We start from the raw sequence: 57,671 nt of genomic DNA, 5'->3' as shown, positions 1-57,671 counted from the left end.
GGTCGGACCCGAGAAACGGGTTGCGTTGCTCATCGAGCGGTCGACGAACCTGATGATCGCGATCTATGCCGTGGCGAAGGCGGGCGGCGCGTACGTCCCGGTCGACATCGATGCCCCGCCCGAGCGCATCGAGCACATCATGCGCGCGTCCGGAACCATGCTGACATTGACCACCTCGGCGCGACCACAGGATCGTCTCGGAGACAGTCCGGTTCTCGAGATCGACTCGCTGGGAGACGAATTCGCGCGCCTCAGTGGTGCCACGATCGATGCGTCCGAGTCAGTGGCGCCGCTGCGGCCCGATCACCTGGCGTACGTGGTGTTCACGTCCGGATCAACCGGTCTGCCCAAGGGGGTGGAGGTCACCCACGGTTCGGTGGTGAACATGGTGCAGTGGCGGCAATCGGTGTATCGGCTCGGATCCGATGACCGGCTTCTCCAGAAGACGCCGTTCACCTTCGACGCGTCGGTGCGTGAGCTGTGGTGGCCCCTGACGCAGGGCGCCGCACTGATGATCGCGACCCCGGATGGCCATCGAGATCCGCGCTACCTCGCCGAGGTGGTGTCGCGCCATCGGATCACCGCGATGCACTTCGTGCCTTCGATGCTCGATGTCTTCCTGTCCGCCGTCGAACCCGACGAGATCTCGTCCCTGCGCATGGTCTTCTGCGGTGGTGAGGCGCTGTCGGTGACGTCGCTGAGCCGCTTCCGGTCGATGTCGGATGCCTCGCTGCACAACGAATACGGACCCACCGAGTCGACGGTCACCTCGACCAGGCTGCAGACCGGTGCCGACGATGTCGTGCGCGGATCGGTGGGTATCGGACTGCCGGTGCCGAATGTGGTTGCGCGCGTGCTCGATGGAGCCTTGCGCGAAGCACCCCCGGGCGCGGTGGGCGAACTGTATCTCGGTGGTGTTCAGCTGGCCCGCGGATACACCTCGAAGCCGGGGCTGACCGCGGAACGATTTGTCGCCGATCCGCAGGGCGAACCCGGCGTGCGGCTCTACCGCACCGGTGATCTGGCGAGGCGCCGGATGGATGGAACCCTGGACTACCTGGGCCGGGCCGACCTGCAGGTCAAGCTGCGTGGCATCCGGATCGAGCTCGGCGAGATCGAGGGCGCACTGGCCTCCGATGGGCGGATCCGACAGTGCGCCGTCGCGCTCAAGACAAGTCCGCAGGGGCTCGAGCGGCTCGTCGCCTACGTGGTCCCGGAGACCACCACGGGCGGCGAACCGGAGGATCTGCTCGAACGTGCGCGGGAGCTCTTGCCGGCAGCACTGGTCCCGTCGGCGGTTGTCGTCCTGGCCGAGTTGCCACTGACCGTCAACGGCAAACTCGACCGGCGGGCGTTGCCGGATCCGGAGTTCGGCAGCGCTGCAGCCGATTACCGGGCACCGGTCACCGTGTACGAGGAGATGGTCGCGGCAGTCTTCGGTGAGGTCCTGGGTCTGGAACGGGTCTCCGTCGACGATCGGTTCTTCGACATCGGCGGCGACTCACTGATCGCGACCCGGGTCGTGGCCCGCCTCAACGCCGCCGGTGACGCGAGATTGGGGCTACGCGATCTGTTCGAGGATTCGTCGGTCGCCGGACTGGCGTCACGACTCGGGCGCAGCGCGGGGGAGGGTCGCACGCGGCCACCGCTGGTGGCCACCGTGCGCCCGGCCGCCATCCCGCTCTCGCTCGCACAACAGCGCATGTGGTTCCTCAATCAATTCGACACCACGTCACCGGTCTACAACATCCCGGTCGCGATCAGGCTCACCGGAAGCCTCGACATCGACGTCCTCACCGCAGCGTTGCTCGATGTGCTCGAGCGCCATGAATCGCTGCGCACGGTCTTCCCCGATTCCGAGGCCGGACCACACCAGCACATCCTCGATGTCGCCGATGCGGATATCGATGTCGCCCGCATCACCTGCGGCAAGGACGATCTCGCATCACAGATGATCGGGTTCTTCTCACAGGGTTTCGACGTCGCGAAGCGTATCCCGTTGCGGGTCGCGCTGATCGAGTCCGGCCAGGACGAGCACGTGCTGTTGATGTCGATCCACCACATCGCCTCCGACGGGGCATCCCGAGCCCCGCTGGCCCGGGACCTGGTCACCGCGTACGTCGCGCGGATGCAGGGTGGGGCGCCCGCGTGGGCGCCGCCGGCGGTGCAGTATGCCGATTTCAGTGTGTGGCAGCGCAAGTGGCTCGGTTCCATCGACGACCCCGAGTCGGTCGCGACCGAGCAGCTGGAGTTCTGGCGGGCCGAGCTCACCGACCTGCCCACGGTGCTCGAACTGCCCACGACGTATCCGCGTCCCCCGGTGCAGTCGTTCCGGGCGGGTACCGTCGACTTCACCCTCGACGCGGCAACCAGGGCCGCGCTGGCCGCTCTCGGTACCGACAGTGGCGCAACACTGTTCATGACCGTTCACGCCTGCCTGGTGGTGCTGTTGTCCCGGTTGACCGGCGGCGACGACATCGCGGTCGCGACCCCGGTCGCCGGGCGGGGTGAACGCGAGCTCGACGACCTGATCGGGATGTTCGTCAACACCCTGGTGCTGCGGACCCGCACCGATCCCGATCTGCGTTTTGTGGATCTGCTGCACCGGGTGCGCGAATCCGACCTTGCCGCCTTCAGCCATTCCGAATTGCCGTTCGAACAACTGGTGGAGGCGTTGAACCCGGAACGCTCCCGGTCGCACTCACCGTTGGCGCAGGTGGCATTGGCTTTCCAGAACGTTGAGCGGGCCGAGCTGAACCTACCGGATCTGGTCATCAAGCCGGTCGAATCCGGTTTGGAGACAGCGAAGTACGACCTCGCACTGATGATGATGGAGCGCGAGACCGAGGGCGGCCCGGTGCTGGACGCGACTCTGACGTACGCCGCCGACCTGTTCGATCCGGTGGCCGCGCAACGTTTCACCGACTACTTCGTGCGCGTGTGCCGCGCCGTGGCCGACGACGCCGAGGTGGCAGTGGGAGCCCTCGAACTCCTGGGCCGGGCCGAACGCGGAGAGGTCGTCCCCTACAACGACGGGCCGAATCCGGAACCGATGACACTCGATGCCCTCTTCGCGCGGGGTGCCGCCCGGTATCCGGATATGGTCGCGGTGATCGAGAACGAAAGGTCGATCACCTACCGGGAGCTCGACGCCGCGTCGAATCGGCTGGCGCGCAGCCTTCTCGAGCGCGGCGCCGTTCGCGAGTCCTTCCTCTCGGTCGCGCTGCCGCGGTCCATCGAATGGATCACCACCGTGTGGGCGATCAGCAAGACCGGAGCGGCGTTCGTTCCCCTCGACTCGTCGTACCCGATGTCGAGGATGCAGTTCATCCTCGCCGATTCCGGTGCTCGGTTCGGGATCACCACGGCATCGTTGCTGGACAAATTGCCGACCGACATCGAGTGGCTGGTCCTGGACGATCCCGCGACGAGCCGGGCCCTGGCACACCTGCCGGACGCGCCGCTGACAACTGCCGATCGCACCCCGGCGTCGGTGGACAACGTGGCCTACACCATCTACACGTCGGGTTCGACCGGAAAGCCCAAGGGTGTGGTCGCCACACACCGTGGTCTGGCGGCGGTCCACGAATCCATCAAGAAGCGGGTGACCCGCGGCGAAACGGCGGTCCGGACCGCGTTGTTCTCCTCGCCCGGTTTCGACGGGGCCATCTTCGATCTCCTGCTCGGCGCGGCAGGCGGCAACACGATGGTTGTTGTCCCGACGGGCGTGTACGGCGGTCGAGAACTCGCTGACCTGCTGCGGGACAAGGCAGTCGAGATGGCATTCATCCCGCCTGCCGCGTTGGCGACGGTTGATCCGGCCGGCTTGGACACCTACCGCACCGTGGTCCTCGGTGGTGAGGCGACGCCGCCAGAGCTGATCGAGGCATGGGCCGAAGGCCGGGACGTGATCAACATGTACGGCCCCACCGAGACCACCATCATCTGCACGGTCAGCGTTCCGTTGCGCCGCAATCGCCCGATCGACATCGGAGCGCCGTTCCGGGGTATGCAGGCCGTGGTGCTCGATTCCCGGCTGCGCCCGGTGCCCGTCGGCGTCGACGGCGAGCTCTACATGATCGGCGGCGGGCTGGCGCGGGGTTACCTGAACCGGACCGGCCTGAGCGCCGGCACGTTCGTCGCGAACCCCTTTGGGCCCGAGGGCAGCCGGATGTACCGGACCGGTGACGTGGTCCGCTGGGTGATCAACGACGACGAGTACGTGATCGACTACATCGGCCGGGCGGACTTCCAGCTGAAGATACGTGGATTCCGGATCGAACTCAGCGAGATCGACGCGGTGCTGTCACGTCATCCGGCCGTGGGCGTGTCGACCACAGTGGACGTACGGACGGCGAGCGGGTCGGTGGCTCTGGTCGCCTACGTCACCAGCGCCCCCGGTATGCAGATCGATTCGCCGGAATTGCGGGCGCACGCGCGGCGAGAGCTGCCATCGCACATGGTGCCCGCCGCGGTTGTCGAACTCGAACAGATGCCCCTGACGACCAATGGCAAGATCGATCGGCGGGCACTTCCGGCCCCGGTGTGGGAGGCCGACGGGGAGTTCCGGGTTCCGCGGACCCCGGTCGAAGAGATCGTGGCCGGGGTCATCGCCGACGTCCTCGGTGTCGAACGCGTGTCGGTCGATGCCGACTTCTTCGAACTGGGCGGGAACTCGCTCTCGGCGACCCGCGTCGTCGCCCGGGTCAATCAGGCCCTCGACGTCGAGCTCGGGGTCCGGGCGATCTTCGACGCGCCGACCGTGTCCGGAATCGCCGCCGCCGCATCGGTGGCGACCAAGCGGGAGTCCGGTCACCCGCCGCTCACCCGACGCGACCGGCCGGCCCGGATCCCGCTGTCGATGGCGCAGCAACGGATGTGGTTCCTCAACCAGTTCGACACCACGTCGGCGGCCTACAACATTCCGATGGCGGTCAGGTTGACCGGAACGCTCGACATCGAAGCTCTCAAAGTTGCGATGGATGACGTGCTGGGCCGCCATGAATCGCTACGGACGGTGTTCCCGTCCGGTCCGGAAGGACCCGAACAACGGGTGTTGTCCGTGGCCGAGGCCGGGGTTTCGCTGAAGACCGTGGAGGTCCCCGAAGACGAGGTCGTCGCGGCGGCGATCACGTTCGGCCGCCGGGGATTCGACGTCACCGAATCGGTGCCGTTGCGGGCCGCACTGTTCGGCATCGGTCCCGACGACCATGTGCTCGTCGTGGTCGTGCACCACATCAGTGCCGACGGCGCGTCGATGGCGCCGCTGGCCCAGGACGTGATGGTGGCGTACCTGTCACGCGCGCAGCAGGGAAGCGATCCGGACTGGCAGCCGATGCCCGTGCAATATGCGGACTTCACGCTGTGGCAGCACGAGGTCCTCGGCTCCGAAACCGACAACGAATCGGTGATCTCCCGGCAGATCGCCTACTGGCGTGAGACTTTGGCCGACCTGCCCGATGTGCTCGAACTGCCGACCGATCGGCCCCGGCCCCCGGTGCAGTCCACCGCGGGTGAGCGATTGCCGTTCTCGGTTCCGGCCGAGCTCGCGGAGTCGGTCGAGGACATCGCCAAGCGGACGGGTACCACCGCGTTCATGGTGCTGCAGAGCGCCTTTGCGGTGCTGCTGGCCCGGATCTCGGGCTCCGGCGACATCGCCATGGGCACCGCGATCGCCGGTCGGGGTGAGCAGGCGCTCGACCGGCTGGTCGGGATGTTCGTCAACACGCTGGTGTTGCGGACGTCGGTGGACGGCAATGCCACGTTCACGCAGACACTGGCGGCCGTGCGGGATGCGGATCTCGGTGCGTTCTCTCATGCCGACGTCCCGTTCGAGCGGATGGTCGAGGTCCTGAACCCGCAACGGTCGACGGCCTATGCGCCGTTGGCACAGGTGTCATTCGGTTTCGAGAACGTCGACCGCCCGGCGCTCGACCTGCCGGATCTCGCCATCAGTCCGTTGCCGGTCGAATTGTTCGAGGTGAAGTACGACCTCGAGCTCTCCCTGTCACCGAAGGTCGGCCCCGACGGTGCACAGTCGGGATATTCGGGAGTGTTCGCCTACTCCACCGCACTGTTCGACCGGTCGACCATCGAGGCGATGAGCGAGCGCTTCCTGCGGGTGCTCACCGCCGCTGTTGCCGAGCCGGAGCGGCGGGTCGGGGACATCGATCTCTTCGACGAGCGCGAGCGGGCGCTGATCCTGCACGAACTCAACGACACCGCGGTCCCGGTCGGCGAACGGCTGTTGACCGACTTCCTCACCGCCGGTGTCGATGTGGCACCGAACGCCCCGGCCATCACCTTCGAGGACACGACTCTCGACTACGCGGAGTTCTCCGCTCGGGTCAACGCACTGGCCCGCCTGCTGATCGAACAGGGCACCGGACCGGAGGTGACCGTCGTCGTGGCGGTGCACCGGTCGATCGAGATGATGGTCGCGATCCATGCGGTGATGGAGGCGGGCGGCGTCTACGTGCCGGTCGATCCGGACCAGCCGCGTGACCGGATCGCCGCGGTCCTCGATCAGGCTGCCCCGGTCTGTGTTCTGACCAACGCGCCGGATCCGATGTCGTCGGTCGTCGACTGCGCCCTCATCGATCTCGACCGGGTGGACCTGTCGGGGTTCGGCAACGGCCGGTTGACGGACTCGGAGCGGCGGGCTCCGCTGCGACCGGAGAATTCGGCATACGTCATCTTCACCTCGGGTTCGACCGGCAAGCCCAAGGGCGTGATGGTGAGCCATGCGGCCGCGGTGAACCAGATCCGCTGGATGGCGGCCGCGTTCGAGTGCTGCGCACAGGACACCTTCCTGCAGAAGACGCCGCTGGTGTTCGATGCCTCGATGTGGGAGTTGTTCGTGCCGTTCGCGTGTGGGGGACATCTGGTGATCGCCAGGCCCGACGGTCACCGGGATCCGGAATACCTGATCGAGATCGTCGAGCGATGGGATGTAACCCTGCTCGATTTCGTCCCCTCGATGCTCGCGGTCCTGGTGAACGGTCCGCGACCGGCCCTGCCCGGATCGGTGCGGGGGCTGGCCGTGGGTGGTGAGGCGCTGCCGGAGTCACTGGCACGGCAATTCCTCGAACACAACACAGCGTTCCTCGACAACCAGTACGGACCCACCGAGGCCACCGTCACCGCGACAGACCACCGGGTCGACGGCACGGAATCGGGTGTGGTGCCGATCGGAAAGCCGGTGTGGAACACCCGGGCCTACGTACTCGATGCGCGTCTGCGGCCGGTGCCGCCGGGAACGGGCGGTGAGCTGTATCTCGCCGGAATCCAGTTGGCGCGTGGCTATCTGAGCCGCCCGGATCTCACCGCGGACCGGTTTGTGGCAGATCCCCTGGGTGACCCGGGTGCGGTCATGTACCGCACCGGTGACCTGGCGCGGATCAATCGTCGCGGGCAACTCGAATACCTGGGACGGACCGACCACCAGATCAAGATCCGGGGTCTGCGAATCGAACTCGGCGAGATCGAGGCGGCGGCGGCCCGGCATGACTCGGTCGGTCAGGTCGCGGTACTGGCCGTGGAGAGCGAGCACGGACGCCGGCTGGCGGCCTATGTGACACCCGCCGAAGATGAACTGATCGACGTGGCCACCTTGCGCACCGCGATCGCCACATCGTTGCCGGACTACATGATCCCTGATTCGTTCACGGTGCTCGAGCGCATGCCGACCTCGACGAACGGAAAGCTCGATCGAAAAGCGTTGCCGAAGCCCGTCTTCAACGTCGAGAGCGCGGCATTCGTGGCGCCGGCGTCGGAGACCGAGGTCCAGATCGCGGCGGTGTTCGCCGAAGTGCTGGGCCGGGATCGGGTCAGTGCGGTCGAGTCGTTCTTCGCCCTCGGCGGCGACAGCATCATGTCGATCCAACTGGTCTCCCGGGCAAAGGCGCTCGGTATCGGTCTGACGGCACGAGACGTGTTCGAACACAAGACCGTTGCCGCGCTGGCGACGGTGGCAACCGACCTCTCCGGCGGCGGGCGGAACCTGATCGCCGAACTATCCGGTGGTGGGGTGGGTGAATTGCCACTGACACCCATCATGGCGGCGTTCTTCTCCGCGCCCGGAGGACACCAGCGCTTCTCACAGTCGAACTTCGTCACCCTGCCGCACGGCATCGATCGGACGACGATCGAATCGGTGATCGATGCGGTGGTCTCACATCACGATGCACTGCGGCTGCGCTGGGTGCGCGACGCCGACGGCGGGCCGGGGCATCTGCGGGTCGAGGAACCGCAACCCGAAGCGGGCCGGTCGTTGCTGCGGCGTGTCGGGTTCGAAAGCCTGCCCGGGAGCGATGATTTCGAGGCGCTGGTGCAACGCGAGTTCAGCGCGGCCGCCGATCGATTGGATCCCGAGGCGGGAACAGTTGCCCAGTTCGTCTGGTTCGAACCGGCGCCGGGATCGCGCACCAACGGACGCCTGCTGATCGTGATTCACCACCTGGCGGTCGACGGTGTGTCCTGGCGCGTCCTGTTACCCGATCTGGCGGCCGCCTGGGGTGGCATCCTGTCCGGGGACGGACCCCGACTGCAACCGGTGGGCACATCGTTGCGGCGATGGGCTCACGGGCTGACCGAGATGGCGAACACCCCCGAGCGGGTGGCAGAACTCGACTACTGGCGCACCGTGATCGACGTGGACGACCCGCAATTGGGGGACCGGGCGCCGGACCCGGGAGCCGACACCGTCGAAACGACCGAGCGCATCCGGCTCGAGCTGTCGGCGGACACGACCAGGATGTTGATCACCGCCGTCCCAGAAGCCTTCGGCGGCAGTGTCAACGACGGACTGCTCACGGGATTCGCGCTGGCACTGGCCACGTGGAGGTCGCGGCGTGGCCGGGCGGCCGATCACGTCTACCTGCAACTGGAGGGTCACGGACGGGAAGAAGGCGCACTGCCGGGTGCCGAGATCGGCCGCACGGTGGGCTGGTTCACCACGGCATATCCGCTCCGCCTCGATCTGGCGGGCCTGGACCTCGATGATGCGCTCGCCGGCGGTGACGATCTGGGCCGGCTGATCAAGGCCACCAAGGAGAATCTCCGGTCGGCGCCCGACAACGGTATCGGCTGGGGACTGCTGAGGTATCTCAACAACCGGACGGCGACCGAACTGACCGGACCAGAGCCGCAGATCAGCTTCAACTACCTCGGTCGGACGTCGGCGATCGACTTCACCGACGAGATGCGCGAGATCGGGTGGGTTCCGGCCCGCGACGGTGGCGAGCTGGGATCGTCGCTGGACCCGGACATGCCGGTTCCCGCCCTGGAGATCAATGCCGTTGTGTCCGAGCGTGATGGGGCAGAACGACTGTCGGCGGCCATCGATTTCCCGGCCGGGCTGTTCACGCGGGCGCAGGTGGGAGAGTTGGCCGCGGCGTGGTCGGCGGCGCTCGAACAGGTCGCCCGATACGCGTCGGCACCGGGGGCGGGTGGCCGGACGCCGTCCGACCTCGGCCTGGTCACGCTGTCACAAGGCGAGATCGAGGCGTTGGAGCGTCGGTTCCCGGACCTGGACGACATCTGGCCGCTCTCACCTCTGCAGCGGGGCATGCATTTCCACGCCTCGCTGGCCGAGGGGGCCGTGGACGTGTACTCGGCGCAGATGTCCCTGCACCTGGCCGGGATCGTCGACCCCGAGCGCTTGCGCCGCAGTGCCCGCGCGCTGATCGCCCGGCACCAGGCCTTCCGGACCGCTTTTGTCACCGACGAGGCCGGACACACGGTGCAGGTCGTGCTCGGTGACGTCGATATTCCTTGGCGCACGGTGGATTTGACAGGAACGACCGGTGCCGGGGACCTCGAGCGGAACCGGGCCGAGCTGGCCGCCGCGGATCTGGCGGCGCCCTTCGACATGCAGAAGCCGCCGTTGATGCGGTTCACGCTGCTGCGTACCGCCGTCGATCGATATGAACTGTTGGTCACCAATCACCACATCGTGATCGACGGCTGGTCGACCCCGCTGGTCATCAAGGAACTACTCGTCCTGTACGCGACGGGAGGTGACGCCTCGGTCCTGCCTGCTCCACGTTCCTACCGTGACTTCCTGTCGTGGCTGGCCGGGCGGAAGCCCGAAGAATCGCAGCAGGCCTGGGCTGAGGCCCTCGGGGACGTCGAAGGGCCGACCCTGCTGATCTCCGGCGATCGCGGCCGCCGGCAGCACGAAGGTGCCGCAGAACTGCACACGAGCATCACCGAGGAAACCACGGCGAAGCTGCAGACCCGATCCAGAGCACTCGGCGTCACGCCGAACACCTTTGTGCAGACGGCCTGGGCACTCGTCCTGAACGCGTTGACCGGGCGCTCCGATTGCGTGTTCGGGGCAACGGTTTCCGGTCGACCCGCCGACGTGGCCGGGGTCGAATCGATGATCGGGTTGTTCATCAACACGATCCCGGTCCGCGTCCGCGTCACCGGCGCCGAGACCGTCGATCAGCTGCTGGCCAGGGTGCAGGTGGAGCAGTCCGCCATGCTCGACCATCAGCACGTGGGGTTGGCCGACATCCAGCGAGCCGTGGGAGAGGCCGCGCAGTTCGACACGTTGGCCGTCTTCGAGTCGTTCCCGGTCGACATGGCAGGTGCCACGGCAGAGACCGACATCGCCGGAATGCGGGTGACCGGCTTCACCGGGCAGGACGCCGCGCACTATCCGGTGACCCTGACCGCCAGCATGCGGGGCGCGCTGAAGTTCAAGTTCATCTATTCACCGGAGCTGCTCGACGAGCCGATGATGCAACGCATCGCCGAGCGATTCGTCGCAGCCCTGAACACCCTGATCGCCGAGCCTGCGACATCGGTCGGGGCGATCGATCTGCTCTCCGCCGATGAACGAGCCCAATTGCAGAGCGTCAGAGGAGCACCGGCCGAACCCGCTGTGCTCCTGCCCCAGCTGCTCGCCGCCGCGGTCCAGGCCGCCGGGACCGAGGCGACCGCACTCGTGCTCGGACACCGCCGGGTCAGCTACGGAGAGCTGGACCGATGGTCGAATCGCCTGGCGCGCGAACTCATCGCGCTCGGCGTCGGTCCGGAGGTCGCGGTGGCGTCGGCGCTGCCCCGCTCGGTGTACTCGCACCTGGCGCTGTGGGCGGTCGCGAAGGCCGGTGGCATCCTGGTCCCGATGGATCCGGCCTACCCGGCCGACCGCATCGAGCACATGGTCCGCGATTCGGGTGCCCGGATCGGTGTGACCATCGAGGCCCACCGGCCCGACCTGCCCGCTGCCGCCGAGTGGTTCGTGCTCGACGATCAGCAGTTCGAGATGCAGTGCTCGACGCGCCTCGACGAGCCGCTGCTGCCGGAAGAGCGTCCGCGCCCGCTGCGGGTCGACAACGCGGCGTACATGATCTACACCTCCGGATCGACCGGTCTGCCCAAGGGCGTGGTGATGTCGCATGCCGGGCTGGCGAACTTCGCCGCCGAGCAGGCGCAACGCTATGCGCTGACCACACAGTCACGGGCACTGCACTTCTCGTCACCCAGCTTCGATGCGTCCATGCTGGAACTGTTGCTGGCGGTCCCGGTGGGTGCGGTGTCGGTGATCGTGCCTCCGGGTACCTATGGGGGAGACGAACTCGCGGCGATCATCCGTGAACACCGGGCCACCCATGCCTTCATCACACCGGCTGCGCTGGCGACGCTCGACCCCGAAGGACTCGACAGCCTGCAACATCTGGCGGTCGGTGGCGAGGCCGTGCCGAACCGGCTGGTCGAGACCTGGGGACCGGACCGGCAGTTCCACATCGGCTACGGGCCGACCGAGACGCAGATCATGGTGACCATCAGCGACCGGTTGCTCCCCGGCGACCCGGCCACGATCGGTGGCCCGATCCGCGGCGTCTCGGCGTCGATTCGAGACGGCTTCCTGCGGCCGGTGCCGGTCGGCGCCCCCGGCGAGTTGTACATCTCCGGGGTGCAGCTGGCACGTGGCTATCACTCCAGGAGTGGGCTCAGTGCCGAGCGTTTCGTCGCCGATCCCGCCGATCCCGGTCGGCGGATGTACCGCACCGGCGATGTGGTCCGTTGGGTACAGACGCAATCCGGGACGCTGGAAGTCGAATACATCGGCCGCAGCGACTTTCAGGTCAAGGTCCGCGGATTCCGGATCGAACTCGGGGAGGTCGATGCGGTGCTCGCCGAGCACGAGTCGGTCGAGTTCGTCACCACCGTGGGTGCGCAGGGTCCGTCGGGTGCCACGATGCTGGTCTCGTACGTGGCACCGGCCACCGGCGCGCGGGTGGAGGCCTCCGAGCTGACCGCCTTCGCCGGCCGTTCCCTGCCCGCCCACATGGTGCCGGCGGTGGTGATGGTGCTCGACGAGATGCCGCTGACCGTCAACGGCAAGGTCGACCGAAAGGCGCTGCCGCAAGCGACGTTCGACGAGTCGGCCCTGGAGTACGTCGCGCCGGGTACGCCGACCGAGGAGGTCTTGGCCGCCGTGTTCGCCGACGTTCTCGGTGTTGACCGGGTCGGTGTCACAGACTCCTTCTTCTCCCTCGGCGGCGACAGCATCATCTCGATCCAGCTGGTCTCCCGCGCCAAGGCCTCCGGTGTCCTGATCAGCGCACGAAACATATTCGAGCACAAGACCGTTGCCGAGATCGCCCGGGTGGCGACCATGAACACCGACAGCGCCGTCACCGTGCTCGAAGAGTTGCCCGGCGGCGGAATCGGTGAGATGCCGGCCCCGCCCATCGTGCGGTGGATGCTCGAGCGCCCCGGCGGACACAGCCGGCTGATCATGCCGCTCTATGTGGCGTTGCCCGACGCCATCGGCCACGATCAGTTGGTGGCCACCCTCTCGGCCGTCATCGATCACCACGACATGCTCCGGGCCGCGATTTCATACGAGGACAACACGATCAACGTCCGCGACCGTCACGCGATCGACGTCGCGGGAATGATCGAGCGCGTCGAGTTCGGCCCTTCGGCCACTCCCGGAACACCGGAGTTCGCCGCGTTGGTCGGACCGGCCTTCGAACGGGCAGCGGGCCAATTGGATCTCGGCCGGGGCCAGGTGTTGCGGTTCGTCTGGCTGCAACCCGGACCTGATGTGTCCGATGCCGGCCGGCTGTTGATCGTCGCCCATCACCTGGTGGTCGATGGGGTGTCGTGGCGGGTTCTCGTCGAAGACCTGGTGACCGCGTGGCAGGCGATTTCGCAGGGCCGGCAGCCGCAACTGAAACCGGTCGGCACCTCCATGCGGCGCTGGGCGCACGCGCTGTCGGAACAATCCGTCGATCCGGACCGGGCCGCGGAAGTCGGGTTCTGGTCGAATCTGATGGAGCAGGGCAGCACCGATGTCGGCGGGCGGCCACTGGACCCGGCCGTGGACGTGTTCGGCACCGTTGAGTCGGTGAAGCTGCAGCTTTCCGAAGAGGTGACCGATGCGCTGCTCACCACGGTCCCAAGGGTTTTCGGTGGCGGTGTCAACGACGGTTTGCTGACCGTCCTGGCGCTCGCATCGATCGCCTGGCTGCGCGACCGCGGCATCCACGCCGACGCCACCACGATCAAACTGGAGGGTCACGGCCGTGAGGAAGAGGTCGTCTCCGGTGCCGACCTGTCGCGCACGGTGGGCTGGTTCACCACCATGTTCCCGTTGGGGCTGGACCTGACCGGCGTGGACATCGATGACGCGCTGGCCGGTGGGCCCGCGGTGGCCGACGCCGTGAAGGCGATCAAGGAACAACTCCTGGCGGTCCCGGACAAGGGGATCGGATACGGCATGCTGCGATACCTGAATCCGGTTACCGCGGAACAGTTGTCGGCGTATCCGCAACCGGCGATCGGTTTCAACTATCTCGGCCGGATCGGCACCGAGACCGCTTCGGGCGCGGTCGGGTGGCTGCCGGCGCCGAGCGGTGAACTCGCCGCCTCGGCCGGCCCGCGGGATCCGGACATGCCGGTGGCCGCGGCCATCGACATCAACGCCGCGGTGACCGGTGATCGGCTCGAGGCCACGTTCGCCTTCCCGAACACCCTGCTGAGCGAGGTCGAGGTGCAGGCTCTCGTCGAGTTGTGGGCGCGGGCCTCCGAAGCCGTTGCCGGGTGGTCGTCGACCGCGAACTCGCGGGTGTTCACACCGTCGGATCTACCGCTGGTGAACCTCGATCAGCACGCGGTCGACAGGCTGGCCGTCGATCATCCGTCGATGACCGACGTGTGGTCGCTGTCGCCGTTGCAGCGGGGAATGTTGTTCCACGCCAGGCTGGCCGAAGGTTCGCTCGATGTGTACACCTCGCAGGTCGTCCTGCGGCTGGGGGGCACCGTCGACATCGAGCGGTTGCGTCTGGCGGCCCAGGCTCTCCTCGATCGCCATCCGAATCTGCGTGCCGCATTCCGCGATGATCTCTCCGACGAAGCCGTCGCGGTCATCGTCGAATCCGCGGTGGCTCCGTTCGCGGAGCACGATCTGCGCAACGACCCGGATGCCGAGGCGCTGCGGGCCGGGATCCTCGACGAGGACAGGACCCGCCGATTCGAGATGGACCGGGCACCGCTGATGCGGTTCACCGCAATCCGGCTCGATGACGACCGGGTCGACTTCGTGATGACGAGCCACCACATCCTGCTCGATGGCTGGTCCATGCCCCTGGTCCTGCGGGAGCTGTTCACCCTGTACGCGACCAGCGGAGATGCCACGGTGCTGCCGGCGCCGCGCTCATACCGGGGGTTCCTGCAGTGGCTGGCCGGCCGGGATCTGGCGGCGTCCGTGGAACATTGGGCGGCGGCGTTGTCCGAGGTCACCGAGCCCACGTTGCTGGCACCGGCCAATCGTGCCCGGGAACAGCGGAGCATGCCGGGGGAGTTGCTCCTCGAGATCGATCGCGAGCGGACCTCGGAACTCGATGCCCTCGCCAAACGCCTTGGCGTGACGATGAACACGATCGTGCAGGCAGCCTGGGGCCTGGTGCTGTCGCGACTGATCGGCCGCGACGACGTGGTGTTCGGTGCCACGGTGTCGGGTCGGCCCGGCCACCTCGAGGGCGTGGAGTCGATGATCGGTCTGTTCATCAACACCCTGCCGGTGCGGGCCCGGATCGAGCGGTCCGAGACCCTCGCCGACTTCCTGGTGCGGTTGCAGGTCGAACAGTCCGAACTGGTCGACCACCACTATGTGGGGTTGCCGGTGATCGCCGGGCGGGTCGGGGCCGGAGCCGGCTTCGACACGCTGACGGTCTTCGAGTCGTACCCGGTCGACGCGGTGGCATCGGGGTCGGTCACCGACATCGATGGCTTGCGGGTCCTCGACGTCTCCGGCGTGGATGCGAACAACTTTCCGCTCTCACTGTTCATCACCGCCGGTGATGAGGTGCGGTTGCAGGCGAAGTTCCTGGCCGACGTGTTCGCCCACGATGAGGTGGCGACCATCTTGGCGCGGGTCGATCAGGTGCTCGCCCAGATCGTCTACGAACCCGAGCGCCGGGTCGGTCGGGTGGACGTGCTGGTCCCGGCCGAGCGAGAGCAACTCGCGGAGTTCAACGCGACCGAGGTCGACGTGCCGGCCCGGACCCTGGCCGACATGTTCGACGCCCAGGTCGCTCGCACACCTGACGCCGACGCCCTCGTCTTCGACGGCCAGGTGCTGAGCTATGCCGAATTCGATGCCCGCGCAAACCGACTCGCCAGGCACCTCATCGGGATGGGCGTGGGACCCGAATCGAAGGTCGCCATCGCGGTGCGTCGATCACTCGATCTTCTGGTCGGCATGTACGGGATCATCAAGGCCGGCGCGGCGTATGTCCCGATCGACCCCGATCACCCGGCGGATCGCACCAGCTACGTGCTGCAGATCGCGAACCCGGTCTGCGTATTGACCACGGCCGGTGACGGAATCGAGGTCGCCGAAGCCTTCACCGTCGTCGAGATCGACACCCTGGACCTGTCGGATCTGCCGTCCGACCCGATCACGGACGCCGACCGTACGGCACCGCTGAGGCCGGACAACACCGCCTATGTCATGTTCACCTCGGGTTCGACCGGAAAGCCCAAGGGCGTGGTGATCACCCACCGGGCCATCGTCAACCAACTCGTGTGGAAGCAATCCGAGTATCGGCTCGGCCCCGACGATGTGGTGCTGCAGCAGATCGCGATGACGTTCGATGTGTCGGTCTGGGAGTTCTTCTGGGGGTTGCAGAACGGTGCCACCCTGGTGATCGCCAAACCCGACGGGCACAAGGACATGCGCTATCTGGCCTCGCTCATCGAGCAGTACGGGATCACCACGGCAACGTTCGTCCCGTCGCCGTTGGGAGTGTTCGTGGCCGAGGCCGATCCGTCCGCACTACGTACCCTGCGCCACGCGTTCGTGATCGGTGAGGCCTTGCCGCCGGAGACCGCGGAGCGTTTCCGGGAGCTGTGCTCGGCGAGTCTGAACAACATGTACGGCCCGACCGAGGCGGCGGTCAGTGTGACGAATTGGCAAGTCGGACCGGAAGATACCCAGACCGTACCGATCGGTGTGCCGCAGTGGAATGTCACCGCCCACGTGCTCGATTCCGGTCTGCGACCGACCCCCGCGGGTGTGGCCGGCGAGCTGTACCTCGGCGGCGCGCAGCTGGCGCGGGGTTATCTGCAGCGGCCGGGGATCACCTGCGACCGCTTTGTCGCCGACCCGTTCGGGGGGCCGGGCGAACGGATGTACCGCACCGGGGACCTGGTGCGTCGCCGAGCCGACGGGGCTCTGGAATACATCGGACGCACCGACTTCCAGGTCAAACTGCGCGGCCAGCGCATCGAACTCGAGGAGATCGAATCGGCGGTGCTGGCCCACGCGCCGATCCGCCAGGCCGCAGTGCTGGTGCACAAGGATCCGCGGACCGGTGACCACCTGATCGCCTATGTGATCGCCCACCGGGGCGCCGACCCCGACACCGAACAGCTGCGCGCCTTCGTGGGTCACACGTTGCCGAAATACATGGTGCCCGACGCGGTCGTCGTGCTCGACGAGTTCCCGCTCAACCCCAGCGGCAAGCTCGACCGGAAACAGTTGCCGCTGCCCGAGTTCCACCGCACCGGGGAGTATGTGGCCCCGGTCACCGAGACCGAACGCATCGTCGCGGACGTGCTGGCCGAAGTGCTGGGCCTTCAGAGGGTGTCGGCGGACGCGTCGTTCTTCGAACTCGGTGGTAACTCGTTGTCGGCCACCAGGCTCGTGTCCCGGCTCACCGATGCGCTGGGTACACCGATGTCGCTGCGGGCGATCTTCCTCGATCCGACCGTGACCGGGATCGCGGCAAGTGCAGAATCCGGAGGCGGTTCGTCCGCCGGTGTATTCGACGTCATGCTGCCGATCCGAGAGCAGGGCGCCGACAATCCGGTGTTCTGCATCCACCCGGTGCTCGGTCTGTCGTGGGCCTATCGCGGACTTGCCGATGCGCTGGATTCCGCGATACCGATCTACGGTCTCCAGTCGCCGGCGGCGACCGGGCAGTGGCATCCGGAATCGGTCGAGGAGATCGCCGCCCGATACGTCGACGAGATCCGCGCGGTCCGGCCGGCCGGTCCCTATCGGCTGCTGGGCTGGTCGCTCGGCGGGGTGATCGCGCACGCGGTGGCGGCCCGGTTGCAGGAACAGGGTGAGCAGGTCGAGATGCTCGTGATGTTCGACAGCTTCCCCGGCGAGTCCGCCAGAGCCCTCGGCGAGGAGGGCGTCGCACCGAGCGAGATCGTGGCCGGTCTGGGTCTGCCCGCCGAGATGGGCGTGGACCCGGTCCTCGATTCCCCGGCGATCGTGGCTGCGAAACTCCGGGAGGCCGGTGGCCCGGCATTCTCTGACGTCACCGCCGAGTGGCTCGAGAACATGGTCGCGACGGCCACCGAATCCATGAAGCTGATGCGCCGCTATGAACCGCGGACCATCGACGCCGATCTGCTGCTGTTCACCGCGGGGTCGGGGCGCGACGACGACACCGCCGCGCCGCGCGCGTGGCGAGGCGCCGTGTCCGGAGACGTGGTCCACCACAGCATCGACGCCACGCACTGGGCAATGATGAGTGCCGATGCACTCAGGCAGGCGGGCCCGATGTTGGCAGAGTTCCTCGCCCACCGGTCGAGTAGTGTTGACCGGTGATGGTCGATCCGATGGGCGTGGGTGACGGAGCAAGTCAGAGCGGGTCCTTCTACACCAGATCCGGCTAACAACAAGGTCCGACAGAACGACAAACAGGCGACATCACTCACGGTGAATCCGGAGTGGAAGGGAGTATCAACATGACCAACCCATTCGACGACGAGGACGGCCGTTTCTTCGTGCTCGTCAACGACGAGAACCAGCATTCGCTGTGGCCGACCTTCGCCGAGATCCCGGCAGGCTGGAACAAGGTCTTCGGCGAGGATTCGCGGGCTGCCTGCCTCGAATACGTCGAGCAGAACTGGACCGACCTGCGGCCGAAGAGCCTGATCGACGCGATGAACGCGGACCAGGCGAACAAGGACTGACAAGCGCAGGCGAGGGGACCGTCCGACGGGCGGTCCTCCTCGTTCAGCCCCGCGCCGCAGCCGCCCGACGGTAGGCGCGAAGTGCGGGATAGGCGAAGACCACCAGCACACCGACGGCCCAGATGAGGGTCTTGATGAGGTTTTCCGCCACCGGGCCCCCGATGGCCAACGCGCGCATCGTTTCGATCGCGCACGTCATCGGCTGATTCTGGACCAGTGGCCGGAGCACCTCCGGGTAGGCCTCGACCGGCGAGAACCCCGAATTGAAGAACATCAGCAGGCTGGTGCACAGCGACATGATGGGCACCAGGGGAGCGTTCGACGCCGACATCGCCACTGTGAGAACGATGGTCGAGTACGCCGCACCGTAGAGAAGTGCCACCGCGAAGATCCCGATGGCCGCGAGCAGCCCTTCATCGAAACGCCAGCCGATGAGCATTCCGGCTGTCGTGATCACGAGCGTACCGACAAGGATCCGCAGCATCTCCACGGTGATCCGCGACGTCAGATCGGCCCCACGGTGCACCGGCATGACGTAGAGCCGGGTCAGCAAGCCGGTCCGGCGTTCACTGATCAGACGGGTCCCGACCGCCAGCGAACCGAACATCGCCCCGACGAGCACCACCAGTGGAACCGTGCCGTACGCACTGTTCTCCCCGGTCGCGCCGCCGATCGCATCTCCGAGCACCACCTTGAACATGACCATGCTCAGCAACGGGAAGAGCAGGCTCTGCATCAGCGTCAGCCGGTCCCGGGTGACGACTCGGAGCTGTCGTCCGAAAAGGATCTTCGAGTGCGTCAGATAGGCGCGCAGGCCGCGCTCATCAGTGGCCCGGGCGGGCGGGAATCGCGTCGCGCCCGTGGTGGACCTCCCGCCGGCCATGGCCGGATGTTCCGTTGCGGTTCGTTCTGCCGCCTCCGCCGCGGCCCGGGCCGCCGCGATCTGGGCGAGGTCCAGCCGGACCGTGGGGGCCTGCTGCATCGCCGGGGTCAACTCCGCCGGGTCGGGAGAGTTCCGGTCGGTGAGCCGGGTCAGCGGGCGCCCGGTCTGTTCGGGCTCCGGATGTCTGGCCGCGGCGTGTTCGGAGGCCCAGTCGGCCGCCGCGGCCCCGGGCGAAAGCAGGGTCCATGGGCCGACAAGAGCCTGATGTGAGCCGGTCTGGCCGCCATCGGCGCGGTCCCGTTCTGGCTGGGGGAAACCGGTGGCGGGGCCGTCTGCGGTTCGGGCCCGGCGCGGTGAGGAACTCGACCCGCCGGTGTCGCTGCGCCACCAATGCTGCTGGGGGGCGCCGTCATCTCCTCTGTGTCTGCTCATCGCCGGCTGCTCCGGATCGTCAGGACGGCTCCGGCGGCCAGGCCTGCCGCGGTGATGCCTGCGGCCCAGCAGATGGACGGCAGCGCCAGATCCCACGACACGTCGCCCGCATCGAATCCACGCATCAGTTCGGTGAACTGTGAGATCGGCTGATTGCGCGCAAAAGGCTGGATCCACTCGGGAAAGCGTTCTTCGGGCACGAACCCCGTCGAGAGCATGCCGAGGATCAACTGGGGCAGGGCCAGTGCCTGGCTGGTGGCCGCCGGATTCTTCGAGACGGCGCCGATCGTGTCGGCGCCGAAGGCGAGAATCACGCCGACGACCATCGCGACCCCGATGAATCCGATGAAGTCGACGATCCCGGCGGTGGGCCTCCAACCGATCACCAAGCCCGAGATGAGCGCCCACATCAGTGAGATGACCAACAGCACGACATTCGAGGTCAATCGGGCCAATGGCGGGACAAAGGTGTTCACCGGCATGCTGCGCAGCCGGTTGGTCAGGCCCGTGCTGCCGTCATTCGCCGCACGCATCGCGGCCGACGTCGCCACGAAGCCCACCGACTGCAGGCAGATGACCGGCATGAGGAACTGCGCGTAGTCCATCCCGGGGTACCCATCCATGATGGTCCGCAGCGGGATGTAGAAGCACAGCGTCAGCAGCACGGGCGCGGTGATGGACAGATAGAACTCGCCCTGCCGCTTCATCCCGATGATGGAACGTTGGGTCAGGGCCAGCCACTGACGGCCGGGCCTGACCGAGGGACGGCGACCGCCGGCCGAGATCGCCACCCGTGCGGTGCTGGTCACTGTCATGCCTGCTCCGTGCCGTCGGCCGGGCCTTCCGTCAGCTTGAGGAACACGTCGTCCAGTGACGGTCGTCGCAAGCCCACGTCGGTGAGTTCTATTCCGGCGGAATCGGTCAGACGTACGACATCGACCAGCGTCTGCGTCGACCGCACCGCGGGCAGGGTCAGCGCATTGCGGTTCGGGTCGATCCGTATCTCGTCGGCAGGCACCAGTTCGGTCAGCAACGTCTTGATCCGGGCGAGGTCGTCGGGGTTGCGCGTGACCACTTCACAGAACGTTCCACTGACCTGTTCCTTGAGCTCTGCCGCGGTGCCCTCGGCGATGACGCGGCCCTTGTCGATCACGACGATCCGGTCGCTGAGCAGGTCTGCCTCCTCGAGGTACTGGGTGGTCAGCAATGTGGTGATGCCCAGGTCGCGCAGCGAGGTCACGATGTTCCAGACATCCTGACGGCTGCGCGGATCGAGTCCGGTCGTGGGCTCGTCGAGGAAGACGACCTCGGGCCGCACCACCAGACCGCACGCGATGTCGATGCGTCGGCGCATGCCGCCGGAGAACTTCCCGACACGTCGCGAGGCGGCGTCGACGAGGTCGAAGGCGTCGAGGAGTTCGGCAGCGCGCTGCGCGGCCTCGGTTTTGCTCAGACCCATCAATTTGCCGAACAGCACGAGGTTCTCGCGGCCGGTCAAGGACTCGTCCAGAGCCGCGAACTGGCCCGTGAGCATGATCGAGGCGCGTACGGCGGCCCGATCCCGGACGACGTCGTAGCCGGCGATGCGCGCAGTGCCCTCGTCCGGTGTGAGCAAGGTCGCGAGCATGTTGACCGTCGTCGTCTTCCCGGCGCCGTTGGGACCCAGCAGTCCGAGCACCGTGCCGGTGGGCACCTCGAAGCTGACCCCGTCGACGGCCGTGAAGTCGCCGAAACGCTTCACGAGCCCATCTGCGACGACGCCGTACGTGGTCCCGGCGGGCGACACCTCGAACTCACCCGACCGGCTCGTTCGGGCAACACCACCGTGCTTGGCCTGCATTTGGATCCCGTCGTCGTATTGGTCACGCGGCGACGCGATCGCCCATTCTGACGTTATCGAACGTATCGCAAAATCCGGTGGTAACGCCAAGCGACCATCTGGCGATATCCTTCCTCGGAAAAGGAAAAATTTCCTTTTCACATGGTAAAAGCTTGCATATGGATGGTTTAGCGACGTCATTATGGGGAATATCCCCGGGGCGCAGCCGAAATGTCGTGCGATAGTCGCAGTCGATTAGCAGGTCGCGAAAGGGGTGGGCGTTGTGGCAACACAATCCCGATGTGATGGCAACGAGATGTATCCCGCGGTTGGTGTGCAGACCCTCCGGGGTCGGCGTGATCCCCGGCCCTTGACCGACCTGCTTGCCGCCGCGGCCGATGCCGCTCCCGACCGGCCCGCAGTGACCGGAAATGGCTTCACGGTGACGTTCGCGGACCTGCGGGCCCGCGCCCAGGGCGCTGCGGTCGCCATGACCGGTTCACCCCGCATCGACGACTCCGCTCTCACCGTCGCGGTGATGACCAGCGTTCCCGGGCTCGCCGTTTCCGGCCCGGGCGCCCTGGACGAGACGTTGCGGGCGATCCGACTCCGGGCTCTGATGGTCCTCGCGGAATCCTGAACATCGCCGAACCCTCCGCTGTGTGACCCCCCCGCGCCTGACGTGGGCGGGACTGCTGTTCGTGCACGCGAAACCCTCCGGGAACACTGATCCGGCCGACTCCGGATCACCGCGTTCGTTCGTCGCGGTGACCACGAAGGACGGCTGAATGTGACATGTTCCACATTTCAGTGAGGTAACGGGTTTGTCCGAAACCTTCCCTTATGACCTGTGTCCTGTGACCATGGGCACTTCAGGCCCCTCAAGTCGCCGGCGGGCCAGGTTTGGAGTGCATGATGGCTACCTCAGCAGTTCGGTCCCACGACCAGGTCGCGGACCATACTTCTGCCTCGATCGAACTGCCCGATGCGGTGGCCCGGATCGCGGCCGCAACACCTGATCGCATCGTCGCCCGTCACCGTGGGCGTGCTCTCACCTACCGCGACCTCGATGCCGCGATCAGGCTGATGATGCCGGTGATCCGCGGTCAGCGAATGGACGACCGGTCCGCAGTGGTGGCCGGGATCTTCGCCGGGTTGCCCGCACTGGGTGGCGAGCCCGATCCGGCAGCGGTGGCAGCGGTCGTCGACGGCGCCGTCAGCGGGATATCCGTCGACATGGTCGATCTGCACACCATCACGCCCGTTGCGCCGCTGAACGGCGCCGGGACGAACGAGATCGATCTGCGCGTCATCGCCAGCCGGTTGTCCGGCGCCTGACCGGCCCTCCCGGTCTCCGCCGTGAGTTCTACGGTGGGTCGCTTTCGTCCGCTGTGCCGTCTCCCGGCGGCCCCACACCCCTCGGCGACGGGTTCGGTTCGTCCCTGAGTGGCTGCCACTGTGCCGGTCCCGGGTCGGCTCCCGGTGGCCGGCGTGGGACCCCGCCGACGATTTCCCTCTCTAACTACCCGTTATGAATCTCTATTCAGAGGTTTAGGGTATTGAATAAACCTCTTGAACAGCTGAAATGCAGAATGGGCAGCGCCGTGGGCGCTGCAATCGGCAGAAGCATGTAGGCTGTCTTCTTTGTGTCCCGAGGCGAGCATTCCGTTCGAGATTGGAGCGAGTGGGTTTGAGTGCTGGCCCCTCCGACGAATCAGTGAATATGCCCGGTGACGCAGTATTTGAACTTTCGGCCGCTCAGCGTGGAATCTATTTCGCCCAGCAAGCCCTGGGTGAGATTCCGATCAATATCGCGCAGTACGTCGAATTGGTCGGGCACATCGATGCGGACCTGCTGAGCCGGGCCTCCCAGGTCGCCGGTCGGGAGATGGGCTCGGCCTATCTGAGCCTGGTCGAGACCGACGCGCTACCGCTCCAGTTCGTCGACGAGTCGATCGACGACAGCATCGAGTTCGTCGACCTGTCCGCCGAACCGGATCCGCATGCCGCCGCGCAACGATGGATGCGTGAGGAATACCGCCGACCCGTCGATGTGCTCACCGACCGGCTCACGGTCAGTTCGCTGCTGCGCATCGGCGACGACCACCACTTCTGGTACGTCCGTACCCACCACATCGCCCTCGACGGATTCGGTGCGATGGCCACGGTCACCCGCATCGCCGAGGTCTACTCGGCGCTCGTTGCCGGACGTGAGCCGGCGCCGTCCAAGGGCGCCGCACTACCCGACATCCTCGCGGACGAACGCAAGTACCGGGATTCGGATCGCTTCGTCAAGGACCGCGAGTACTGGCTGCAGCGCACGGCCGATCTGCCCGGCCCGCTGTCCCTGTCCGCGCACCGCGCCGCTCCCGGCGCCTACTCGCAGCTGGCCTCGGCCACCCTGCCCGACGACGTCGCCGCACAGCTCGACGAGGCGGCCGGGCAAACGGGAGGCAGCACCGCGCCGACGGTGATCGCCGCCTTCGCGGCCTACCTGGCCCGGATGACCGACAGCGAAGACGTCGTGCTGAGCCTGCCCGTCTCGGGCCGCAACACCGCCAGACTCCGGCGAGCGGGCGGCATGGTCTCCAACATCGTCCCCCTGCGTCTGACAGTCGCTCCGGCCACGACGATCGACGAACTCGTCGCAGCGGTGCAGACGGAGCTGACGGGCGCCCTGCGGCGGCAGCTCTATCGGCACGAGGACATCCGCCGCGATCTCGGTCAGGGCACCGGCCGGCGCGGCCTGTTCGGTCCGTCGATCAACCTGATGATGTTCCATCCGATCCTGGAACTCGGCGATGTCGTGGGACATCTGCACGTGCTGACCACCGGTCCCGTCGAGGACCTGTCGATGAACCTGTATCCGGGTGTGTCGGGCTCGAACCTGCGGGTGGACTTCGAGGCGAACCCGCAGTCCTACTCCGACGCCGACCTGAACCGGCACCACGAGCGCTTCACCGACTTCCTCGGTCGACTGCTGCAGGCACCCGCGGGTACGCCGGTCGGCTCGCTCACCCTGGGCTCGGCGGCTGAGATCACGGCGACGACGGTGGCCCCGAATGACACCGCGCACCCGGTCGATTCCACCGACCTGATCCAGATGTGGCGCCGCCAGGTCGAGCGGACCCCGGATGCAACGGCCTTCGTCGACGGGTCCCGTCAGATGACCTTCGCCGAGTTCGACGCCTGGACGAACCGGCTCGCACGCCATTTCATCGCTGCCGGCGTCGGCCCCGACGTCCGCGTCGGGGTGGCCCTGCGCCGCGGTCTCGAGCTCGTGGGGACCCTGTACGCGGTGCTCAAGGCCGGTGGCGCCTACGTGCCCATCGATCCGGACCATCCGCGGAGCCGGACGGTCGACGTCCTGCAGACCGCGGGCCCGATCTGTGTCGTGGTCGCGGGCGCCGATCGGGCGGCGGTCGCGGACACCGGTGTCGAGGTCGTCGAACTCGAGAACGTCGACCTCTCGGGGTATTCGGATGCGCCGCTGACCGATGACGAACGCGCCCTGCGTCCCGAGGCTCTGGCCTACGTCCTTTTCACCTCCGGCTCGACGGGCAAGCCCAAGGGTGTGGCGGTCCCGCATCGCGCCGTAGTCAACCAGATGGCCTGGCTGGCCGGGCACTACGGAATCGGTCCCGACGACGTCGTCCTGCAGAAGACCCCCACCACGTTCGACGTCTCGGTGTGGGAACTGTTCGCGCCGACCGTGGGTGCCAAGATGGTCATCGCCCGGCCCGACGGGCATCTGGACCCCCAGTACCTGCTCGACGTGATCACCGCTGAACGCGTCACCGCCACGTCGTTCGTACCGTCGATGCTGCAGCTCTTCCTCGGTGAGAACGGTTCCATCGACCCTGCTGCACTGCGGCTGCTGCTCGTGGCCGGTGAGGCCTTCGGTGAGCATCTGGCGCGCCAGAGCGCTCGAGACCTCCCCGGTGTCCGGATCGAAAACCTATATGGCCCCACCGAGTTCACCGTTCACGCCACATCCGCAGCAACCGGACCGGACGTCGAACGGGGCGTCCCGATCGGCCGCCCGGTCTGGAACTGCCAGGCCTGGGTGCTCGACCGGCAACTGCGGCCGTGTGTGGTCGGCGCCGTCGGCGAGCTCTACCTGTCGGGTGAACAACTCACCCGCGGCTACCTCGGCCGGGCCGACCTGACCGCCGAACGATATGTGCCCTCCGTCTTCGGGCCCGCGGGAACGCGGATGTACCGCACCGGCGACCTGGTCCGCTGGTCGGCCGAGGGATCCCTGGAGTACCTGGGACGCAGCGACTTCCAGGTCAAGGTCCGTGGCCTCCGCATCGAACTCGGGGAGATCGAGTCCGCGGTGCGCTCGGATGCGGCGGTCCGCGAGGCTGTGGTGACCGTCCACGAGAGCGAACACGGTCAGCGACTGGTGGTCTACGTGGTCGGAGCCGCCGGGCAACCGCCGATCGACACCGCGGCCCTGACGAACACGGTCGCGGCCCTGGTTCCCGACTACATGCTGCCCGATGCGTTCGTCGAACTACCGCAGATGCCCCTGGGGCCCAGCGGCAAAATCGATCGAAAGGCGCTGCCCGCGCCCGATTTCTCGGTACGGACCACCGCATTCCGGCCGCCGGTCACGGACGCCGAGCGGGCCATCGCCGGCCTCGTCGGCGACCTGCTCGGACATTCGGAGGTCGGACTCGACGACTCGTTCTTCGGTCTCGGTGGCGACAGCATCATGTCCATTCAGCTCGTCTCCCGCGCCCGGGCGATCGGTCTGCACTTCTCGTCGCGAGAGGTGTTCGAGCACAACACCATCGGCGCGCTGGCCAGGGTTGCCAGAACCGAGGGTTCGGCGTCCGTCGTCCACGAACTGCCCGGTGGGGCCGTGGGCGAGGTGGCGCTGACGCCGATCATGCGGTGGATGGCGGCCGAGCCCGAGAATGCGCGAGCGTTCTCCCAGTCCGTGGTGGTCCCCGCCCCCGAGCCTTTTTCCGCCGACACCCTGCACCGCACGCTTGCCGCCGTGGTGGCCCACCACGACATCTTGCGCTCGCGCCTGTTCGGTGACGACTCCGGGCGCCTGCACCACGTCATCGACCCGGTCGCCGACGCCAGAGATGTTGCGGTCACAGAGATCACGGTGGATCCGGCACCCGGGACGGCGGCGTTCGACGAGGCCGTCGCCGCCGCTGCGCTCGATGCCACGGAGGCGCTCGATCCGGCCACGGGCTCGATCATGTCCGTGACGGTGGTGACCGGTGACTGGGCGCCCGAGGTCGGCCGACGATTGCTGATCGTGCTCCATCATCTCGCTGTCGACGGTGTCACCTGGCGAATCCTGTTGCCGGACCTGGCCATTGCCTGGTCGGCGGCCGCCGCGGGTGATGAGGTGGTGCTCGCACCGACCGGCACCTCGATGCGCCGCTGGGCTCACAACCTGACCGAACTGGCCGCACAGCCCGAGCTCATCGGCGAACTCGACCACTGGCGTTCGGTGCTCGGGGCGATCGATGATCAGACGCTGCGGGTCGATCCCGCCCGCGACGTGGTGGCCACACTGCGGCGCCGGGAGTTCACCATCTCGCCCGAGCTCACCGACACCCTGCTGACGCAGGTCCCGCAGGCCTTCCACGGTGGTGTGAACGACGGGTTGCTCGCAGCCCTGGCGTTGGCGGCGACCACCTGGCTGCGTGACCGCGGCGAAGGACCGGACAACGGGCACAGCGGAACCCGGCCGGCTGCACAGTCGATCGTCGTGGCCCTCGAAGCACATGGCCGCGAGGAAGAACTACTCGCCGGATCCGATCTGTCCCGGACCGCCGGCTGGTTCACGACCGCCTACCCGGTACTCCTGTGCACCGACGACATCGACGTCGACGATGCGATGGCCGGTGGGGTCGCCGCGGGTGACCTGGTCAAAGCGGTCAAGGAACAACTCGCCGCCGTACCCCGGCGTGGCGTGGGTTACGGCCTGCTCCGGTATCTGAACGAGGCCGGAGCCACCGAACTGTCCCGATTCGCCGAACCCGCGATCGGGTTCAACTACCTGGGCCGGCTCTCGGGTACCGGGATGTCGGGTCCCTGGATCCCGGATGGCGAGAGTGCCCTGCGGGGGAACCGGGGCACCGCGGTGCCGGTTCGGACCGCGCTGGACATCAACGCGATGGTGACCGAATCGGAGGTCGGCCCGCAGTTCTCGGCCACGATCGAATACCCCGCCGGGCTGCTCGATGACGCCTCGGTGGACCGCTTCACGGAATTGTGGACCCGGGCGCTGGAATCGATTGCGCTGCACGCGGCGTCGCCGGGCGCCGGTGGGCGGACCCCATCCGATCTGCCGCTGGTGGACCTGCGCCAGCCGCAGGTCGACGAGCTCGAGCGACGGTTCGACGACATCGTCGACGTGTGGCCGCTGACACCCCTGCAGGAGGGGTTGCTGTTCCATGCCGACCTCGCCGCAGGCGGGATGGATGTCTACGCCGCGCAGATGGTGCTAGACCTGACCGATGTCGATCCCGACCGGATGCGGCGCAGCGCCCAGGCACTGATCGACCGACATCCCAACCTGCGCAGCGCCTTTGTCACCGACAGTGAGGGCGTGGCCCTGGCTGTGGTCGCCTCCCACGTGGATGCGCCCTGGACCGAGCATGACCTGACCGAGGTCGACGAGAGCGAACGCGAGACCCGGGTCGCGGAGCTGACCCATCAGGAACGGATCGCCCCGTTCGAGATGGACGCTGCGCCACTGATCCGGTTCACGATGATCCGGCGCGGCGCCGAGGCGTACCGCTTCGTGGTGACCAATCACCACATCCTGCTCGACGGATGGTCCATGCCGATCTTCATGGGCGACCTGCTCGAGATCTACCGCGCCGGCGGCAATGCGAAGGCCCTGAACCCGGCCGCTCCCTACCGGAACTATCTGACCTGGCTGCGGTCGCAGTCGACCGCCGCAGCGCTGTCCGCCTGGACGGACGCCCTGGCCGGCGTCACCGAACCGACCACGCTCTTCCCGGCGGCCACCGCCCACAGCGCCGGTCAGGTACCGCACGTGGTCGACGTCGATGTCGCCGACGACGTCTCGCGCCGGTTGACCGAGTACGTCCGAGGCGCCGGCACCACCCTCAACACCGTTCTGCAGACGGCCTGGGGAATCGTGTTGGCGCGGTTGACCGGTCGCGACGACGTGATCTTCGGGACCACGGTGTCGGGCCGGCCGCCGCAGGTCTCGGGCATCGAGTCGATGCTCGGACTGTTCATCAACACGCTGCCGGTGCGGGTGCGGGTGGACAACAACTCTGAACTCGACGGGCTGGTCCGGCGGATCGCCCACGAACAGACCGAACTGCTCGACCACCACACCATCGGCCTGGCAGAGATCACCGCGACCACTGACGCCGATGCGCTGTTCGACACCATGATGGTGTACGAGTCGTACCCGTTCGATCGCAGCGCGCTCACCGCCGCCGCCGCGATCGACGGGATGGCTGTCGTCGACGCCGACATCCTCGACGCCACCCATTACCCCTTGACGCTGATCGCGACTACCGAACCGGGACTGCGGCTCTCGGCGAAGTACTTGCCGGAGACCGTCGGCCGCGACCAGGCCGAGCAGATCCTGCAGATGTTCCTGCGGGTGCTCGGTGAGATCGCCACGGACCCCTCGGTTCGGGTGGGTCAGGTCGAGGTCCTGTCCGCGCCGGAGCGGGCAGAACTGCTCGGCAGGCAGGGGTCCGGCGAGACCGCCTTCGACACGCTCCCCGAACTTCTCGCCGCCGCGGCCGCCGCGGGTGCCGATCGCGATGCCGCCGTGTCACCGACCGGCTCGATCGCCTACCGTGACCTCGACGCCCGGTCGAACGCGCTGGCGCGGATCATGATCGCCCGTGGGATCGGACCCGATCAGATCGTGGCGCTGGGCATGGGCCGCTCGATCGACTTCCTGGTGGGGCTGTGGGCGGTGGCGAAGACCGGTGCCGCCTATCTGCCCGTCGACATGCAATATCCGGCCGAACGCATCGAACACATGCTCGCCGATTCGGCTGCCGTGTACGGGATTTCGACGTCGGCCTGGCGATCGGTGCGACCGGACACGGTCGACTGGCTCGAACTCGATTCGCAGGAGACCGCCGCCGCGATCTCGCGGGAATCGACCGCACCTCTGGCCGACTCTGACCGAACCGGACCGGTCCGGATCGCCAACCCGGCCTACATGATCTACACCTCCGGTACCACCGGGGTCCCCAAAGGGGTTGTTGTCACCCACGGCGGCCTGGCGAGCCTGCTGGCGCAGCAGTCGGATCGCTATGCGCTGACCGAGGATTCACGCACCCTGCACTTCGCCTCACCGAGCTTCGACGCCTCCGTGCTGGAGTTGTTGCTGGCACTGGCGCACGGATCCACCATGGTCATCGCCCCGACCGAGATCTACGGCGGCGACGATCTGCACGACTTCCTGTCCGAATACGGCGTCACCCACGCCTTCATCACACCCGCCGCGCTGGCCTCGGTCGATCCCGCGGGCCTCGATCACCTCGAGTCCGTGGTCGTCGGCGGTGAGGCCTGCCCACCCGAGCTGGTCACGCGTTGGGCCCCCGGCCGGCGCCTGTTCAACGCCTACGGACCCACCGAGACAACGGTTGTCGCGAGCATCGCGGGGCCGATGAGCCCGGCCGATGAGATCACGATCGGCTCACCGGTGCGTGGACTGACGTCGCTGATCCTCGATCGGCGTCTGCAGCCGGTCCCGGTCGGCGTGGACGGCGAGTTGTTCCTGAGCGGTCCGGCGGTGGCCCGTGGCTATCAGAACCGGGCCTCGCTGACTGCCGAACGCTTCGTCGCCGATCCGCACGGCGCACCCGGTGCCCGCATGTACCGGACCGGTGACGTGGTGCGGTGGGTCCGCACCGAATCCGGTGGCCTCGAGGTGAAGTACGTCGGACGCAGCGACTTCCAGGTCAAGGTCCGTGGCTTCCGCATCGAACTCGGTGAGGTCGACGCCGCGTTGTCGGCCCATCCCGACATCGACTTCGCGGTCACCTCCGGTGCCCGGATGCCCTCGGGCGTCACCACCTTGGTGGCGCATGTGCTGGCGTCGAAACCGTTGGACCCCAAAGCGGTCCGGGACTTCGTCGGGGAGCGGCTGCCCTCCCACATGGTGCCCGCCGCCATCGTCTTCCTGACCGAGATCCCGCTGACCCGGGCAGGCAAACTCGACCGATCCGCGCTGCCCGAACCCGACCTCGGAGCCCTGGCCTCGGCCGGTGCGGCACCGTCGACGGACACCGAGCGGATGCTGGCCGCCGTGCTGGCGGAGGTCCTCGGACTGTCGTCGGTCGGCGTGAGTGATTCGTTCTTCGATCTCGGTGGCAACTCGCTGGTGGCCACCAAGGCGGCGGCCCGCATCAGTGCGCTCGTCGGTCGCCGCGTGGCGGTGCGCGAGATCTTCGAGAACCCGACCGTCGAAACGTTGGCCAGGTGCCTCGACACCGCACCGGCGCAAGCGGATCTGCCCGAACTCATCGCCGGTGGGTCGGGGGAGCGGCCACCGCTCTCGCTCGCCCAGCAGGCCATGTGGTTGCTCAACCGTCTCGACCCGCAGTCCCCGGCGTACAACATCGTGCTGCCTCTGCGACTGTCCGGTGCACTTGATGTCGAGGCCCTGGCCGCCGCGGTCGCCGATGTCCTCGACCGCCAGCACACACTGCGCTCGGTCTTCCCCGACACGGCCCACGGTCCGTACCAGCGGGTGCTGTCGGTGGACGATGTCCAGGTCGATCTGGAACCGGTGGACGTCCCCGGCGCCGACGAAATGTTCTCGGCGGCAGCAGAGTTCGCCGCTGTCGGCTTCGATGTCACGGAAACGGCCCCGGTTCGGGCCCGATTGTTACGCGCCGGCGGCGAACACCTGCTGATCGTGGTCGTCCACCACATCGTCGCCGACGGTGCCTCGATGGCCCCGCTGGCCCGTGATCTGGTGACCGCCTACGCAGCCCGAACCGCGGGTACCGATCCGCAGCTGCACTGGGCGCCACTTCCGGTGCAGTACACCGATTACGCGCACTGGCAGCGCCAGGTGCTCGGCTCGCCGGACGATCCGGCCTCCGTTGCCGCCCGCCAGCTCGACTTCTGGCGCACGGCACTGTCGGGTGTGCCCGAGGTCGTCGACCTGCCGCTGGACCGGCCGCGTCCGGCCCGGCGCACGATGCAGGGCGCATCGGTACCGCTGGCCGTTCCCGGCGATGTCGTGGCCGCATTGGACGCCTATGCGCAGGGCAGGCAGGCGTCGCTGTTCATGGTGGTTCACGCCATCGTCGCGACTCTGGTTGCGCGCCTGTCCGGTTCGTCGGACATCACCGTCGGCACGCCCGTGGGCGGACGTGACCACATCGCCCTGGACGATCTGGTCGGCATGTTCGTCAACACCGTGGTGCTGCGGTCCGAGGTCGACCCGGCGGATCGTTTCGACGACGTACTGACCCGGGTGCGCGTGGCCGATCTCGACGCCTTCGCCAATGACGACATCCCGTTCGAGAGCGTTGTCGGTGCGCTGGTCTCGCGCCGCCAACAGTCCCATTCGCCGCTGTTCCAGGTGATGTTGTCGTTCGAGAACAACGAGACCGCCTCGGTCGATCTGCCCGGTCTGAGCGTGGAGGTCGCCGACGGGATGATCCAGGGCGCCAAGTTCGACCTGACCTTCGCGATCGACGACACCATCGACGCCGACGGCCGTCGCCGACTGGGTGGCCGGATCACCTACGCGACAGACATCTTCGACCGCGAGACGGTGGCCGCCATCGCCGAGCGCTTCGAGATCATGGCGCGGGCGATCGCCGCCGACCCGACCGCCGTGGTCGGGGACATCGACATCCTCACCGCAGCCGAACACCTCGAGGACGAACTCGCGTCGCAGACCCCGGAACCCGCGGCCGAACCCGCCCCGGCATACAGCGCCGCAGACCTCGCCGCACTCCTCGCCGCCGCGGTCGACATCGATCCCGATGCGGTGGCGCTCGATGTCGACGGCGTCGCGATCACCTACCGCGACTTCAGTGATCGCTTCGGTCAGCTGTCGGGTCCGCTCGGCGAGCGCGGGATGGACGCCGATGCGATCGCGTCGGTTGTCCTGACCAGTCTGGTCCCCACCATCGTGGCGGCCCCGGACGGTTTCGCCGTCGCCCTCGACAACGTCATCGCCGATGCCGCACGTCTTCTCGATGGGCGGGACCTCTCCGATTACCGCAGTGCGCGTCCGGTGACGGAGTCGGAGTCCGCGATTCCGGCGGCCAGCACGCCGCTGTCCGACTGGGATGCGCGCGTCCGCGAGAACCCGGATGCCCCGGCCGTCCGAAGCCCGGAAAGGTCGCTGACCCGTCGCCAGCTCGACCGGTCGGCCAATCAGCTTGCCACCGAACTGATTTCGCGCGGCATCGGTCCCGACGACGTCGTCGGCCTGCTCACCACGCGGTCGGCGAACTGGATCATCGGTCTGCTGGCCGCCTGGAAGGCAGGGGCGGCGTACCTTCCGCTCGATCCGACCGGCCCGGCCGACCGTGCGGTCGCGATCGTCGCCGATGCCGGTGTGCGAGTTGTCGTGGCGAATCATGATGTGGTCACCGATGAGCTCCGTGCCGGGATCGACACCGCCGGTGCGGAATTGATCGAACTCGGCGACGCCGCGACCGATGCCGCACTGGGAAGGCTCGACGCCTCGGGATTGCCGGACCGCTGGTCCGAGCCCGGCGCCGACCTGCGCCTTGGCTATGTGATCACCACGTCCGGGTCCACCGGACGACCGAAACCGACCCTGGTGCCGGCCGGTGGCCTGCTGAACATGTGGGGCTGGTACCGCGAGAAGATCCGGTTCTCCGACGGTGACACGGTGATCATCGCCTCGTCACCTCGGTTCGACCTCACCCAGAAGAACATCTGGACCGCGCTGCGGGTCGGCGGTGTGATCCGCCTCGTCACCGAGGGTTTCGACCCCGCGGAGATCCTCGGCATCATCGGATCCGAGGACATCTCCCTGCTGAACGTCGCGCCGAGCGCACTGGAATTGCTCACCGAACTAGATGCCGCGAACGTGCTGACCACGCTCGCCACGGTGGCGACCGGTGGCGAGGTCCTGACGCCGCACGCTTATCGCAGCCTGCTCGGGACCGACACCGCGATGCTGTCGATGTACGGACCCACCGAGGCCGCGGCCACCACGGCCGCGCGGTGGGTGCCGCTGACCGATCATGCGCCCAACGCCGACGGTGAAGCCCGGGACATCGGGCCGATCACATTGGGACACACCATCCCGAACGTCACCCACAAGATCCTTGATCAGCGACTGCGTCCGGTCCCGATCGGTGTGGTGGGGGAGCTCTACATCGGCGGGGTGGCACTTGCCCGTGGTTACGGGCGGATGCCCGGCATCACCGCGGCCCGCTTCGTCGCCGATCCCGCCGGCGCGGCCGGATCCCGGATGTATCGCACCGGAGACCTGGTGCGTCGTCTACCCGGCGGCGACGCGATGTTCGTCGGACGCAGCGACTTCCAGGTCAAGGTCCGTGGTCTGCGGATCGAACTCGGCGAGATCGAATCGGCGCTGACGGCGCTGACCGGTATCCGCCAAGCCGTCGTGTCGGCGCACGGCGAGTCCTCGGACCGCCGACTGGCGGCCCACGTGGGCGCCGATCCGGGACTCGACGTCGGTGCGGTCCGGGCCGAACTGGCCAAGGTGCTACCCGACTACATGGTGCCCGAGGCAATCATGGTCATGGACGCACTGCCGCTCAACCCGAACGGGAAGGTCGACCGAAAGGCGTTGCCCACGCCCGAATTCGGTCAGGACGACGCGGAGTCCTTCGTGGCGCCGCGGACACCGCTGGAAGAGATCATCGCCGGAGTCTTCGCCGACACCGTCGGCGTCGACCGGGTCAGTGCCACCGCATCGTTCTTCGAGCAGGGTGGCAACTCGCTGAGCGCCGCCCGGCTGGCCAACCGGTTGTCCGATGCGCTCGGCACAACCGTCGGGCTGCGCGATGTCTTCGACGCGGTGACCCCGGCCGAACTGGCCGCACTCGTGGAACTGCGCCGCACCGATGGGGCCGGCCGGCCCGGGCATGCGGTCACCCGTTTCGTGAAGCCGGAAGGCCCTGCGCCCGAGCGGATACCGCTCTCGCTCGCACAGCAACGCCTGTGGTTCATCAACCGGTATGACCCGGAATCCGGCGCCTACAACATCCCGATGACGCTCCTGCTCACCGGTGAACTCGACGTCGAGGCGCTCAGTGCGGCGCTGGTCGATCTGGTCGATCGCCAGCACGTGATGAGGACCGTCTACCCACAGGGACCCGACGGACCCGAGCAGGTGGTGGTTCCGGTGATGGATGCCCTGCCGCCGTTCCGTCTCGATTCGATCGCACGGGACCAGGTGTGGGAACGCCTCCAGGCCTTCGCCCGGGTCGGTTTCGATGTCACCACCACGGTGCCGTTCCGGTCGGCCCTGTGGCGCATCGAACCCGACGACGAGGTCGGCGGCGACAACCGCGAACAGCACCTGCTCGTGATCGTCGTCCATCACATCGCCTCGGACGGATTGTCGATGCGTCCGATGGCGTCGGATCTGCTGACCGCCTACGAGGCCCGCCGCCAGGGCCGGGCGCCCGGATGGGCACCACTTGCGGTGCAGTACACCGATTTCGCGATCTGGCAGCAGGAGAACTTCGGAGCCGCCGACGAACCCGGTGGTGCGGCAGCGGCCCAGCTGGACTTCTGGCGGGCACATCTGGCCGGCATGCCCGAGGTGATCGGTCTGCCCACCGACCGTCCGCGCTCGAATGTGCGCAGTGATGTCGGTGGCAGCCACCTGTTCTTCGTGCCCGCCGAGCTGCATCAGCAGGTGGTGGCCCTGGCCGGGGCCCGCGGCCTGTCGAGCTTCATGGTCCTGCACGCCGCCGTGGCAATCCTGTTGGCCCGCAGCGGAGCCGATCGCGATGTCGCCCTCGGGACCCCCGTCGGCGGACGCGCCGCCGCGGAACTCGACCCGGTGGTCGGGATGTTCGTCAACACCCTGGTCCTACGGACCGATGTACCCCTGGACCGGTCGGTCGGTGACTTCCTCGCCGACGTCCGGGCCCGCGACCTGGATGCGTTCGACCACAGCGACGTCCCGTTCGAGCAGATCGTCGACACGCTGACGGTGAGTCGATCAACGGCACACACGCCGCTGATCCAGGTGGTGTTCGGGTTGAACAACAACGCCCGGCCCACATTCGAACTCGAAGGCCTCGAGGTGACCCCCGGTGCGGTGGACACCGCATTCAGCAAGTTCGACCTGTCCTTCGAACTCACCGAGCAGTGGGGCGAGAACGGGCAGGCCGCCGGACTGGCCGGATTCCTCGGCTTCGCCACCGACATCTTCGACCCGTCGACCGCGCAGGCACTGGCAGATCGGCTCCTGCGGATCCTGCAGGGCATGGTCGCGGACAGCGATGTACTCATCGGTGAGATCGAACTGCTCGACGAGCAGGCACGCACCGACCTGGTCCCCGTGCGCGGTGTACCCGCGCCGGAACCGGCAACCCTGATCGACCTGCTCGACCGGGCGGCCGCCGCCGATCCCGATGGTGTCGCGCTGATCTGCGGCGAGCAGGCCATGACCTACCGCGAGCTCGACAACCGGTCGAACCGGCTCGCCCGGGAATTGATCTCGCGCGGTCTGGGACCCGAAGACGTGGTGGCACTGGGCATCACCCGCAGCATCGAATCGGTGCTGGCAGTGTGGGCGGTTGCTCGAAGCGGCGCGGCGTTCGTGCCCGTCGACCCGAACTATCCGGCCGACCGGGTGGCGCACATGCTCGCCGATTCGGGGGCGCGGATCGGTATGACGCGTCGCGTCGACGCCATGCGGCTGCCGCAGACCATCGACTGGCTCGACATCGACGATCCGGCGTTGCACCGTCACGGCGGCGACCCGATCGGCGCCGCCGAACGACGCGGCGACGTGCGGGTGTCGAACTGCGCGTACATCATCTACACCTCGGGTACCACCGGGAAGCCGAAGGGCGTGGAGGTCACGCACCGCGGTCTGGCCGCCTTCAGTGACGAGCAGCGACGCCGTTACCGGACCACGAAGTCCTCGCGCACACTGCACTTCGCGTCCCCGAGCTTCGACGCCTCGATCCTCGAACTGCTCCTGGCCGTCGGTGCGGGCGCCACGATGGTCATCGTGCCGCCCGGGGTGTACGGCGGTGCCGAGCTCCACACACTGCTGGCCGACAATCAGGTCACGCATGCGTTCATCACGCCGGCCGCCCTGGCGTCGATCGACCCGCAGGGCCTGCCACACTTCTCGGACGTGGTCGCCGGTGGCGAGGCGGTGCCGTCGGACCTGGTGCAGCGCTGGGCTCCCGGTCGTCGGCTGTACAACGGATACGGCCCCACCGAGACCACGATCATGACCAACATCAGTGATCCGATGACGGTCGGTGCACCGATCACCATCGGTGCCCCGATCGCCGGTGTGAGTGCACTGGTGCTCGACAGCCGGTTGCATCCGGTACCCGTCGGCGTCCCCGGTGAGCTGTACATCAGCGGACCCGGCGTCTCCCGCGCCTACCGTGCCCGGCCGGATCTGACCTCCACCCGATTCGTCGCCAATCCGTATGGACCCCAGGGCGACCGGATGTATCGCACCGGTGACGTGGTCCGGTGGGTCGCGGTCACCGGTCCCGACGGACACCTCGGCCACGAGGTCGCCTACATGGGCCGTTCTGATCAGCAGGTCAAGGTCCGCGGCTTCCGCATCGAACTCGGTGAGATCGACGCGGTGCTCGCCGGTCATCCCGCGGTGGACTTCGCCGTGACGATCGGTGTCGACGGCCCCTCCGGTGACACCGCGCTGGCGGCCTATCTGAAGCTCAAGCCCGGTGCCACGATCGATGCGCGCGATCTCGCCGACCATGCCGGCGGGTTCCTGCCCAAGTTCATGGTCCCCAGCTCGATGGTGTTCCTCGACGAGGTGCCGCTGACCCCGATCGGAAAGCTCGACAAGAGGGCACTGCCCGCGCCGGAATTCGCCTCCGCGGCAACCGAACACCGGGAACCGTCCACGCCGATGGAACACGCGATCGCCGCGGCCTACGCCGACGTGCTGGGGGTCGAGTCCGTCGGCGCCGACGACTCGTTCTTCGATCTCGGTGGCAATTCGCTGGCCGCCACCCGCGCCATCGCGAGGATCAACGAGGTCCTCGGTGTGCGTCTGGGTGTCCGGATCCTGTTCGAGGCACCGGTGGTGGCAGATCTCGCCGAGGCGATCAGCGCCTCACCGGATCTCGATGGCATGCCCATCCGGCCGTTGACGCCGCAACCGCGACCCGACCGCATCCCGCTCTCACTCGCGCAGCAGCGGATGTGGTTCGTGAACCGGCTCAACCCCGATGCCGCGGACTACAACATCCCTCTCGGCCTGCGGCTGCGGGGACGGCTCGACGAGGCCGCCCTGACCGCGGCCCTGACCGATGTCGTGCAGCGGCAGGAGATCCTGCGCACGGTGTACCCGGATTCGGTTCAGGGTCCCTACCAGAAGATCTTGACCATCGATGAGGCCGCACCGGCGCTGATGTCGAGAACCGTCGGCTCCGAGGACGAGCTGCTGGCCCTGTGCCTCGAGATGGCCACCGGCGGATTCGACGTCACCGCCGCGCCTCCGTTGCGTGCGCTGCTGATCGAGGTCGGACCCGACGACCACGTGGTCCTGCTGGTGATCCACCACATCGCGGCGGACGGTTCGTCGCTGGTGCCGCTGGCCACCGACCTGATGTCGGCGTACACGGCGCGCGCCGCGGGCAGCTCGCCGGTCTTCCGGCCGCTGGCGGTGCAGTACGCCGACTACGCGATCTGGCAGCGCTCGGTGATGGGATCCGAAGAGGATCCGGAGTCTATTGTCTCGCAGCAGGTCTCCTTCTGGCGTCAGCACCTCGCCGGGCTCCCCGAGCTGCTGGACATCCCCACCGATCGACCGCGTACCGATCAGCGGTCGGTGGCCGGCGGTGAGGTCCGGTTCACGATCGGCGCCGACCTACAGCAGCGGTTGAACGCGATCGCCAAGGACAACGAGACCACGCTGTTCATGGTGGTCCACGCCGCCTACGCGATCCTGTTGTCGCGGTTGAGCGGTTCGGTCGATGTCGCGGTCGGCACCCCGACCGCCGGACGTAATGCCTCGGCGGTCGAAGGACTGGTCGGCATGTTCGTCAACACCCTGGTGATGCGTAGCCGGGTGGATTCGTCGGCGTCCTTCAGCTCGATGCTCGCCGAGACGAAGGCGTCGGACCTGGCCGCGTTCAACAACGCCGACCTGCCGTTCGAGCAGGTTGTCGAAGCACTCGCGCCGGTGCGTTCGCGCAAGTACGCGCCGCTGGTGCAGGCCATGCTCACGATGCAGAACATCGACATCCCGACCGTCACGCTGCCCGGTCTGCAGGTCAGCGGACTCGAGTCGCCGCTGCGCTATGTGAAATCCGATCTGGGGCTCAGTGTTTCGGAATCGTTCGGAACCGACGGCCGGGGCCGCGGTATCGACGCGGTACTCGACTACGCGGTGGACATCTTCGACGAGTCGACCGTCGAGGCGATGTCACAGCGATTCCTCTCGGTGTTGACCGCGATCGCCACCGATCCGGACGTTGTCGTCGGGGACATCGACATCCTGACCGCCGCCGAACGACGATCGCTCGACCGGTCGGCCGGTGGTGCAGAGGCGGAGGGCTTCGGTTCGGCCCTCGCCGAGCTCAAGGGCAAGTCGCTCTCGGAGCTGCTGGAAACCGCGGCGCGGATCAACCCCGACGGAATCGCGCTCTCGCACAACGGCACCGATGTGACCTACGGCGCCCTGCATGCCAAGTCGACCGAGCTCGTGGTGACACTGGCGGCGGTCGGCGTCGGTGCCGAGGCCGCCATCACGGTCGCGTTGTCGACGTTGCTTCCCGGACTACTCGAGGGCGACTCCGCGGTCGGTTTTGCCGAGCAGTTCACCGGCATGCTCGCCTCGGTCATCATGGAGTCGGGGGAGGGGTCGGCACGCGACGCGACCCTGGTGCGGTTGTTCGATGAACAGGTTGGGCGCACTCCCGGCAACCGGGCTCTCATCGACGGTGGGGCCGTCCTCACCTACGCCCAGCTCGACGAACGCGCGAACAGGCTTGCCCGGCTGCTGATCTCCCTCGGTGCCGGTCCCGAGAAGCTGGTTGCGATCGCGCTCGACCGAACCGCCGATCTCGTGGTGGCCCTGCTGGCGGTGCTGAAATCCGGTGCCGGCTACCTGCCCATCGACGTCAGCCACCCGGCTGCGCGCCTGCAGTACATCTTTGACGATGCCGCGCCGGTCCTGGTGCTGATGACCGAGAAACATCGGGCTGCGTTGCCTGCGGAATTGCCGACCACCGTCGTGCTCGACGCACCGTCGGTCGCCGACGAACTCGCGTCCCTCGACGGGTCGCCGGTCACGCAGGGCGAGCTCTCCGGGCCGCTGGCCGCGGCGAACACCGCATACGTGATCTACACATCGGGATCGACCGGCCGTCCCAAGGGTGTGGTGATCGCCCATGAGACGGTTGTCGCACTGATGCGGAACACGCAGCGCGACTTCGGTTTCGACGAGAACGATGTGTGGACGATGTTCCACTCCTACGCGTTCGACTTCTCGGTCTGGGAGCTGTGGGGCCCGCTGCTGCACGGCGGTGCGCTGGTCATGGTCGATTTCGCGACATCGCGATCGCCGCACGAGTTCCGCGAACTCCTGGTGCGGGAACAGGTGACGGTACTCAACCAGACGCCGTCGGCGTTCTACCAGTTCGCCGAGGCGGATCGGGTGGCCGCATCCGGTGATCTGAACTTGCGGTACGTGATCTTCGGTGGCGAGGCGCTCGATCTCGGGCAGCTCGACCGATGGTTCTCCCGGCATGCCGACACCGCCCCGGTGTTGGTCAACATGTACGGCATCACCGAGACGACCGTGCATGTCACGCGGATGCGTCTGGACCGGGAGTTCGCCGCGCAGGCGACGTCGTCGGTGGTCGGCGACGCCATCGCAGGTCTGCGGGTGCACGTGCTCGACAGCCGTCTGCATCCGGTCACGACCGGTGTGTCCGGTGATCTGTACGTCTCGGGCGTCCAGCTCGGCCGTGGCTATCTGGATCGACCGGATCTGACCGCTTCGCGTTTTGTCGCCAACCCGTTCGGTGCCCCCGGTGAGCGGCTCTACCGGACCGGCGACATCGCCCGCCGGAACGCCCACGGCGAATTGGAATACCTGGGGCGCAGCGACTCTCAGGTGCAGCTGCGCGGATTCCGGGTGGAACTCGGTGAGGTGGAGGCAGCGCTGCTGCGGATCGACGGTGTGGCCTCGGCGGTCACGCTCGTCGAAGGCGCAGATGTGCCTGGCCTGTCCACCGGCGAACGGCTGATCGCCTATGTGGTCCCCGAGTCGGGAACGGACCTGGTGTCCGGCGAGGTCCGGGCAGCGGTGTCGGAGTTCTTGACCAGCTACATGGTTCCGGACGTCGTGATGATCCTCGAGGAGCTCCCGCTCACGGTCAACGGCAAACTCGACCGTGCCGCCCTGCCGCGGCCGGAGTCGGGCGGGTCGGACGGGCACCACGTGGAGCCGCGGACGGCAGGCGAGCGGGCCGTGGCGGCGGTGTTCGCCGATGTCGCGAAGGCCACGCAGGTCGGCGCCACGGACTCGTTCTTCGACATCGGTGGCACCTCACTCGGCGCCACCCGGGTGGCGGCTCGCGTGGCCGCGGCCCTGGGCATCGAGATCACAGTCCGCGACATCTTCGACCATCCGACCGTTGCGGAACTGGCGGAGCTGGCCGCCTCGCGCACCGGCGCGGTCTCCACCCGTCCGGTACTCGCCGCCCGCGAACGGCCCGAGCGGATACCGCTCTCGCTGGCCCAGTCGCGGATGTGGTTCATCAACCAGTTCGACACCAGCTCACCGGCATACAACCTGCCGCTGCCACTGCGGTTGTCCGGCGAACTCGACGTCCGGGCCCTCCGCGCGGCCATCGGTGATGTGGCACAGCGTCACGAGTCGTTGCGCACCACCTTCCCGGATTCACCGGACGGACCGCATCAGGTGATCCACGCCGCGGACGCCGCGGTGACCGACATCTACCGCGAGATCGAGGTGCGCGCCGACCAGGCGGCGATCGAGGCGGAACTCCGCAGGCACGCGGTGGCCGGGTTCGACGTGAGCGCCGAACTGCCGATCCGCATCGTGCTGATGCGTGTGTCGGAGACCGAACACCTGCTGATGATGGTGGTTCACCACATCGCCGCCGACGGTGCCTCCATGGCGCCCCTGTTCGCGGATCTGTTGCGCGCGTACGAAGCCCGGCGGACCGGCGCGGCCCCCGACTTCGAACCGCTGGCCGTGCAGTACGCCGACTTCACGCTGTGGCAGCGGGAGGTCCTCGGCGACGACAAGGACGCCGATTCGCTCGCGTCGCAGCAGATCGCGTTCTGGCGCAAGACGTTGGCCGGACTGCCGGAGTCGGTGAATCTGCCGACGGATCATCAGCGGCCGGCGACACAGTCGCTGCGTGGTGGCAGCCACCAGTTCGAGGTTCCGGCCCAGGTTCGGGAAGCGCTACAACACATCGCCCGGACGCACGACGTCAGCATGTTCATGGTGATCCATGCGGCACTGGCCGTGTTCATGGAACGGATGAGCGGGGTCACCGACATCGCTGTGGGCACCCCGATCGCCGGACGTGGTGAGCAGGCGCTCGATCCGCTCGTGGGCATGTTCGTCAACACCGTCGTACTGCGCACCGAGGTCGACCCCAAAGAGACGTTCGCCGACCTTCTCGCCGAGGTGCGCAGGGCCGACATCGATGCGATGGCGCACGGCGACATACCGTTCGAGCGCCTCGTCGAGGTGCTGGACGTGCCCCGTTCGACCGCGCACCATCCGCTGTTCCAGGTGGCGTTGTCCTTCGACAACAACGAGGTCCCCGAACTGACGCTGCCCGGATTGCGGTTGTCGCCGATACGTGCCGACTTCGATGTCGCCAAGTTCGATCTGCAGTTGTCGATCGGCGACAACGACGAACCGGGCGCGGCGATGGCCGGGCTGTTCACGTACGCGAGCGATCTGTTCGACCCGTCGTCGATCCACAATTTCGCCGAACGGTTCAACCGCATCCTGGCCGCGGTGGCCGTGGACCCCGACGTGGTCGTCAGCGACATCTACGTGCTCGGCGACGAGGAGTTCGCCGATCTGGTGTCGGTGTCCGGACCGGCGGGCACGACGCCGCAGACGCTGCCCGAGCTACTCGGTCGCGGGGTCGGGATCAATCCGACGGGTGTTGCCGTGTCCTACCAGGGCCGCGAGCTGACCTACACCCAGCTCGATCGCCTGACCAACACCATCGCGCGTCGACTCATCTCGGCGGGCGCCGGACCGGAAACCGTTGTGGCACTGGGAACGCGCCGCTCGCTGGCCTCTGTTGTCGGCACCTGGGCGATCGCGAAGACCGGTGCGGCCTACCTGCCGATCAACCTCGATTACCCACGCGAACGCATTGTGGAGATGCTCGACGACTCGGGGGCGTTGTTCGGGATCACCGTTGGCCCCGACGCCGGTGATCTGCCCGCTGTGGTCGATTGGCACGACATCGACGAGCTGGCCTCCGGTGACGACGCCGGTGCCGCCATCACCGATGCCGACCGGATCAGCCCGATGCGACTCGACCAGGTCGCCTACCTGATCTACACCTCCGGTTCGACCGGCAGGCCGAAAGCAGTGGTGGTCACACACCGCGGCCTGGCAAACCTCGCGCAAGACGTGCGCGAGCACTACGACGTGGGCCCCGATTCCCGGTTCCTGCATGTCGCCTCACCGAGTTTCGACACGTCGGTCGGCGAACTGCTGGCCGCGTTCACCGCCGGTGCAACCGTTGTCGTCTCACCCCAGGACGTCTTCGGTGGCTCCGAACTGGCCGAGCTGATCGCCGCCGAACAGGTCACCAATGTGGTCATGACGCCGACCGCGTTGATGACGGTCGACCCCGCCGGGCTCGAGTCGGTGCGCTCGGTTGTCGTCGGCGGCGACGTCTGTCCTCCGGAACTGACCGACCGCTGGCCGGGCGCGTTGCGAAATGCGTACGGTCCCACCGAGTCCACGGTCATCGTGACCATCACGCCTGCCCTCGACGCCGGCGACCGGGTGACCATCGGGTCTCCGTTGCGGGGGGTCACCACCCGGGTCCTGGACTCGAGGATGCGCGTGGTCCCGCGTGGTGTTGTCGGTGAGCTGTACCTCGCCGGACCCGGCGTGGCGCGGGGATACCTCAACCGTCCGCAGATCACCGCCGAACGGTTTGTGCCCGATCCCTACGGCGAACCCGGGTCGCGCCTGTATCGCACCGGTGACCTCGTGCGGTACAGCATCGACGCGGACATGCACCCCGACTCGCTGGAATATGTGGGCCGCAGTGACTTCCAGGTCAAGATCCGTGGTTTCCGCGTGGAACTCGGCGAGATCGACCGGGTGCTCGACGCGCAACCCGACGTCGACTTCGCGGTCACCCTGGGCACCCCGGGTCCGCAGGGTGATCACGTCCTGGTCTCCTACGTCCTGGCCAAGCGCGATCGTGAGATCGACGTGGAGTCGCTCAAAGCAGCAGTCGGACAACATCTGCCGCAGCACATGGTGCCGACGGTTGTCATGTTGCTGGACTCGATCCCGCTCACCCCGATCGGCAAGCTCGATCGCCGGGCGCTGCCGGAGCCGGTGTTCACCGTGGGCGAGCGGGCATACATCGCGCCGCGCAATCAGATCGAGGCGACCCTGGCCGAGGTCTACGCCGAGGTTCTCGGCGTCTCCCAGGTCAGCATCGACGAGAGCTTCTTCGACCTCGGTGGCAACTCGCTCAGTGCCACCAAGGTGGTCGGGCGGGCCAGTGCCGCCCTGGGCGGAAAGATCGGTGTGCGGGAGCTGTTCGCGGCTCCCACCGTTGCCGAACTCGCGCAGCGGATCTCCTCGGAGCCCGGTGCGCGGACGCAGCGGCAGCCACTGGTGGCGCGCCCCCGTCCGGTCCGGATCCCGCTGTCACTGGCCCAGACCCGGATGTGGTTCCTCAACCGATTCGATCCGGACTCGGTCGCCTACAACATCCCGGCGGCGGTCGCCCTGGTCGGCGATCTCGACCTGCCGGCCCTGCGACGGGCGATCGCCGACGTGGCGGCCCGGCACGAGTCGTTGCGGACGATCTACCCGGACTCGCCGTCCGGACCGCATCAGGTGATCCTGACGCCGGCCCAGGCGACACCCGAGATCGAGCTCCTCGAGACAACCGAAGAGACGGTCGCCGACACGATGCGCGAATTCGTCTCGCGGGGATTCGACGTGACCACCGCGGTACCGGTGCGCATCGGCCTGTTGCGGGTCAACCCGACCCGGCACGTGCTGGCGATGGTCATCCATCACGTGGCGGCCGATGGCCAATCGGTGGCACCGTTTGTCGGTGACCTCGCAATGGCCTACGCCGCGCGGTCACAGGGCCAGAGCCCCCGCTGGACACCGTTGGCAGTGCAGTACGCCGACTACTCGATCTGGCAGCGCGAACTCCTCGGTGACGAGAAAGACCCGAACAGCCTGCTGTCGAAGCAGATCGACTTCTGGAAGCGCAATCTCGACGGTGCACCCGATCAGCTGGAACTGCCCGCCGACCGCCCGCGGCCACCCGTGCAGTCTCTGCGCGGTCGGCAGCATGCGTTCAGCATCTCGGCGGAGCTGCACCGCGGCATGGCGGATCTGGCGCGCACCAGGGGCGCGAGCACCTTCATGGCCTTCCACAGTGCCTACGCCCTGCTTCTGGCCCGCCTGAGCGGCAACACCGACATCACTGTCGGCACACCGATCGGCGGTCGTGGCGAGAGTGAGGTCGAGGGTGTCATCGGCATGTTCGTCAACACGCTGGCGTTGCGGACCGACATCGATCTCGGCCGCAGCTTCACCACACTTCTCGATGCCGTTCGCGATCGGGACGCAGAGGCGTTCTCCCACGCCGATGTGCCTTTCGAGCGTCTGGTGGAGGTCCTCAACCCGGTCCGCTCCACCGCGCATCATCCGATCTTCCAGGTCGGTCTGTCGTTCCAGAACATGGAGCGGTCCAGTCTGGAGCTGCCCGGGCTGAGTATCGAGCCCGTCGAATTGCCCGATGGCGTTGCCCAATTCGACCTGCAACTGATCCTGTCCGACAACTATGACGACGAGGGCCGGCCGGCCGGCCTCGACGCGGTGTTCACCTACGCCGACGATCTCTTCGATGCGCAGACGGTCGACACCTTCGCCGGACATTTTGTGACGCTTGTCGGTGAGATCATCGCGGAGCCGTTCACCGCCGTCGGTGATCTGCCGATGCTGACCGAACGCCGCCGTCGGGAGGTGCTGCGGGGACGCAACAACACCTCGGTGGTGCTGTCTGCCGGCACACTGGCCGGCGCACTGGCGCAGTCGTGCAGCGACAACTCCGATCTCGTCGCCATCGAGTGCGACAACGGCCCGGCAGTGACCTACGCCGAACTCCGGTCGCGGGTCAACGCCACAGCCCGGCTCCTGATCGATCGCGGTGTCGGCCCGGAAACCATTGTCGGACTGGCCATGCCACGTTCACTCGATCTCTTGGTGGCGATGTATGCGGTCTCGGTGGCCGGTGGCGCATATCTGCCCATCGATCCCGATCATCCCGTCGACCGCATCGGTTTCATCGTCGAGAGCGCGCAACCGGTGATGGTGCTGGTGGCGGGGGAGCGGCCGTCCGGTCTGCCCGAGACCGTCGAGGTCCTGGATCTGACCGAACTCGACACCTCGTCGGTGTCGGGGGACGAGATCGATGACAGCGACCGGTTGGCACCGTTGCGCCCGGAGAACACCGCCTACGTCATCTACACCTCCGGTTCCACCGGCAGGCCCAAGGGCGTGGCGGTGTCGCATGCGGCGATCGTCAACCAGCTCAACTGGATCACCGCCGAGTTCCGGCTCGGCAACGACGATGCGTTGCTGCTGCGCACCCAGGCCACCTTCGACCTGTCGGTCTGGGAGTTCTGGTGGGCCGTGACCGCAGGTGCCCGTCTGGTCGTCGCCGACGCGCAGGGTCACCGGGATCCGGTCTATCTCGCCGGACTCATCGAGCGCACCGGCGTGAGCACCGTGACCTTTGTGCCTTCCCTGCTCGGGGCGTTCCTGACCGATGCCCGGCCCGAACAGCTGACGTCGCTGGTCCATGTGCTCTGCATCGGTGAGGCACTGACTCCCGATGTGGTGCACCGGTTCCGGCAGTTGACCGCCGGTTCCGCCGCGGCGCCGCAGCTGCACAACCTGTACGGCCCGACGGAGGCTGCGGTCAGCGTCACGCACCAACCGGTGCCCGCGACGATCGGTGCGGTCGTTCCGATCGGTCGCCCCGAATGGAACACGCAGGTCTACGTCCTCGACACCCGGTTGCAGCCGGTGCCGGACGGGGTGACCGGTGAGTTGTACCTCGCCGGTGCCCAGCTGGCCCGCGGCTATCAGGGTCGCAGCGACCTGTCCTCCGAACGGTTCGTCGCCAACCCGTTCGGAGCCAACGGAACCCGGATGTATCGCACCGGTGACCTGGCCCGCTGGGTCCCGGTCGCCGGTGAATCGCCCACGCTCGAATACGCCGGGCGCAGCGACTTCCAGGTGAAGGTGCGCGGATTCCGCATCGAACTCGGTGAGATCGAGCGTGTCCTGCTGCAGTCGCCGCAGGTACAGGCCGCGGTCGTGACCGTCCACAGTGACCCGCACGTGGGTGAGCAGCTGGTGGCCTATGTGGTCACCGAGGGCGCCGGGCAGCCGGACACCCGTGCCGTCCTGGCTGCTGCCGCCGAGGAACTGCCCGCGTACATGGTGCCCGCGCTGGTCGTACCGCTCGATGAGATGCCGCTGAACATCAACGGCAAACTCGATCGAAAGGCGCTGCCGGAGCCGGTCTTCGCCGGTACCGAGGGCTATGCGCCGCCGCGGACGCCGGTCGAGGAGATCGTGGCAGGCATCTTCGCCGATCTCGCCGGAGTCGATGTCGTGGGTATCCACGACAGCTTCTTCGCGCTCGGCGGGAACTCGCTGACCGCAACGCGCGTGGTGGCCCAGATCAACGCGGCGGTGGGATCGGATCTCGCCGTCCGTGATCTGTTCGTCGAACCGACGGTCGCCGGACTGGCGCAGTTGGCCGAGCGGGCCGACGGTGGCCGCGATCGTCCACCGCTGATCGCCGGGCCACGTCCCGAACGGGTGCCGCTGTCCCCGGCCCAGAGCCGGATGTGGTTCATCAACCAGTTCGACACGGCATCACCGGCATACAACATCCCGGCCGCCATCGCGATGTCGGGCGAGCTCGACACCGACGCGTTGGCTGCCGCGGTCGCCGACGTGGTGCACCGTCACGAGATCCTGCGGACCCGGTACCCGGACGACGGCCACGGACCACACCAGCTGATCGTCGACGCCGACGACCTGCCCGAGTCGGCCGTGACCCTCGACATCCACGAGGTCGCCGACGACAACGACCTGCATGCCCGACTGCGTTCGCTGATCGGCGTCGGATTCGATGTGACCGAGTCGATTCCGGTGCGGATCGCGCTGCTGCGGCGTGCGGCGGACGAACACGTGCTGGTGATGGTGATCCATCACATCAGCGGCGACGGCTCGTCGGTTGCCCCGTTGGCCCGCGACATCATGGTCGCCTACACCGCCAGGACCGCAGGCAGCGAGCCGAACTGGTCCCCGTTGCCGGTGCAGTACGCCGACTACGCCCTGTGGCAGCGCGCTGTCCTGGGAGACGAGGCCGATCCCGAATCCCTGGCCGCACGTCAGATCGATTACTGGACAGAGCAGCTCGACGGCATCCCCGATGTCATCGACCTGCCGCTTGATCGACCCCGTCCGCCGGTGCAGTCCACTGCCGGTGCGTCCTTCGAGTTCGGACTCGATGCGTCGGTACGTCAGGGACTGCAGCGGGTGGCAGTGGATCACCGGGCGACGATGTTCATGGTCTGCCACGCCGCTCTGGCCGTGCTGTTGGCGCGTTCCGGTACCACTGACGACGTCGTTGTCGGGACGGCGATCGCCGGGCGCGGTGAACCCGAACTCGATGACCTGGTGGGCATGTTCGTCAACACCCTGGTGTTGCGGACGCCCGTCGACCCCGGTGAGCGCTTCAGCGACCTGCTGGCCCGCACGCGCAGCACCGACATCGCGGCGTTCACCCATACGGAGATCCCGTTCGAGCGACTGGTCGAACACCTGGCGCCGGAGCGGGAAACGTCGTACGCACCGCTGTTCCAGGTCGCGCTGGCATTCCAGAACAATGAGCGGGCCGAGCTCGAACTGCCGGGCATGCGCGTCTCGGCGCTGGAATCGGCCACTCCCACAACCAAGTTCGACCTGCAGCTGACACTGGCCGACACGGTCGACGAGGCCGGGACAACCGGTCTGTCCGCGCACTTCACCTACGCCACGGCACTGTTCGATCCCGAGACGATCGCCGCCCTGGCGCAGCGGTTCGCTGCGATCGCGGCGGCCGTGGCCGCCAACCCCGACGTCCGGGTGGGGGACATCGACCTCCTGGCGATCCAGGAGCGCGCCGCGCTCTCGCCCGTCTCCGGGGCTCCGGATGTACCGCCGCGCACCATGATCGAGATCTTCGACGAGGCGGTGGCCGCCAATCCCGACGGTGCGGCACTGGTCTGTGGTCAGACGTCATTGACCTACCGTGAGCTCGATCGGGCTGCGAGCCGGCAGGCCCGGCGCCTGCTCGAACACGGTGTCGCCCCCGGCACGCCGGTGGCGCTGGCGATCGGCCGTTCCGTCGAGTCCATGACCGCCTTCTGGGCGATCGTGAAATCGCGTGGTGCAGTGCTGCCGATCGACCCCAACTATCCGGCGGCGCGCATCGAGAACATGATCGTCGACGCGGACGTGAGGATCGGTCTGACCACCGGCGACGTACTCGACCGGCTCCCGCAGTCCACCCAGTGGCTACCGCTGTCGGCCGAACCGGAACTCGGACCCGTCGACACCGACGGGGCGGATGCTCCGGGCGAATCGGTCGCGGCGCAGGTGTCGCTCGACGACCTGGCCTATGTGATCTTCACGTCGGGTTCGACCGGCAGGCCCAAGGGCGTCGGTACGACGCACCGTGGCCTGGCGAACCTGATCGCCGAGATGGCTCCGCGATTCGAGCTCACGCGGTCGTCGCGGGTGCTGCACTTCGCGTCCCCGAGCTTTGATGCCTCGATCTTCGAGATCATGATGGCGGTCGCGTCGGGCTCGACCCAGGTGATCGCGCCGTCGACGATCTTCGGTGGACCCGATCTGGCGAGGTTGCTCGCCGAACACCGGGTGACCCATGCGTTCGTGACACCTGCGGCCCTGGCCACGGTTCCTGTCGACGGACTCGACGGTGTCGAGATGATCGCTGTCGCAGGCGATGTCTGTCCACCGGAGCTGGTCCGGCGCTGGGCACCGGGACGCTCGATGTTCAACCTGTACGGACCGTCGGAGGCGACGATCTGGTCGACCTCGACCGAGAAGATGGATCCGGAGAAGCCGGTCACGATCGGTGGGCCGGTCACGGGTGTCCGGGCTCTGGTGGCCGACTCACGACTGCAGCCGGTGCCGCCGGGTGTGGCCGGTGAACTCTACGTATCGGGTGCTTCCGTGGGGCGCGGCTACCTCGGCAGGCCAGATCTGACGGCCGGGCGTTTCGTCGCCGACCCGTTGGGCGAGCCGGGATCCCGCATGTACCGCACCGGTGACGTCGTGCGGTGGAAGCAGACGTCCTCCGGTCGACTCGAGCTCGAGTTCCTGGGCCGCAGCGACCATCAGGTGAAGGTTCGCGGCTTCCGGATCGAACTCGGTGAGATCGACGCCGCGCTCGGCGATCATCCCGATGTCGGCTTCGCCGTGACCATGGGTCACCGCCATCCGCACACCGGCCAGACGGTGTTGGTGGCATACGTGTATCCGCATCCCGGCCGGAACGTGAGCGCCGCAGAACTCAGTGCCGCTCTGGGAGAACGACTTCCCGGACACATGGTGCCTTCGTCGATCACGGTGCTGGATTCGGTGCCGCTGACGCCTGCGGGCAAGCTGGATCGCCGGGCCCTGCCCGAACCGGTCTTCGGTGCCGATTCGGACGCCTACCGGGCGCCGGGTACCGAGATGGAAAAGCGACTGGCAGAGCTGTTCTCAGAGGTCCTCGGTGCCGAGCGGATCGGCGTCGACGACTCCTTCTTCGCGCTTGGCGGCGACAGCATCGTCTCGATCCAGTTGGTGTCGCGGGCCCGGTCCGCCGGCATCGTGTTCACCCCGCGGGACGTCTTCGACCGGCGGACCATTGCCGAACTCGCCCAGGTCGCGCGGATCGCGGCCGACGCGCAGATCCAGATGCTCGACGAACTGCCCGGTGGTGGGGTGGGTTCTGCGCCGCTGACCCCGATCATGCGGTGGCTGGTGGAAAGCCGTCGTGAGTACCGCGAGTTTTCGCAGGCGAGCTTCCTGACACTGCCCGCGGACCCGGGTGCGGACCGGTTGCTCGCCGCGGTCGGCGCGGTGCTCGACCGGCACGACGCCCTGCGGTCCCGGCTGGTGGAGGCCGGTGCGGAATCGGCCCACCTCGAGATCGGCGGGGTCGGTTCGGTCGATCCGCGATCGGTCCTGACCCGGGTCGAATTCACCGCTGCGCCAGGAACTCCCGAGTTCATCGAGATCGCCCAGGCCGCGGCCGCCGAGGCGATCGCCCGTCTGGATCCGGCCACCGGATCGATGATCCAGGTGGTCTGGTTCGATCCCGCCGCCGACAGCCCGGCACATGTGACCGGACGGCTCTACGTGCTGATCCACCACCTGGTGGTGGACGGCGTGTCGTGGCGCATCCTGCTGCCCGACCTCGCCGTGGCCTGGGGCCAGAGCGAGAACGGCGGCACGCCACAACTGGCCGAGACCGGCACGTCGCTGCGCGCCTGGGCCACCGCACTGACCGCTTCTGCGCCGCAGCACAGTGGCGAGATCGACTACTGGACAACGATCGTCGAGTCGGACGATCCGGTGCTCGGTGCCCGGCGCATCGACCCGGAGCGGGATGTGGCCTCGACGATCGAACGCCTGGACCTCGAGTTCGACACCGAGGTGACCGAGTCGATGCTCACCGGCGTGAGCGCCACCTACCGCGGTGGTGTGAACGACGCGCTGCTGACCGCGCTGGCAATGGCGGTGCGGGTGTGGCGGTCTCGTCGCGGATCGGACGCCGGTTCGGTCCTCATCGACCTCGAAGGGCACGGTCGTGAGGAAGATGCGGTCGGCGGCGCCGATCTCTCCCGCACGGTCGGCTGGTTCACCTCGATGTATCCGCTGTTGCTGGACCTGTCCGGGATCGACGTCGATGACGCGTTCACCGGTGGCCCGGCCGCCGGCGCGGCGATCAAGGCAGTCAAGGAACAGTTGCTCGCCGTCCCGCAGGCCGGTATCGGTTTCGGGCTGCTGGCATACAGCGGGGATGAGCGGACCCGCGCGATGGCCGACTACCGGGGGGCCCAGATCGGGTTCAACTATCTCGGTAGGGTCGCCGCCGGACACGATGAGAATGCCGACGCAGCAACCGATTTCGGGTGGCAACGGGCGAAGGACGGCGGACCGCTGGGCGGTGCCCAGGACGCCGGCATGGTCGCGCCTGCCGTGCTCAGTATCAACGCTGTCACGACCGATCACCCGGACGGCCCGCGGCTGTCGGCCTCACTGGCCTACGCGAGTGGGATCCTGGAGCCCGACGAGGTCCGCGAACTCGGCGACCTGTGGGCCTCGGCCGCGGCTGCCCTGGCGGCACATGACGATTCGCCGGCATCGGGGGGCCTGACCCCGTCCGATGTGCCGTTGGTGCGGATCGCACAGGACGAGATCGAGGCACTCGAGAACGACTTCGCCGCGATCGAGGACATCTGGTCGCTCTCACCGTTGCAGATGGGCATGCTGTTCCATGCCGAGGTCGCCGATCAGCACACCGACATCTACACCGCCCAGATCGTCTTCGAGCTGACCGGCGCGGTGGACACCGAGCGGATGCGAACCGCGGTACGCGCGCTCATCGACCGAAACCCCAACCTGCGGGTCGGTTTCCGGCACATCGGCGACGGTTCGCCGGTGCAGTTCGTGGCCGCCGGCGTCGACGTTCCGTGGCAGCTGATCGATCTGGCCGCGGAGTACGGCGACGATCCCGCCGCCGCCGACCGCGAGGCCGACCGCCTGCTGTTCGAGCATCGCAGCGCCCGGTTCGACATGGCGGCACCACCGCTGGTTCGGGTGATGATGCTGCGGATGGGGCCGGACGAGAATGGCGCTGGGCGCTACCGGATGTCGCTGACCAACCACCACATCCTGCTCGACGGCTGGTCGGGGCCGCTGCTGATGGAGCAGCTCTTCGTCCTCTACGCCACCGGCGGTGACGACACCCACCTGCCGCGGACCCGGTCCTACCGTGACTTCCTGGTCTGGCTCGCAGCGCGTGATGCCTCGGCGGCGATCTCGTCGTGGCAGCAGGCGCTCGACGGGCTGGACTCGCCGACCCTGCTGGTCGGGGACAGCGTCTTGGCCGACTCCTCCGACGCCCTTGACACCGTGCCGACCGAGATGGCGTTGGACATCGGTGGACGCACGTCGAGTGCTCTGGCCGATCTCTCGCGAGAGCGCGGTCTGACGATGAACACGCTCGTGCAGGCGGCCTGGGGCATCGTGCTCGCACGCACGTTGGGTAGCGACGACGTGGTCTTCGGTGCGACGGTCTCCGGCCGCCCGCCAGAGGTTACCGGTGTGGAATCGATTCTCGGTCTGTTCATCAACACCATTCCGGTGCGGATCAGGCTGGGCGAACGCGAGACGATCATCGGACTGCTCGAACGGATCCAGTCCGAGCAGGCCGGTCTGCTCGACGCCCACCATGTCGGTCTGCCGACCATCCAGCGTTCCGCGGGCCTGCCGGTGCTCTTCGACACGCTGACGGTCTTCGAGTCCTATCCAGTGGACCGGACCCGTCAGCAGGGTGAGTCGGGCATCGACGGCATGTTCATCGCCGGAGCACAGATCAATGACGCCTCGCACTATCCGGTGACCCTTCTGGCGCAGGCGGATCCGGATCTGTCGCTCACCCTGAAGTACGTCCCGGCCCTGATCTCCGGCGACCGGGCGCAGACACTCGCCGAGCGGATCGTGCGGGTGCTCGACACCATCGCACAGGCGAGCTGGACGCCGGTGCGGGAGCTCGACCTGCTCGACCGGGACGAAGTGGCTGCGCAATTGCAGACCTGGAACGCCACCGATCGCCAGATTCCCGATCGCACCGCGATGCAGCTGTTCGCCGATCAGGTGGCCGCCACGCCGCAGGCAATCGCGTTCGGGGACAACACCACCGCACTGACCTTTGCCGAGTTCGACGCGCTGACGAACCGGCGGGCCCGGGCCCTGATCGCACAGGGCATCGGCCCCGACTCCATCGTCGGCGTCGCGATGCAGCGCGGACTCGAACAGGTCGCGACGGTCTACGGGATCCTCAAGGCCGGCGGCGCGTACCTGCCGCTGGACATCGAGGGACCGGACGAACGGTTGCGAACCATGGTCAGCGATGCCGGCGTACGCTGCGTCGTCGCAAGTGCCGATCTGCTCGGCCGCCTGCGATCGGCACTGCCCGGCGTTCTCTGCGTGGACCTGACGGCACGCGACCTGCAACCGGCAGATGCCAGTGCGCTCCGGGACACCGAGCGGCGCGGGCGCATCCATCCGGAATCGCTTGCGTACGTCTTGTTCACGTCCGGGTCGACCGGCCGCCCCAAGGGCGTCCAGATCACCCAGCGGGCATTGGTCAACCAATTGCGCTGGATGGCAACCGAACACGACTTCTCGGCCGACGACGTCGTGCTGTACAAGACGCCGTTCACCTTCGACGCCTCGGTGTGGGAGTTGTTCGCGCCTGCACTGGTGGGTGCCCGCACGATCGTGGCCCCACCGCAGGCGCATCGGGATGTCGACGAACTCGTCGCACTGGTCGCGCGCCATCAGGTGACGATCGTGCAGTTCGTGCCGTCGGTGCTCGCCGTCTTCGCGCAGCTGGCCACGTCCGAGACCGCCTCGACACTGCGACTGGTGTTCAGTGGCGGCGAGGCGTTGCCGCGATCACTCGCCGCACACGTTGCCGCACTGGCCGATACGCAGGTGGTGAACCTGTACGGGCCCACCGAGGTCACCGTCGATGCCACATCGCAGGTTGTGGCGACCGGTGCCACCGGGCCGGACACGTCGATGGCCGGGGCCGACATCACCCCGATCGGGGCGCCGGTGTGGAACACCCAGACCGTGGTGCTCGATCGCTGGTTGCGTCCCTGTGTGGCCGGAGCCGTTGGTGAGCTCTACCTTTCGGGGCAGCAGCTCGCCCGCGGATACCTCGGCCGGCCGGATCTGACCGCGCAGCGGTTTGTGCCGGCGGTCCACGGTCCGGCAGGTTCGGTGATGTACCGGACCGGCGACCGCGTGCGGCGGCTACCCGACGGCACCCTCGAGTACGTCGGCCGTGTCGATTTCCAGGTGAAGGTACGCGGCCTGCGGATCGAACTCGAAGAGATCGAAACCGTGTTGGCCGGCCATGACACGGTCGAGCAGGCCGCCGCGGTCGTGCACACCGACGGAAGCCGCCAGCGGCTGGTCGGATACGTCAGCAGGCGTGCCGGACACGATGTCGACCCGGCCGCCATCCGCGAACACGCTTCGCGAATGTTGGCCTCGTACATGGTGCCCGAGACGATCGTGGTGCTCGACGAGTTCCCGCGTGGACGATCCGGCAAGATCGCCCGCCGCGAATTGCCGTTGCCCGCCACCGACACCTCCACGACGGCCGGACGGGCCCCGGAGACCGAGAACGAACGGCTGCTCTGTCAGATCGTCGCCGAGGTCGTCGGAGCCGACGAGGTCGGAACCGATGACTCGTTCTTCGAGCTCGGTGGCGACAGCATCATGGCGATGCAACTGGTCAGCCGGGCGCGCGGTGCCGGCCTGAGGTTCACGGCCCGGGACGTGCTGGAGTTGCGCACCGTCGCCGCACTGGCCGCGGCCGCATCGACGACGGCAACAGAAACCGTCGACGAGACCCCGGGAGATATTGCCGCCCAAACCCGTGTCGCACCGTTGAGTCCGGTTGCCGTGAAAATGATCGAACGCGGCGGCGACCACCGCCGGTTCGTGATGCCGATGGTGGTCAATCTGCCCGTGGGTGTGACCGAAGACGACATCGTCGCGACGATGGCCGCGGTGACCGATCAGCACGACGTGCTCCGTTCGCGGCTGGACAGCCACGAACGCACTCTGGTGATCGCGCCCGCCGGTGGCCTCGACGTCAGGTCGCTGCTGTCCCGTACGGAACTGGCCGCCGATGCACGTCCGGGAGAACCGGGATACCAATCCGCGCTGCGTGATGCGCTGTTCGACGGTGTCGATCGGGTGGATCCCGAGGGCGGGGTCATGCTGCAGTTCGTGTGGCTGGACGCCGGCCCGGACCGCAGCGGCCGGTTGCTCATCGTGGCCCACCACCTGGTTGTCGACGCGGTGTCGTGGCGGATCCTGGTCGCCGACATCGCAACTGCGGGTTCGCAGATCTCCGCCGGTGGAGCGGTGGACCTACCGGATGCCGGTACCACCTGGATAGAGTGGTCCGTTGCGCAGCACGCCCGGGCCGCGTCTCGCCGCGGCGAGATCGACCACTGGTCGGCGGTGCTCGGCGGACAGGACCCGGCTCTGGGTGCGCGCCGCCTCGACGTCACCCGCGACCGGGTGGACCTGCAAAGCCGCATGGAGGTCGAGATCCCGGCCGAGATCGTCGAGCCGCTGTCGGCCGCGGCGGGCGGCGATGTCACGGTGGCCGACCAGTTGGTCGCCGGACTCGCGGCAGCGGTTGTCGGGTGGCGGCGAGATCGTGGTTACGCGATCAACAACGCCCTGCTCACACTGGAGGGTCACGGCCGGCAGGAAGCGGTTGTGCCGGGCGCCGATCTCTCGCGGACCGTCGGCTGGTTCACGTCGATGTTCCCGACCCGGATCGACCTCGACGGCATCGACATCGAGGAGCTGTACGCCCGGACAGAGGTCGCCGACGACGTACTCACCCGCACCCGGGAGGCCATGGCGGCCAACCCGGAGCGCGGGATCGGCTACGGAATGCTGCGTTATCTCGATGCCGAAGGCGCCCAGGCCCTCTCAGGGTTCGCAGACCCGCAGATCGTCTTCAACTACATCGGGACGATCCCCGGCCGCGATGTGCCTGCCGAGGTCGCTCGTGCGCCGTGGTTCCCCGATGTGAACGGGCCGGATCTGGGCAGCAGCGATGATGCCGAGGTGATCGCGCGCGGCAACCGGATGCCGGCACAGGCCGAAATCGACATCCAGTCGATGGCCACCGCCGGCCCAGACGGGACCGTGGTCCGGGCGTACGTGACGTATCTGCCGGATGTCATGGACCGCGACGATCTCGACGAGTTGATCCAGCACTGGATGTTGGCGCTGCGGGCATTGGCCGAGCGCGCCGCGCGCTGAGCAGACTTCCGCGCGGGGAAGGACACCTAATAGCTCGGTGGCGGGCTGTTCCTTCCTCGCTCTTCGCGGGCTGTCCGTGCGCGCTGCTCTTCGCATCCACGTTGTCGGCGGTTGAGTAGTCGTTCTTGTTGGCGGCGCGCGTGTTTGGCAGCGGTGCGCGGTTTACTTCTTGACGGTGGTCCCGGCGGTGGCCGGTTCGGTGAGCCGCGTTGGTTGTCGAAGACGATCAACCTCAGTGTCGGGAACAGGTCGTCGCCGGTCCATCCCGGGCCGTGGTAGTTGCGGTGTTCGGGGGTGGTGAAGATCAGTCGGGGCTGTCCGGTCTCGGGGTCGGGGTATTGATCGTCGAGCCAGTCGCTGTACGTCTTGAGTAGATGGTGAAAACGGCACAGTGTCTTCATCTCTGAGGGATGGGTGCAGCCACCGGTCTCTGGGTCGTTGTGGTT

10 protein-coding genes (2 of these 10 only partly in view) are annotated in these 57,671 nt (G+C 67.5%); 6 read left to right on the top strand and 4 right to left on the bottom strand.

Annotation, left to right across the window (positions count from 1 at the left end; all coding sequences use genetic code 11):
* Positions 1-18,088 carry the 3' portion of a non-ribosomal peptide synthase/polyketide synthase gene (locus tag AC51GT_RS11805; protein ID WP_496328860.1) on the top strand. Its footprint begins 8,336 nt before the window's first position, so 18,088 of the gene's 26,424 nt are visible here — the last part of the coding sequence; its start codon lies beyond the left edge, outside the window; the stop codon is at positions 18,086-18,088.
* 140 nt (positions 18,089-18,228) lie between these two features.
* Positions 18,229-18,456, top strand: coding sequence for an MbtH family protein (locus tag AC51GT_RS11800; RefSeq protein WP_482135440.1), 228 nt, complete (start codon positions 18,229-18,231; stop codon positions 18,454-18,456).
* A 43-nt stretch (positions 18,457-18,499) separates the two neighbouring features.
* On the opposite strand, the gene AC51GT_RS11795 is transcribed toward AC51GT_RS11800, so the two are convergent.
* The 3 genes from AC51GT_RS11795 to AC51GT_RS11785 are packed head-to-tail and all read right to left on the bottom strand — an operon-like array spanning position 18,500 to position 21,611.
* A complete protein-coding gene (locus AC51GT_RS11795) occupies positions 18,500-19,771 on the bottom strand; it encodes an ABC transporter permease (protein ID WP_496328859.1) in 1,272 nt (423 codons plus the stop codon).
* The gene (locus AC51GT_RS11790) at positions 19,768-20,586 is read right to left on the bottom strand and encodes an ABC transporter permease (RefSeq protein WP_496323278.1); all 819 of its coding nucleotides are present in this window, start codon (positions 20,584-20,586) and stop codon (positions 19,768-19,770) included. The genes AC51GT_RS11795 and AC51GT_RS11790 overlap by 4 nt, the downstream gene beginning before the upstream one ends.
* Positions 20,583-21,611, bottom strand: coding sequence for an ATP-binding cassette domain-containing protein (locus tag AC51GT_RS11785; protein ID WP_496323279.1), 1,029 nt, complete (start codon positions 21,609-21,611; stop codon positions 20,583-20,585). Before AC51GT_RS11785 ends, AC51GT_RS11790 begins: the two co-directional genes overlap by 4 nt.
* A 262-nt stretch (positions 21,612-21,873) precedes the next feature.
* On the opposite strand from AC51GT_RS11785, the gene AC51GT_RS11780 reads away from it, so the two are divergent.
* The 4 genes from AC51GT_RS11780 (at position 21,874) to AC51GT_RS11765 (ending at position 57,225) form a co-directional block, all read left to right on the top strand.
* Positions 21,874-22,230 carry a hypothetical protein gene (locus tag AC51GT_RS11780; RefSeq protein ID WP_496323280.1) on the top strand — a complete coding sequence of 119 codons (357 nt, stop codon included), beginning with the start codon at positions 21,874-21,876 and terminating at the stop codon, positions 22,228-22,230.
* A gap of 22 nt (positions 22,231-22,252) precedes the next feature.
* The gene (locus tag AC51GT_RS11775) at positions 22,253-22,378 is read left to right on the top strand and encodes a hypothetical protein (protein WP_496328858.1); all 126 of its coding nucleotides are present in this window, start codon (positions 22,253-22,255) and stop codon (positions 22,376-22,378) included.
* Between the two features lie 127 nt (positions 22,379-22,505).
* On the top strand, positions 22,506-22,928 hold the full coding sequence (locus tag AC51GT_RS11770; protein ID WP_496323282.1) for a hypothetical protein: 423 nt from the start codon (positions 22,506-22,508) through the stop codon (positions 22,926-22,928).
* A gap of 385 nt (positions 22,929-23,313) precedes the next feature.
* Complete coding sequence (locus AC51GT_RS11765) at positions 23,314-57,225, top strand: non-ribosomal peptide synthase/polyketide synthase (RefSeq protein ID WP_496328857.1); 33,912 nt, start codon at positions 23,314-23,316, stop codon at positions 57,223-57,225.
* Between the two features lie 26 nt (positions 57,226-57,251).
* Here the strand turns inward: AC51GT_RS11765 and AC51GT_RS11760 are convergent, their stop codons facing one another.
* A protein-coding gene (locus tag AC51GT_RS11760) for an HNH endonuclease signature motif containing protein (protein WP_496328856.1) crosses the window boundary here: on the bottom strand, positions 57,252-57,671 show its 3' portion. Its footprint extends 1,332 nt past the window's final position; the window shows 420 of its 1,752 coding nt (coding positions 1,333-1,752); its start codon lies off the right edge, out of view; its stop codon occupies positions 57,252-57,254.

It is taken from the genome of Williamsia sp. z34, assembly GCF_059553395.1.
Note: the sequence above shows the minus strand (reverse complement) of the source record. Positions and strands in the feature narration are given on the sequence as shown.

Excerpts from the sequence above, each read along its gene's own strand:
- AC51GT_RS11790 (WP_496323278.1), bottom strand. The coding sequence starts at position 20,586 with ATGACAGTGACCAGCACCGCACGGGTGGCGATCTCGGCCGGCGGTCGC.
- AC51GT_RS11785 (WP_496323279.1), bottom strand. The coding sequence starts at position 21,611 with ATGCAGGCCAAGCACGGTGGTGTTGCCCGAACGAGCCGGTCGGGTGAG.
- AC51GT_RS11770 (WP_496323282.1), top strand. The coding sequence starts at position 22,506 with ATGGCTACCTCAGCAGTTCGGTCCCACGACCAGGTCGCGGACCATACT.
- AC51GT_RS11795 (WP_496328859.1), bottom strand. The coding sequence starts at position 19,771 with ATGAGCAGACACAGAGGAGATGACGGCGCCCCCCAGCAGCATTGGTGG.
- AC51GT_RS11800 (WP_482135440.1), top strand. The coding sequence starts at position 18,229 with ATGACCAACCCATTCGACGACGAGGACGGCCGTTTCTTCGTGCTCGTC.
- AC51GT_RS11765 (WP_496328857.1), top strand. The coding sequence starts at position 23,314 with ATGCCCGGTGACGCAGTATTTGAACTTTCGGCCGCTCAGCGTGGAATC.